Source organism: Streptomyces camelliae (assembly GCF_027625935.1).
GTDB classification, from domain to species: domain Bacteria; phylum Actinomycetota; class Actinomycetes; order Streptomycetales; family Streptomycetaceae; genus Streptomyces; species Streptomyces camelliae.
In genome coordinates this window covers 8,810,660-8,868,330 of the sequence record NZ_CP115300.1, presented here as the reverse complement: position 1 = coordinate 8,868,330, position 57,671 = coordinate 8,810,660, and the positions used below count along the sequence as shown (strand labels likewise).

Below are 57,671 nucleotides of genomic sequence, written 5' to 3'. Positions count from 1 at the left end.
TGTCGCAGAAGACGCACTTCAGGACGGCGTGCCGGTAGGCGTCGGCGTCCAGGTGGCGGGCGGCGTACGGGCCCAGGGCCGCCTCGACCAGGCTGGTGTCGTTGCCGCGCAGCGCCGCGCGCACCAGCGGCAGACCGAGGTCGGCGAAGGAGGCGTCGGCGTCCTCCAGCAAGGCCAACGAGCGCAGTACGGCGCGTTGTTCGGCGGTGTCTCCGTACCGGTGCAGCGCGGTGATCTCCTCGGCGAGGGCCGCCCCGCGCAGCGGCAGCGCGGTCAGCAGCCGGGCGCGGGCGGCGTCCGCCACGGTCCAGCCGGCGCCCAGCGGTCCGCGTCCGCAACGCCGGCCGACGGCCGGGAAGACGGCGCGTACGGCCGTCGGGTCCTGGCCGACCCGGGTGACGGCCTCGGCCAGCCAGTGCCGCGCGTCGGGGGCGAGATGCCGGTCGAGGTCGGTGGGGATGCGTGGGTCCACGGCCCATGCCTCCTTCTCGATGTGCGTACGGCACGAGGCCGTACCGTCGGTGGGGGGTGAAAGCGGTGACGTGCGGCCGTGGCGTCAGGCGCGCTCGGCGGCCTTGAGGAATTCCAGCGAACGCCGGGCCACGTCGGGGGCGTTCAGGGACCCACCCTGGATCTCCACCGATACCGGTCCCTGATAGCCGGTGGCCTTCAGGGCGGCCAGGACGGGCGGGAAGTCGATCTCCCCCGCACCGAGTTCGAGGTGCTCGTGCACACCGCGCCGCATGTCCTCGATCTGCACGTTGACCAGGTACGGAGCCGCCGTCTCGACACAGTCGAGCAGGGGCAGGTCCTCGACGCAGTGGGCGTGGCCGATGTCGAGCGTGACACCGAAGTGCTCGGGGTGGCCGAGCCGCCGCCGCAACTCCAGCACGCGTGCGACGGTGTCGACGAACATGTACGGCTCGGGTTCGAACCCCAGGGCCACACCGTGCTCGCGCGCGATGTCCAGGACCTCTTCGCAGCCCCCGGTCAGCCGTTTCCAGGCCTCGTCCTCGGACATGCCTTCCGGTGCCGGTCCGCTGCACAGATGGACGGCGGGGGCGCCCAGGCCGGCCGCGATGCGCACCGCGCGCGCCAGCAGGTCGACGCGCGAGTGCGAGCCCGTGGCGGACATGAGGGTGGGGACGTGCTTGTGCCAGGGGTCCAGCAGGTACGGCGCCCCGGTCTCCACCATGACTGCCAGCCCGAGGTGGTCCAGCCGCCGGGCGAGGCGGTCGACCTGCCGGGGCAGGTCGGGGGCGAACGGGTCGAGATGGCCGTGGTCGAGGGTGAGTCCGACCGAGTCGTAGCCGAGGTCGGCGAGCACGGTCAGGACGTCGTCGAGCCGGTGGCAGGTGAAGCCGTTGGTCCCGAAGCCGAACCGGAGCCGCCCCGCGGGCACGGGTGCCGGGGTCACGTGGGAGACACCTTCCGGGCGAGTCTGCGCGCCAGCGGGTGTGCCAGGGCCAGGACTCCGGCCGGGCCCACGGCTCCGCCGCCCGCGGTGAGCGCCGCCTGAAGGGGCATCAGCGACAGGATCCCGGTGCCGACGGCACCCCGGACGTTCGCCGCGGACGGGTCCCGTGTCGCGCGGGCCTGCGCCGTGCCGTACGAGGCGAGGTAGCCGAGCGCGCCGACGGCCGCGCCGGTCCGTGCGGTGCGGCTCCGCCGCCGTACCCAGGGAAGTGCCGCGGTGGCCAGGCCGGTCACGGTGCTGGAGGCCAGCGTGGCGGCGGGTACGGTGCGTGGCGCGCCGGACACCTCGTGGCGGCTCAGCACGGTGACGGTCCAGGTGTGCGCGCCGACCAGCAAGGCGGCCGGGAGGGCCGACGCCGTGCGGCCGGGCCTCGCTCCGGCCAGGACGTTCAGTGCCCGCGCGCCGGCCATGGCGGCGGGGCCGGCGGGAGTGGACTTCAGCCCGAGGTCGTACGCCCAGACCAGCCCGGCCAGCGGAACCGCCACGCCGAGCGCCCGCCGCCCGCCGGCCAGGGCCGCGAGGCCGAGGCCCGCCGCGGTGAGCCCGCAGGCGGCCGCCAGCGCGGTGCGCCGTGGCACCCGGCCGGAGGGTATGGGGCGTTCGGGGCGCTCGACCGCGTCGACGGCCGCGTCCGCGTAGTCGTTGAGCGCCATTCCCGCCCAGTACAGGGCGACCGACGACGCCATGGTGGCGACGGTACGCGGACGGGGGGTGCCGCCGCTCGCGACGGCGCCGGCGAGCACGTCACCGGGCACGCTGAGCGCTGCGGGCATACGGACAAGGTTCGCCAGGTCGGCGAGACGGGGGGCTTGAGGAGAGCCGTTCGGGCCGGACATGAACTGATCCTAGATTAAACATTTGATTCTTCACGCAACTCCCGGCCATCACCTCTGTGAAGAAAATGTGTGCACCGGTTCTCCGTCGCCCCCCTTACAACTGGGCCACGAACTCGCTGATATGCGCTGCCACTTGGCCGGGCACCTCCAAGGGCGAGAGGTGGCCGGTGCCCTCCAGGACGGTCAGCGAGGCGGTGGGAATCAAGGGGAGCAGGTGATCGGCGAGCACGGCCGGCGGGTCGACCTTGTCGTGGCTGCCCGCGAGCACCAGCACCGGCACCCCGATCGCCGCGACGCCGGCCGACACATCCTGGACCAGCCCCCCGAACGGCCATGCGAGACGCGCCTGTTCGCCACCGCGCAGGCTGTCCTCGACCACCTGCCGGCGCAGCTCGGGGGTCAGCCCGCCGTCGGTCAGCATCAGGTCGATGCTTCGCAGGACCGTCTCCTCGCTGTCGTAGGCGCGGGAAACCGTCTCCTGCAGTTCCTCGGTCACCCCGATCGGCGTGGGCGGCGCGGGCGCCACCAGGACGACCCCGGTCAGACCGGCGGGCCGGCGCGCGGCCAGCATCTGGGCCACCTTGCCGCCCATGGAGTGTCCGACGAGCACATACCCGGGGTGTCCGAGCGCGTCGATGACCCGCTGTGCGTCGTCCGCGAGCTGGTCCAGGCCGTAAGGGCCCGGCAGGCGCGTGGAGTCGCCCCATCCGCGCTGGTCGTAGGCCACGAATCCCTGTCCGGGGTCGAGACGCCGCAACACCGGGATCCAGGTGCGCCGTGAGCCTCCCCAGTAGTGCAGGAAGACCAGCGTAGGGCCGTCACCCTCACGGACATGTGCGTACACCTGGCCGCCCGCCACGTCGAAGTGACGGCCCACCACATTCTGCGAAGTCATCGTCGGACTCTCCTTCACAGCCGGGACCCACAGACCGCTCCACCGGTGTGGGGAGCCGGCCGCCCCGCGCTCGATGACGATCCTTCTCCCCCCGCCTCGCGCCCAGCCATGGGCTCATGTGCCACTGTCCGCAACTTTTGGGCCAGGCGCGCCGTACCATCGCAGCCATGAACACGCACCGGGTGGCGGTTCTGGCGGTGGACGGCGTGCTGCCCATGGATCTCGGCATCCCCACGCAGATCTTCAACGCCCGCCCGAACACGCCCTACGAACTCACCGTGTGCGGCGACACCCAGGAGACCGTGACCACCAGCTCGGGTTTCACCCTCGGACTGACCGCGGGGCTCGAAGCACTCGGCGAGGCGGACACGGTCATCGTCCCGGGCTTCGCGGACTACCGGCGCCCTCCCCACCCACGGGTGACGGCCGCCCTCGAACGCGCCGGGCGCGCCGGGACACGTACCGTCTCCATCTGCACCGGAGCCTTCGCTCTCGCCGCCGCCGGACTGCTCGACGACCGGACGGTCACCACCCATTGGGCCAGCGCCGACGAACTCGAAGCGCTCTACCCCCGGCTGCGCGTCGACCGCAACGTCCTCTACATCGACAACGGCACGATCCTGACCTCCGCGGGCGTCACGGCCGGCATCGACCTGTGCCTGTACCTGGTCCGCAAAGACCTCGGCGCGGCCGTCGCGAACGACATCGCCCGGGAACTCGTCGCCGCCCCGCACCGTGACGGCGGACAGGCCCAGTACATCACCAGGAGCCTCCCGACCCCCCAGGCCACCACGCTCGCCGCCACACGCACATGGGCCCTGCGGCGCCTGGACGAAGCGCTCACCATCCCCCGGCTCGCCACACACGCCGGTGTCTCCCCCCGCACACTCACCCGCCTGTGGCGCCAGGAGACCGGCGTCAGCCCCCACCAGTGGCTCATGACCGCCCGCGTCAACCGCGCGCGAGAACTCCTGGAGACCACCGATCTCCAGGTGGAACAGATCGCCGCCCGGTGCGGCCTCGGCAGCGGCACCAACCTGCGCGCCCGGTTCCGCGACGCCGTCGCAGTCACCCCCACGGCGTACCGCCGCGCCTTCCGGCACCGGGCTTCCTGACAGCCTGACGTCGGCCGTGGCCGGCGACGGGCGGGCAGCGGCGCGTCAGGGATTCGTGGTGTCCGGCTGGCGGGCCGCAGGCGCCCAGATGACGAACACGTCGATGGCGGCGAGGCCGACATGCTGCCGACCGCGCGGGCTCACCCGGCGCCGGACAGGATGCCCCAGCCGGCGAAGGTCGCGCCGCCGGCGGCCCACGGGCTGTTCCGGGTGGGGCCGGGCCGTAGCCTCCGGACGGCATTCCGGAGTGGGGCTGTGCGGTCATGGTGACCCTCCGTTCGGCGGGGGGACGCGGCCACCGCCGTGAGGCCGTTCGGGTGATGGATGACGGGGCCTGTCCAGGGTCGGCCCGCCCGGTTCTCGCCGGGTTTCCGGTGCGCTTTCCGGTGTGATGTCCGGTGGTTTCCGCGGCGCGCCCGCGAGCCTGGGCGTGCGGCTCCCGGGCAGCGGCACTTCACTCGGGAGGGATGACCGACCTTGAGTCAGCAGGGAGGCCGCGGCATGGCTGAACACGTGGGACGGCGGGCGACGGTCGCCGTACTGGCAGCGCTCCTCGCCGTGAGCGCGGGCGGATGCTCCGGCGGCGGTGGCAGCGCGTCGAACGCCGCGAGCAAGGCGGCCTCCGCGGCGGAGTCGGCCGGCTCGCGGGCGGCCGCCGCTCTGGCTTCGGCGACCGCCGAGGCCCGCCGCAGGCTCGACGCGGTCAAGGGCGGCGTCGACGCCAGGGGCGATGTGCGACTCGGCGCCACGGGGACGGACGGCAGCGGGCGCAGCACCGTCACGGTGACGGCGCACAACACCACGGCCGCCAAGAAGTCCTTCGCGGTGCAGGTCGACTTCCGGGACGCCGGGGGGAATCTGCTGGACGTGGTCGTGGTGACCGTCCCCGACGTCGCGGCCGGCACGTCCGGCACCGCCACGGCACGCAGCACGCACAAGCTCTCCGGGACGGCGAAGGCAGAGGCCGGCACGGCCGTACGGTACTGACGGCCCCGTCAGGCGGGCGCCCGGGCGGGGGGCGGCTCGCCGGCCGGCGCCGCGGCCAGGAACTCCACCACGGCCAGCACGAACAGCAGACACAGGGCGATGCCGACGACGACCCAGCCGGTGGGGTACGTCCACAGGAGGTAGACCACCAGCGACGCGACCACCAGCAGCCAGGTGATCCAGGTGCGGTAGCGGCGTACGAAGGGACCGACCGGGCCGGTGCGCAGACCGGCGTGGTCGGCGGTGGCGCGGGCCGCGCCGATGCCGGAGGTCCACAACCGCCGTACGAGTCCGGCGTACCGGCCCGGGCCGGTGAGCCAGGCGGCCAGGGCCACGACGACGGCGAGGGCCACGACCATGCGCACGGTGGTCTGGAGGAAGTGGGTCAGCGCGTCGTACACGGCACCGGCCGCCTTCGGGGAGACGTCGGCGGGCAGCCGGTCGAGATAGAGCACGCGGAACACGCGCAGTCCGATACCGAGGACGCCGGTGGCGACGGCGACACCGAGGCAGCCCGCGACCAGGGCCCGGCGCCGCCGGACCGAGAGCAGTACACCGGCGGCGACCAGCAGCACGGCCAGCACCGGAAGCCAGTTCCCGGCGAGTTGGAGCAGCCGTACATACGTCTTGACCTTGCCGACCTCGTCCGATCTGACGAGGGTGATGTCGGTGTGCACCGCGGGGATGTGCCCGGCGACGGTCATGCCGGCGTCGACGAGACGCTGCTTGACGCGGTCGATGACCGGGCCGAGGTCGAGGGTGACGGCGTTGTTCTTCAGCTGGATCGCGCCGCCGCCGCTGCCGGTGAGGGCTTTGTCGAGGGTGCTGTGGATCCGGCGGTTGCCCTCGGTCCACACGGTCTTGAAGGCGTCCGACGCGGCGACCTTCCGGGCCTGGTCGTGGACGAAGCTGCGTACGGCGCCTTCCAGGGCGTCGCCCAGCCTGCCGCCGAGCGCCCGCTTCAGGCGGGGCAGGTCCTGGGGTACCACGCCCGACAGCAGGGAGGGCAGGTCGAGGTGGGTCATGAGCACGTCGGTGGCCCGGTTGGCGATGGCGTTCTGCACGTCGGGGTTCGAGGCGAGCGGGGCGACCGTGGCGACGTAGCGGCTGGTGTCGTCCACCTCGTCGGCCGCCCACGCGGCGACGACGGAGAGCGGGGCGAGCACACAGCCGATGACGATGAGCACCGCGGCCACGAAGGATGAGACGCGGTGCCGGGGCGGCCGGGCCCGCGCGTGTTCGAGAGCTGCCACCCGTGCCCGCAGTGCGGCCATCTCCGACCGTTCCGGGCGTTCGTCCGCGTCTTCGCCGCTGCCTTCCGTCACCGTGCCTCCCGTTCGGTTCCGACCCTTCTGCCTGCCAGCCGACCCGCTTCGAGGCGGCGGCGCGAGCAGGAGTGAGCCGTCCGGGTCACCGCCGCGGACGACCGGACGGAAGCCGCCGGGCGCACGCCGTTCCGGCCCCGGAAGCAGGAGCCGGACCGGGCGCGGCGGGCCGGCCGGTGGTGTCCGGCTGCCTGGGCGCCGACGGCCGTCACCATGCCTCCGACTCCGCCGGAGACAAGGACGCGGGCTTCTCGGGGGCACGGCGGGCCCGGGCTCGCACCGCGAGCAGCGGCAGGACGAGCACGAAAGAGCATCGCGGCACCGACCAGCGCCGCGGCCTCGTCCGCGCGAGCACCTTCTGGGACACGCCGGTGATCGTGACGGCCACGACGAGGGGCAGACAGGTGGCGGCGAAGAGCGTGAGCGCCGTACGGTCGCCGCGGCGCATGCCGCGCGGAGCCAGGAGGTACCGGAACACCGATGTCGAGGTCGAAGACCTCCGCCAGGCCCAGCATCCCGGCCAGGAGCAGCATGACGAAGCGGACGGCGAACTGTCCGCTGCTGTGCAGGTCGGCCGATCGGCAGCGCCGTCGACTCGCCCGTTTGCGGCCGCGCAGCAGCAGCGCGATCGCGACGACCGGACCGAACTCGCCGACGGCACCGAGCGCAGGCCACACCAGGTGCCGACAGCGCGGGTTCGGCCTCGGTGTTCCAGGACATCGGGGTCTGTCTCGCCGGCGGCGGTCCGGGGACCGGCACCACGGCGGAAGCGGCCAATGCCATGCTCCGCCCGGGGCACTCATCCGCATGAGCGGGTCGACGCCGTACGGGTGACGCGGTCGTCATCCGAGCGGCCCAGGCAGGCTCGCCGGGCCGGCCGGTCAGGCCGAAGCGCCTGTGTCTCCTGCCCGTGTGCGGAGCGGTCACCTGCACGGTGACCGTCGGCGCCGTACTCGCGGAGGGGCCGCCGGTGCACCGGTACGTGCGGCGGTAGCGGACCGCACCGGCACCGATTCCTCCGCCGGCGCCCGGTCAGCCGCGAGGCGGTGCGGTGCTGTGCCTGATCACCAGGCGGACCGGGACGAGGTCGGTGCCGGGCCGGGATCCGTCACGGGTGCGGATCTGGCGCAGGGCTCCCTGGACGCAGCGGCGTCCCACCTCCGCGAAGTCCTGGTGGACCGTGGTGAGGGGCGGGATGAAGAAGGCGGCGTCGGGGGTGTCGTCGAAGCCGACGACGCTGATGTCGGAGGGGACGGACAGGCCGCGTTCGTGGAAGGCGCGCAGAAGCCCGAGGGCCATCTGGTCGTTGGAGGCGAACACGGCGGTGCAGCCGGGTTCCTGGGCGAGGGCGAGTCCTGCCGCGTGGCCGGACTCGGCCGACCAGTCGCCGTGCAGGGGCGCGGGGACCGGGCGTCCTGCCTCCTGAAGGACCGCGCGCCAGGCCTCGGTGCGGCGTTGCCCGGCGTAGGAGGTCTCGGGTCCGGACACATGCCATACGGTCCGGTGGCCCAGGTCGAGCAGGTGCCTGACGGCCTGGCGGGCGCCGTCGGCCTGGTCGGTGTCGACCACGCTGTAGCGGTCGCCGGCATCCGAGTCGACGACGACCACGTGGACGCCCGGGGGCAGTTGCACGGTGCCGGTGTCGAGCAGGTGGCTCTCCATGATGACGATCACGGCGTCGACGGCCAGCTCGCCCATGCGGGTGAAGGCGCCCAGCACGTTGTCCTGCGTGGGGATGTCGATGGGGATCAGCGTGATGGCGTATCCCTCGGCCGCGGCGTGGGTGGCGATCGCCTCGACGGTACGGCTGTTGCCCGTGGTGGACAGGTTGAAAAGGATCACGCCGATGGTGTTGAACTGGCCGTACCGCAGGGCGCGCGCGGCACTGTTGGGCCGGTAGCCCAGCTGTCGCATGGCGGCGAGCACCTGTTCGCGGGTGGAGTCGATCACCCCGGCGTGGCCGTTGGCGACCCGGGAGACCGTCTGCGACGAGACGCCCGCCAGCTTGGCCACGTCCGCCATGGAGACACGCTGTCTGCGGCGCCCGCCGGGCACACCGGAGCCGCCTCGCCACACACCGCCCGCCGGCGGCGGGACCCGCTGCTCCGCCTCTTTCGGGTTCATCGCGCCACCACTCCCACCTGATCCACGCACCCGGATGTTACGCGTGGGAAAACCTTGACGACCGCTGGAGCGGGTGCCACGATTCCGACGCCTTCGTGTTTACGTAAACATTCTCCTGCGACCGGTACGGACGGAGATCCCGTCCCGGTCCTGGCGCACCAGGATGTTTACGTAACCATCATGCCGTGCCGCGGCCGGCCCGAGGAGCCTCCGGGGAGTTCCCGGTGCGCCTGGCCGGCCTCCCTGCGACCTGTCCCGCGCGCCCGTCCCCGAGCCGCACTCTCCCGAAAGGGCACGTCCGATGCGCAAGTCCCCCGCCAGAGCCCGTTTCGCGCCCCGCCTGCGCGCCGCCTTCGTCGCGGTCGCGATCGCCGCGGTCAGCGGTACGACGCTCGCCGGCAGCCCCGCCTCCGCCGCCGTGCCGGGCACCGGAACGACCCAGTTCAAGGGCGTCAACTGGGCCGACCCCCGCGACAACTACGCCGACGACTATCTGCACCTGTCCGGTCTGTCGCTCTCCGACGACTACGCGCAGACCTACGCGAAGTCGAGCCGGATCATCGAGGCCTTCCGTGCGAACCTCGGCGCCAACACGGTGCGGCTGCCGGTCAACCCGTACACGGTCAACGGCGCCTACTGGAAGTCGTACCGAGCGGTCATCGACGCGGCGACGGCCCGCGGCTTCAAGGTGATCCTCTCCTACTGGGAGGGCACGGGCGCCCAGAAGGACGGGTTCATCGACGACCCCAGCACCTTCTGGCCCATGTGGGACACGGTGGTGAAGACCTACACGGGCAACCGGCTCGTCTACTTCGAGCCGATGAACGAGCCGCACGGATACACCGACAGCCAGTGGGCCGACATCGCCGCGAAGTGGCTGGCGACCTACCCCTCGGTCCCGCGCGACCGCGTCTTCGTCAGCGGCGCGGGCTACAACGACCACGTCACCTCGGTGTGCGCCGACCCGCGTCTGAAGGGCACCTACCTGTCACTGCACCACTACGGGTTCTGGAAGAGCTACGCGACCTACGACCAGTGGGTGGCCGACCTCAAGGAACGCCTCGGCGACTGCGCGAACCGGACGGTCGCCGACGAGTTCGGCGCCCCGATGACCACGGGCCTCGACTACGACAAGCCGGCTCCCGACAACAACTCGATCAACTTCATCCAGGCCGACACCGACACCTTCCGCAAACTCGGGATGGGGTCGGTCTACTGGCCCGGTCTGCGCACCGACGACACCTACTCGATCCAGACCCTGACCGGCACCACCGCCCGCCCCTGGCTCGCCACCACCAACCAGTCCGGTGCCGACCGGCTCGCCTGGGGCTGGGGCCGGGGCAGGCCCGTCGGCCACTGAACAAGCCTCGTACGCGAAGGACTTGGCGGAGCGTCTGATCGTCCGCAGCCGGTCCCTGGCTGCCCTCGCGGGCACCAGGGGCCGGCTTCCCGCCCGCGCCGGTCCTGACGCGGTCCGCTGTCCGGAGTACGGCGTCGGTGGCGATCAGGCGTGCACCGGCCGCCCTACGGCGTGGGGCCGAGGTCGCCTTCGAGGACGGTCTGGATGATCGGGGGACGGTTCCAGAGGGTGAGCAGTTCGTTGGCCATGTCCACGATCGCCTGGGGGTCCTGGTCGCCGTACACCCTGATGGCGGCGGCCGACAGGCTTCGCGGGACGGATCCCGCGTCCAGGAGGACACGCCATTCCTCCGGGCCGAGCTCCAGGAACTCCAGCCCGGTGAGCCGGTTGATCTCCAGCGGATCGGCGAGGGTGCCGGGGTAGGCGGCAAGGGTCCGCAGGCGGGGCAGGCCGGCGACCGGGGCGAGGCTGAGCGGCTCGGCCTCCCATACGCCGATGGACAGGACCTGCAGGCCGGGGTGCGCGGCGGCCTCGATGCTCGGCAGGCTCAGGATGTTGACGTGCGCCACCGCCGGCGGCCGGTCCGCGCCCGAACCGCCACCTCGCTCGCTGCTCCGGTTCAGCACCATGTCGGTCAGTGAGTCGGCGACCAGACACGCGCCGGTGCTCTCCTCGTGGCTGAGGATGATGATCTGCCCCGTGTGTCCGCGCGGGCCGGGCGTCAGATCGACCGCCAGCCGGTCGCCACCCCCGTTGTCACCGAAGGCGATCCAGCCCGGTGAGCCGACCAGGTCCTGCACCGCGGCGTCGGGCGCGGTGTCCACCGCTTCCTTCGCCGCGAACTGCCAAAGGCACTGCCGGGACGCCGCGTCGGCTATGTACAGGTCCTCCAAGGGGAAGAGCTCGCAGCCGACGGCCGTGCACGCGCGTACCACTGCCTCATAGTCGTCGCCCCAGTCCTCCCACCGAGCCCGTGTGACCCGGTAGAGCACCTTGAGCTCCTCGGGCAGGGTGACCCCGAGGCGGGATTCCGCGGCGGCGATGTCCGCCTCCGTCGCGCCGACGGCGTCGGGCAGCCGCTCGCGGAGCGTCCGTTCCAGCAGTTCCGGATCCGCCGACGGCGCCGGCACAGCCCCGGGCACCGGATCGGGCAGACAGCGCCAGGGCTGGGGAACGGCGCCCTCGACCAGGAGGAGTGCCCCCGGGTGCGCGGCACCGATGCCGGGCTCCACGGCGGGACTGGGCGCGAACAGGCGCAGCGCGGTCCTCCCGGTCGGCGAGATCTTCGCCGTGAACGAGATGTCGTCGACACCGGCGTCCACGAGTGCGGTCTGAACCCGCTGGACCGCCTCGTACTCGTCGCGCATGTCCTCGGACTGGGCGGCGCGACCCGGCTGCGGCAGCCGTCGCCGCAACGGCAGACTCCAACTCTGCCTGCCGATCCGACCCGCCAGGCGGGCAGGGGACGCGGGCTGCCGCTCGGCACCGCCGCCCCACAGCAGCCTCAGCACGGGCTCCCAGGTCGCGAAGTCGTGCGCCGCGGACAGAGAAAGTTGGCGATCAGTCATGCGCAGACCGTACGGGGGCCACTGACATCGAGGCCCACCGGGCCGCGCGACGCCGTAGCCGGAGCGGCGAAGTGAACCGGGTGGGATTCGGGGCGTCCGGCCGGAATTCCGTACCGCGGGCAGCGAGGTCCGTACCGGGCGGCCACATGCCGCCCGTCGCACGGCGCTCGTATCGTTCGGGCCATCACGCTCCGCGCCAATCACTGCACGATCCTGGTCGGTGACGACGGCGCCCGGGTCGCGGCACGCCATCTGCCGGCGGCCGCGGGCGTGGCGGACGCCGGAGGCTAACCGGATACGGCGAGGAGTCAGGCGTCCGACAACAGATGCAGGCGCAGGGCGAGTCGGAGTTCCAGGGCCTGCTCCGGGGTGTTCCAGTCCGGGCCGAGCAGGGCCTGGATGCGCTCCAGGCGCTGCGTGACGGTGTTCACGTGCACATGCAGTTCCTCTTTCGCAGGGCTCCGGCGTCGATACTGCCGGTGTGCAGGAACCGGTCGTCGGTGCGGCAGTCCGGGAAGGCGTGGGGGCGGGCGGTCTGCGCGACGAGACCGCCGAGGCCCTCCCCCAGCTGGAGGCGCAGGTTCTGGAACAGCTCCGACAGCGAGCCGTCGCTGACCCTCATACAGGTGCCCCCCGTCTCCTCGTCGGGCAGCGTGAGGTAGGCGGTGTCGGTGCCGAGGAGCATGCGGGCGCGGCGGACGATGGAGCGCAGTACGGCGTCGAGGTCGCGCAGCGCCGCGAGGTCTCCGGCAGTGTCGAAGAGGCCGGTCAGCTCCGCCTCGTGGCGCCGGTGCTGCCTGAGCGTGCTCTGTACCCGCAGCGCCGCTTCGGTGGCCTGCTCGACGACGGTGAGGTCCTGGGCCGTGGCGCCGCCGCGCCTCGACGGCCACGGCGCCCAGTTCCGCGGCGGGCGCGCCCGAGGGGAGGAGTTCGACCAGGCGACGCAGGTGAGGGGCGACGGACGGGGGTTTCTGGGACGTGGGCGGGCCATCGTCGGGAGTGGGCGAGGCGGCGGGACCGGGTCAGGGCGCGGGGCGGTGCCGGGTCTCCTGACGGAAGGAGACCCGGCACCGCCCGTCAGGAGACCGGGGCCTCGCGCGTCAGGCGGAGGGGGCCCGCTGCTGGTCCGTGGCGGGCCGTGGAGCGGTGCCGTCCGGCTCGATGGCCGCGAGGTCGCTGCCGCGGGTTTCCCGGGCGGCGAGGACGGCGATCACGGTGATCAGGGCAGCAAGGCCGACGTACACCGAGATCGGGGTGGCGGTGCCGTAGGAGCCGAGCAGGGCGGTGGCGATCAGCGGGGCCGGTGCACCGGCCGCCACCGAGGAGAGCTGGGCGCCGATGGAGGCGCCGGTGTACCGCATCCGGGTGGCGAACAGCTCGGAGAAGAACGCCGCCTGCGGGGCGTACATGGCGCTGTGGAAGACCAGGCCGACGGTGACGGCGAGTACGAGCGCCGGGAAGGAGCGGGTGTCGAGCAGGCCGAAGAAGGCCCAGGACCACAGGCCCACGCCGACGGCGCCCACCAGGTACACCGGCTTGCGGCCGACCCGGTCGGAGAGGGCGCCGAACAGCGGGATCAGGCAGAACTGCACGGCGGAGCCGATCAGTACGGCGTTCAGTGACGTCTGTTTGCCGAGCTTGAGGTGCTCCACGCAGTAGGTGAGGACGAAGGCGGTGATCACGTAGTAGGAGATGTTCTCGGCCATCCGGGCGCCCATCGCGACCAGGACGTCACGCCAGTGGCCTCGCAGCACCGCGACGAACGGCGGCTGCTCGGCCCGCTGTTCGGCCTTGCGCGGCTCGGCCTTGGCCAGTGCCTCCTTGAACAGCGGGGACTCGTCGACGGACAGCCGGATCCACAGGCCGATCATGACCAGTACGGCCGAGAGCAGGAACGGCACGCGCCAGCCCCAGGAGTTGAACGCGTCGTCGCTCAGCAGGCTGGTCATCAGGGAGAGGACGCCGACGGCGAGCAGGTTGCCGGCCGGTGCGCCGCCTTGCGGCCAGGAGGCCCAGAACCCGCGCCTTCGTGGATCGCCGTGTTCGGACACGAGCAGGACGGCGCCGCCCCACTCGCCGCCGAGGGCGAAGCCCTGGATCAGGCGGAGGGTGGTGAGCAGCAGCGGGGCGGCGGCGCCGATGGAGTCGTAGCCGGGGACGCAGCCGATCAGAGCGGTGGAGCCGCCCATCATCAGCAGGCTGATCACCAGCAGCTTCTTACGGCCGAGACGGTCGCCGAAGTGCCCGAAGACCACGGCGCCGATCGGGCGGGCCGCGAAGCCGATGGCGTAGGTGAGGAAGGAGAGCAGGGTGCCGGTCAGCGGGTCCGACTCGGGGAAGAACACCCGGCCGAAGACCAGGGCGGCCGCCGAGCCGTAGAGGAAGTAGTCGTACCACTCGATGGTGGTGCCGATGAGGCTGGCGGCGACGATGCGGTGGAGCTTGGACGGGGCTGGTGGAGCGCTTGCGGGCGACGACATCGGCACCACTTCCTGGCGTTCGGCGGGGACGTTTGCGTGTCGCCACACCGTAGGAACGCACAGGTCAGAGGCGTATGTGGTGGGACACCATAGTTCTGGGTGTCGGAGTGCGTGCGGCCACCATGGAGGCGCTGCCAGGTCCCTGGCGACGGCCGCAATGAGGCCACGAAGGGTGCTGTCGAGTTGCGTTGTTCGGGCATGATTTGGTGGCGCGCGTGCGGGTATTGCAGACGCGGCTGCCCTGCCGTGGCGAGTGTGGTGATGGGGGTCGGGTGGCCGTCGGTAGCCTGCCGTCATGAAGCCGAGTGGCTTCTTCACGAGGGAGCAGGACCGGCGTGGCCTGTGAACGGTGACCCGTGCTCCCCCTGGGTGGAACGCTTTGCTCTCGGACTGGTCAGAGGGCTTTGGGGACCGGTCACCCGCAAAAGTAACCGCCGTTGTAAGCTCCCGCCGCACCAGCGTGCCTTGGCAGGCCTGGTGTACCTGCGCCGGCAGGACACCGCCGTGCAGATCGCTGCAGGCTTCGGCATCGCCGTCGGCACCACCCCCGCCTACGTGACCGCGGTGGTCAACCTGCTCGCCGACCGCGCGCCCGGACTGCTGCGCGTCCTGTGCGAGGCCGACCCCGACCACGTTTTGCTCGACGGGGACTCTGGCCGAGTGCGACCGGGTTGGCGACAGTCGGGCCGACTACTCCCACCAACACCGCCAGCACGGCGTGAACGTACAGCTCGTGACCGATCCGCATGGCTGACCGCTCTGGATCTCACCCGCCCTGCCCGGCCGCGGGCACGACCAGACCGCAGTCGGCACCCACCGGATCATTCGGATCTGCGAGGCGGCAGGGCGTTCCGGTCCTCGCCGACCCGTGCCTACACGGGAGCCGACCCGTGGGTGACGACACCCCTCAGACGCCCACCAGGCCGTGGCCTCACGCCCACCCAACAAACCGTCAACCGCGCGCTGTCCGCCGCACGGGCTACCGGTCGAGCGCGGCGTCGCACGACTGAAGTCGTGGCGGATCTTCCGCAAATCCCGATGTCGTAGTCAGAATCGAATGTCGTCAATCTCCGCAGCGGTCCTCGCCTTGGAGCGACAACGCTGAAAGAGGTCGCTGACTCTGCGGTGTGCGGTCTGCGGTCTGCGGTCTGCGGTCTGCGGTCTGCGGTCTGCGGTGACGATGGCCCACGTGCGTCAAATATTGCGGTCCTTTGGCGGGCTTCTCGAACCAGCAGTGTGTAACGCAACTCCCGAGTCGTGGCCTCCCCGCGATCGAGGGGAACGGACCGGTCTGCGATCCTGTTGTCATGTCGATCATCGCGACCGTCGCAGTGCTGACCATAGCCGCCTTGCACGCCTACATCCTGGTTCTGGAGATGTTTCTGTGGACCACCCCGCGGGCTCGGGCCGCCTTCGGGACCAGTGCCGAGTTCGCCTCGCAGACGAAAGTGCTCGCGGCCAACCAGGGGCTGTACAACGGCTTCCTCTCCGCTGGTCTGGTGTGGGGCGCCGTGGCGTCCGACCCCGTGGGATTCCAGGCGAGGGTCTTCTTCCTTGTCTGTGTGGCCGTGGCGGGTGTGTACGGGGCCGTGACCTCCAGCCGGAAGATTCTCTTCGTGCAGACTGTCCCGGCGCTGGTCGGGCTCTTGCTGGTGCTGACGGCCCGCTGACCGGGATGGTGCAGAAACAGCCCACCCGGACCCACGGGTCCGACCTGCCGGCTGGTCCCGTCGTCGTACGACATCTCGAAGGCCGGCTCGCATAGTGCCCTCTTCACGCTCCTGGGCCGCGAGCCGATTCCAGTCGTGAGCCGCCACCGCGCGAAGAGGGCGCTGCTGGCACCGCTCGCAGACATGCCAGCATCGCGACAGCCGGTCGTACGAAGACGGTTGCGGGTCTCTCCTCACTGACCTTGCTGGTCACATCCCAGCCCCAGAAGTGCCTGGAGCCGAGCCGGGACCAGTCGAACGTGAGGGCGTTGTGGGCGCGGAAGAGGACGAGTACGCGAAGAGAGCGTAAATGGCCCCTCGGCGCCGGACATGACGGGCTGCGCGCGGACGGCGAATCGGGCGTCGCCGAACACCACGAACAGCATGGCCAGGAACCAGACCACGCCGACCACGGTCGACAGCGCGGCGTTGTTCACGAATCCCGCGCCGAAGGGGGCAAGGTTTCCTGCGCCCCATGACCGGCCCCGCATTGACCCCTTTTCCCAGGTCCGGGAAGTGTGCCCGATCGCCTCTCGCAAGCCCAAGGAGAAGTGTGCGGCGGCGCCCTCGGCGGACCGAACGCACCTGGTACTAGGGCGCGTACTGAGTCGTGATCAATGACTCGCTCTGGTGAGGTCTTTGATCCAGATCATCGAGGCGCGGAGGTGGAGGCCGGCGAGGTAGCTCTCCGGGGTCTTGTCGTACCGGGTTGCGATGCCTCGCCAGGCCTTGAGCTTGTTGATCAGCCGCTCGACGGTGTTCCGCTCCTTGTACAGCTCGGCGTCGTGGCTGACGGGCCGACCGCCGCTGGAGCCCTTCTTCTTCCGGTTCGCGGCCTGGTCGACTTTCTCGGGGATGACGGCCTTGATGTTGCGTCTGCGCAGGTGAACGCGGTTGCCGCGTGACGAGTAGGCCTTGTCCCCGGCGACAGCGTCGGGCCGGGTGCGGGGTCGGCCGACGGGTCCGCGGACCCGGATCCTCCCCAGCACCGAGATGAACTGCGGGCTGTCGGCCGCCTGTCCGGCGGTCAGGATGAACGCCAGGGGGCGGCACCTGCGGTCGGCCGCGAGGTGGACCTTGCTCGTCCGCCCGCCCCGTGAGCGTCCCAGGAGGGCGGCCTTCAGCCGGAGTTTCCGTCGGCGTCGGATGCGTCGTCGCTCATCCCGGTCGGGATCCGCTTCGGGGTCTCGTCCGCTTTGTTCTTCGGGGTCGCCCCCTTTGACCTGGCCTTCTCCTGCTCGGCGGCGGCCTTCTCCAGCACGGTGATGACTTCCTCATCAAGGTCCATCCCGGCCGCGTCGTGGTGGGCACGTGCGGTAGTGGAGTCGATGCTGACCAGGGACAGGTCCACCTCGCCCCGCTTCGCGGCCTCCGCGATCAGGCCCTCCAGCAGGGCCTCGAACCCGCCGGCGTCACGCCACTGGCGGAAGCGATTGGAGATGGTCGACCAGGCGCCGAACTCCTGCGGCATCTCCCGCCACTGCCCGCCGGTCTTGAACCGCCAGATCACACCCTCGAACTGCCGCCGCAGCTGCTCGGGGTAGGGCCCGTACTCGCCGATCGGCAGGTACCGCTCGATGAACTCCCACTCTTCGTCAGTCAGTTGCGAACGAGTCACGCAAGACGATCTATCGGACCTCGGCCCGCCACGAGGGCGAATCCCGCGAATTGATTACGACCCGGTACGGGCCCCGAGCGCCGCCTCGGCGGCCAGGGCCCGGGCTGCGGTCGCGGCGCCGAGACGGCTGAGGGCCAGTTGCAGGGCCAGTGTCCCGATGACCGCGATCGTGAAGGCGGGAACGGCACCGAGCGGTTCGACGAGGACGGAGACGAGGAAGCAGAAGGCGGCGAAGCCCCACAGACCGCGCAGCACACCGCGCAGTGTCGCCCCGGCGAGCGGCGCGCCGCCCTGGGCGAGGGTGAAGCCGGCAACGACGCTGGTGCCGATGGGGAAGGGTGCGAGCACGCCCGTGAGGTCCGGGCCGAGGTGTGCGGCGGCCGTGGTGAGCGCGGTGACCAGCAGCGCCGTCGCCGCGGCCCGCGCAGGCAGGTCCCACCACGGCGGCGGCGTGACGGCCCGGCTCGGGCCGACTTCCGTCCCCGTCCGTCCCAGCACCCGCGCTCCGCTCGCGGTCGCGGCGAAGGAGACGCCGAGCGCCAGAACGGCCGGCACCACGAGTCGCGCCAGCGCGAGATCCGCGAGCAGGCACAGGAGCCACGACAGCAGTAGCGTGACGGCCCATTGGCCGGTCCCCGGCCTCCGCGACAGTTGCGCGAAGACGACCGCGAACAGAGCGAGCGAGACGAGCCCGAGGAGGGAGGCGGACGCCGCCCGCGCGGCGAACACCTCACCGTGCTCCAGGGTGGTGATGAACAGGATCGGCCCGGCCACGATCGGCAGCGCAACGAGCGTCCCGGCGAGGGTCGGCCCCCAGCGTCTGCCGGCCAAGGACGAGGCGACTACGAGCGCGGGTGCGAGGAACAGCTTCAATACCAACATCGACACTGAAGCGATCCTGGCACAATCACGGTGACCTGCCCAGATGCATCGATCTCGGAACCGGCACGGACAGCTACCTCGCCGACCTCTGCCTTCTGCCTGCACGCGTCGATCTGGATCAAATGCCCCACCCGAGGCACCCAATGATCATGACTCCATACGCGCCCTAGGAGCCCACCTTGATCACTCCGCCGCCGTGGGCCTGAACCACGGCGGCGGAGTGTCGGTGAACTGAGTGGCGTTGGTGATGGTGACCTGGGCGGCCTTGGCCGCCTGGGCGGGAGACCCGGCGGCCAGTAGGGCGAGCACACCCATGGAGGCGGCCGGCACATACGTCAGGGCACGTCTGAGCATCAGAGGTCCTTCGAATCCACTCCCACCTTCAACAAGGGTTGGGATTTGGGGGATTGTGTGCGACTCCGTTGAGGACCGTAGATGCCAAGCATGCCGTCGTCAAGGCTCGGAAGACGATGACATCCAATGTTTCTTGAAGATGCACGCTCCACCGATGCAACAGCCTGGGTATTTCAGCCGATTGTGTCCGTCCACTAGACGTGGCACGGGTTGGTGCCCATTAATACATCCGATGTCATCCCGGCGAGACATGCGCCTCCGTACGGCTCCCCGTATCTCGCCGATGGCGGATGACTCATCCCATCCATTCGGTCCGGATGCTCAGCCGCATGACCGCCCGGGCTCTCCTGTGGACAGTCAGGAGTCTCGTCTTGTCGTTTTCCATCAACCGCCGAAGAATGCTCACCGGCGTGGCCGCCCTGACGGTCGCCGCCGCTGTCGGGCCCGCCCTGGCAGCTCCCGCCCACGCCGCCGCCTCCACCGGGCCCCAGCCGTTGCCGCTGCCTCCGCTGCGCATCCCGCAGACGGACATGGGTGTGGAGCAGCAGCCGGACGCCAAGGTCCAGTGGATGCGGGACGCCAAGCTGGGCATGTTCATCCACTGGGGCGTCTACTCCGGCCCGGCCAAGGGCGAGTGGTACATGCACAACGCCCCCGTCACGCCGGAGAACTACAAGAAGTACGTCACCGAAGCCACCAGCGAGCAGTTCACCGCCGACGCCTACAAGCCGGCCGACTGGGCCCAGTTGGCCAAGGACTTCGGCGCCAAGTACGTGACCCTCACCACCCGTCACCACGACGGCTTCGCCCTGTGGCCGCTGAAACACCCCAACAGCTGGAACTCCGGCCAGGCCCCGCTCAGCCGTGACTTCGTCAAGGACTACGTCGCGGCCGTGCGGGCGGCCGGGCTGAAGGTCGGGCTCTACTACTCGCCGATCGACTGGCGCTACCCCGGCTATTACGACGTCCACGGCACCAACTGCGCGGCCAATCCCTGGGGTTACACCACCGACCCCTCCCACAAGGAGAACGCGCGGATCATGAAGACCGAGGTGTACGAGTCCGTCAAGGAACTCGTCACCCAGTACGGCGTCATCGACGACCTGTGGTGGGACGGCGGCTGGCTGGCGGAACAGGGCACCGACGCCGACGCCGCGTTCTTCTGGGAACCCGGCCGGTACCGTGACACCTCCAATGCCTGGCCCGTGGACGCCGCCTACGGCGAAACCGACTCCGACGGCAAGCCGCTGGGCCTGATGGGCATGGTCCGCAAGCACCAGCCCGACATCGTCGCCACCTCGCGCTCCGGCTGGATCGGCGACTACGCCAGCGAAGAGGGCGGATCCGTGCCCACCGGCACCATCCGCACCGGCAAGCTCGCCGAGAAGGTCTTCACCGTCGGCAGCACCTGGGGCTACAACTCCGACGGCAAGGTCATGAGTTACGGCACCGCCATGGACATCCTGGTCAACTCATGGGTGCGCGACATCACCGTCATGGTCAACGTCGGCCCCGACCGGCACGGCACCGTCTCTGACGCACAGGCGAGTCTGCTGCGCCGGATCGGCACCTTCATGACCACCTACGGCGAGTCCGTGTACAAGACGCGCGGCGGTCCCTGGCAGCCTGTGGACGGCCAGTACGGCTTCACCTACCGGGACCGCACCGTCTACGTCCACCTGCTGCCCGGCTACAACGGAACCGGCTTCACCACACCGTCGATCGGCGACGCCCAGGTCGAGCGGGTCTTCGACGTGGCGACAGGCCAGTCGCTGCCGTACGCGTCCGACACGGACGGCACCGTGACCGTCGAGGGCATCAACCGCACCCGTCACCCTGAGGACAGCGTGATCGGCATCAGGCTGGACCGGGACGTGTGCCAGCCGGACATCGCCCTGCGCAGGAGGGCCACGGCGTCCAGCGCCGCCAAGTGCCACCCGGCGGCGAAGGCCGTGGACGGCTCCACCGCCACCTACTGGATCGCCGGCGAGAGCGGTGCGGGGCAGTGGCTGAAGGTGGACCTGGGCTCGGCGAGGTCGCTCACCGGGGCCCGTATCGCCTGGGCGAAGGGCGACACCAACTACCAGTACAGGATCGAGGGTTCCACCGACAACAGGACCTGGTCCACCCTGGCCGACCTCACCACGACCGCCGCCACCGGCCAGGTCCAGGTCTCCGCTTTCAGCTCCACGGCCCGGTACGTGCGGGTGACGGTGACCGGGGTGCCGGAGGGCATCACGGCGGGCATCCGCAGCCTGGAGGTGTACGACCGGCCCTTCGCCACGGATCTCGGTGTCTTCAAGCTGCTCAACCGCAACAGTGGCAAGGTCCTCGACGTCAGCGGCGCCTCCACCGCCGACGGCGGTGCCGTCATCCAGTGGCCCTGGACGGGCGGCACCAACCAGCAGTGGAAGCTGGCGTCGAACGCCGACGGGTCCTACCGGCTGGTCAACGTCCGCAGTGGCAAGGTCCTCGACAGCCCCGGCAACTCCGCCAAGGGCGCCGCCCTCGACCAGTGGACCGACAACGGCGGCGACAACCAGTGGTGGAAGCTGGTCCCCTCCTCGACCAGCGGCTACTACCAGCTCGTCAACGTCCGCACCGGCTGGTACGTCGACGTCAAGGACGCCTCCACCGCGGACGGCTCCCCTGTCGTCCAGTGGACCGCCACCGGCGGAGCCAGCCAGGACTGGCAGCTCGTCTCCCTGTAGCGGCGACTTGGCGACGCGGGCGTGGCAGGCACGCCATGCCCGCGTGCGCCCCTGTCCGGCTGCCAGTTCCGGTCGGCCGGCCCTCGTCCCGCCGTCGATCACAAGGAAGTGGTAGCACATGGCCGTACTCCGAAGAAGCGCGGCGAGCAGCCTCGCCTGCGCCTTCGCGCTGGCTGCGGCTCTCACCGTCGCACCTGCGTGGCAGACCGCCCACGCGGCCACCGCCACGACCGCGTGGGAGTCAGGCAGGTTCACCGTCGACACACCGAACCTGGTGCGTCGCTCCGACGTGGTGCTGCGCCGGCCGAACGCCGCGCAGTCACAGTTCATGCCGCTCGGCAACGGCAGGCTCGGTGCCGCCGTCCGGGCCGCCGGCGGTTTCACCGCCCAGCTCAACCGCTCGGACACATATCCGGACCGCAAGTCGCCGGGATGGGTGACCGTCCCGGGACTCGCCAAGCTCACCGGCGCCTCCGACTACCAGGCCCACCTGGACCTGTACAACGGGACGTTCACCGAATCCGGCGGCGGCATGACCGCCACCGTCTACGTCCGCGCGGACAAGGACGAACTGGTCGTCGACGTCACCGGGGCCGATCCCACCATCCCGCAGACGGCCCGGCTCGCCCTGTGGTCCGGGCGATCACCGCAGGCGGATGCCGACGGCGCGATCGGCACGCTCGCCGAGACCTGGAAGGACACCGGCCGGCCCGGATCGGGCGGTGGCACGTTCGGCTCGCTGGGCGCGATCACCGCAGGCGGACAGGATGTCACCGCGAGCGTCGTGGACTCCCGCACGGTGCAGGTCTCCTTCACCCCGCACGCCGACGGCAGCTTCCGCATCGTGACCGCCGCACCGCACTGGACCGGCGGGGACGCCCGGAGCACCGCCGCAAGCCTGCTGGCGAAGGACACGACCAAGACGTCGTCCGGCCTCTTCGCGGCGCACCTGTCGTGGTGGCACTCCTTCTGGAACAGGGTCGGGCTGATCAAGTACTCCTCCGCCGACGGCACCGCCGACTACCTGGAGAGCCTGCGCACACTCGACCTGTACGACGCGGCGGCGCAGAGCCGCGGCCTCTACCCCGGTTCCCAGGCGGGCGTCGCGGACCTGTTCTCGGCGTACAAGGACTTCCACCGGTGGGATCCGGGCGCGTACTGGCACTGGAACCTGCGCATGCAGGTCCAGGCGAACCTGTCCGCCGGCGCCTTCGGCCTGAATGCACCCTACTTCCGCCTCTACCGGCGCAACCTGGCGAACATCCAGGCGTGGACCAAGGCTCACCTGGGCGACCGCACGGGCATCTGCGTCCCCGAGACCATGCGCTTCAACGGACAGGGCTTCGAGTACGAGACGTGGCTGTCCTCGCCGGGCCTGAACTGCGACTCGGCTTCCAGCCCGTACTACAACGCGCGCACCATGTCCACCGGGGCCGAGGTCGGGCTGTGGGTCTGGCAGCAGTACCTCATGACCGGCGACCGGTCCTTCCTGCGCGGCAACTACCCCCTCATGGCCGAGGCGAGCCGGTTCCTGCTCGCGTACTCGACCACGGGCGCGGACGGCTATCTGCACACCGCCCCGTCAAACGCGCATGAGACCCAGTGGGACGTCAAGGACCCCACCACAGACATCTCTGCCATGCGGGCCCTGTTCCCGGCGACCGCCAAGGCCGCCCGGGTGCTCGGCAAGGACGCCGGTCTCGTCGGACAGCTGAACACGGCCCTGGCGAAGATCCTCCCACTTCCCCGCACCGACGCGGCGACACAGTCCAAGCTGCTCACCGAGGCCGACGACGCCGACGGCACGGATGTCATCGCGCCCTCCTACGAGCCGTCGGCCGCCAAGCACAACACCGAGAACATCGGGCTGGAACCGGTGTGGCCCTACAACCTGATCGGCGACTCGGGAGACTCGTCCGACCTGGCCAGGCGGACGTACACGAGCCGCCCGAACAAGCAGGTCAACGACTGGAGCAACGACCCGATCCAGGCCGCCCGCCTAGGTCTCGGCGACGAGGTCGCCGCCACCTTGACCAGGCTGACCAAGAAGTACCAGACGCTGCCCTCGGGCCTGGCGACCTTCGTCGGCAACGAGCCCTACTTCGAGCAGCAGGGTGTGGCGGCCGCCGCACTCGGCGAGGCGCTGGTGCAGGACTACGACGGGCTGCTGCGCATCGCGCCCGCGCTGCCCTCCGGTTGGAACGCTGACGGCACGGTGTTCGTCCAGGGCGGCAGCAAGGTCTCGGTCCAGGTCCATGACGGGACGATCGGCACCGTAGGCGTCAACGCCGGGTCCACCGGGACCATCAGGGTCCGCAACCCCTGGCCGGGCAGGCAGGTCGAGGTCGTCGACGGCAAGGACGGGCACACCGTAGTGGTCCGTGCGACCAACGCCGCGCAGATCTCCGTCCCGGCCGTCAAGGGCAGGTCCTACCTCATCCAGCAGCCCTCCGACCCGGTCGGCGCCCGGCCGTTCGCCGCGGTGACCGCGACCCCGGCGGCCGACGTGCGCAGGCTCGGATCCGCGTCGATCGGCCTGGCAGCCATCAAGGTGCCCGCCGGCAGCCCCCTCGTCGGTGGAGCCTCCGGACGCTGCCTCGACGATCCGGGCGCCAGTACGGCCCCGGGCACCCGGGTCGACATCTGGGACTGCGACGTCTCGGCGAACCAGAAGTGGAAGTACACCTCCACGGGCGCCCTCACCACCAAGGGCCTGTGCCTGGACGCGAAGGACGGTTCGACCACCCCCGGTGCCCCGGTGATCCTGGGGACCTGCACCGGCAGCGACAACCAGCAGTGGACCTTCAGCTGACGGTGAAGACGTACAGACGCACCCTGGTCAGGGTGCGGGTCTCGAAGAAGTCACACGCGAGCAGTGCGTCTGCCTGATTGCGCAGTTGCTCATCGTCAGCAGGCGCAGGAGCGTGAAGGCGTTGGTCGCCGCGAGGTAGGCCAGACGCAGCACCACAACCGATCATGGTGCAGTCCGTCCTTGCCCAGGTGAAGACAGCGTGCGGCCGACAGCCCGCATTCCCACAACAGTGACGCTCTCCTCGCCGAAGCGCACCAGGAACCGGCGCTTGAGCACGGGCTGCAGCAGGTTGGGACAAGTACCGGAGAGCCGAAGACCCCCCAGGACCGGCCCCACGGGAACCACTCGCCAGGCAGACAGGCCACTTCCCACTTCCCGCCACCGCCCGTTCATCGCGCATCCCGCACACAACACTCGCGCTCACCTCACATCACTCGACGCGAAGCAAACTGATGTGAATGCTTCAGATTGCATATAAGCTCAGGTGAACCAGATGCTCCCGACTCCCGATCAGCGCGAGCGAGCCGGATGGGACGGAATGGAGAACAGTGAGATACGCAGGGGGAAGACGGCAGGGCGGGCGCACGGGCGCCGCACTGGCCGTCTGCGGGGTGTTGCTCGCGGGATGCTCCGGCGGCCACGGATCCGGCCCGAAGGGCGCGAAGCCCACGACGGGCCCGACCGCGTCAAGTACGGCGTCCGTGCAGGCCGGTGCCGGCGGCGGCACCAGTGGGACGCCCTTCCGGACCGACCCCGCACGGATGCCGAAAACACGGTCGGCCGCCCTGGAGTTGCTGAGGGCCGTCACCGCCGGACCGGAGAGCTTCGGCCCCGGCTTTGGGCGGCGCACCCCGTACGAGAGCGACCCGGCCGACTGGCCGGTGCTCGGCACCGACTGCGTATGGCAGCAGCAGGCGCTGCCCGGTGACGTGCTGGGCAGTCTCAGCCGGTACGGCAGACTTCCGGCGACCGGCGGCAAGGGCGAGGTCCACACCGCGGCGACCGTCACCCTGCACCGCACCGCGCAGCAGGCCGGCTGGGAGATCGCCGAGACGCTGGAGGAGGCGCTGCGCTGCCCCGACCAGCAGCTGCGGGACACGGAGCGGATCACCCAGCTGGACTCGGCCGGCTCCGGATACGACACCAACGACAACCTGTCCGCCGACGACGTCGTGATGGAGCTGGGCAACTACTTCAATCCCGCCTTGGCCGGGGGCGCGTTGTACTACGCGTGGTACCAGGCGCGGCTCGGGCCCGTCACCATCGCCGTCGCGGTCGAGGGCGGCAAAGGATACACCCGGAACGACCTGATGACCGTGGCGGCGCAGGCGGTCGCGGACATGGAGACGAAGGTGCGCAACGCACTGGGGGTGCAGAAGTGACCGACCGTTCGCTGCGGCCGTCCGACCCGTCCTTCGTCGGCGGTCACCGGCTGCTTGCCCGGCTCGGCGAGGGCGGCATGGGCGTCGTCTATCTGGGCCGTGCGGAGTCCGGGGCCCTTGCCGCCGTCAAGGTGATCCAGGCCGGTCACGGGGACGACGAGGAGTTCCGCGCCCGGTTCCGCCGTGAGGTGCGGGCCGCGCAGGGGGTGGACAGCCCGTGGGTGGTGAAGGTGACCGGAGCCGACCCGGAGGCCGGACAGCCGTGGCTGGCCACCGCGTTCGAGCCGGGCCCCTCCCTCGCCGAAGCGGTCGGCCGGCTCGGTCCGCTGCCGCCGCGGGCGGTACGGGTCCTGGGCAAGCTGCTGGCGCGGGCGCTGACGGCCGTGCACGAGACCGGTCTGGTGCACCGGGACGTCAAGCCCGGGAACATCCTGCTGGGCGCCGACGGGCCGCGGCTGATCGACTTCGGTATCGCGCGCTCCCCCCACGACACGGCCCTCACCTCCACCGACCTCGTGATCGGCACGCCCGGCTTTCTCTCACCCGAGCAGGCGGCCGGCGGCGAGTCGCTCTCGCCGGCGAGCGATGTGTTCTCACTGGGTTGTGTGCTGGCGTACGCGGCGACGGGACGCCTGCCGTTCGGCAGCGGGGCGGCCGACGCGCTGCTCTACCGGACCGTGCACGACGAGCCCGACCTGGACGGGGTGGAGCCGGAACTGGCGGCGGTCCTGCTGGGCTGCCTCGCCAAGGACCCGGACGATCGCCCCACGCCCGCCGAGCTGGACACGGCACTGGTCGAGGACGTGCCGTCCGGCACCGCGAACTGGCTGCCGCCGGAGGTGGTCCGGATGGTCGCCGAGCGGTCGGCGCAGATGCTCGCCCTGCCCGAGATCGAGGCCACCCTCGCCGAGCCGGCGACGGCCACCGGCCGGTCCCGCCGGGGCTTTCTGACGGCCGCGTCCACCGGGGCTGCCGTCCTGGCCGTCGGCGGCGGCGCGGCGGCGTGGGCCGCGCTGCGTGGGACCCACGGCGGCGGCTCGGGCAGACCGGCCGCGCCCGGCTGGGCGATCGGTGTACAGGCCGACCTCAGCGGCCCCGGAAAGGAGGTGGGCCAGGCACAGCTCCAGGGTGCGCAGCTCGCCGTCGAACAGTTCAACGCGCGCCGTGACAAGCCGTTCACGCTACAGTTGCGCACCGCCGACGACGGCGGCAGCACCGGCCACGCGGCCACAGCAGCACGCCGGCTCGCCGGCGACGACAGCGTGCTGGCGGTGCTCGGGTCCAGCACGGACCTGACGACCAAGGCCGCACTCCCGGTGTACGACGCGGCGTTGCTGCCGGTGCTCACCATGTCCGCCGGGCAGAACCTGTACCAGAACATCCGATCCTTCGTGCGCGGCCGGCCGCTGCACAACACGGTCGCGATGAAGCTGGTGTTCCTGTGGGCGGCGACGAGCGCGGCCTCACCCGTCGGCCTCCTGATGGACCGCAGCGGCGGTGACCTCTCCTGGATGACCATCCAGATGGCCAACCTCGTCGTCCGACAGTACGGACGCGCCACCCACCCCCGGGTCGTGCCGCCCGGGACGACCGATCTGCGGCCCGTCCTTGACGAGATGCGCTCGGCAGGCATCCAGGCCTTCGTCTACGCGGGCCCGCTCGACGGCGCGATCCGCGCGGCCCGCGGCCTGGCCGGCTTCACCGGGCCCAAGTACGCGATGGAACCCGCCCTCGACGCCCGTTTCGCCGCCGAGCCGACCGCTGACGGCTGGACGGTGCTGGCCAGCGCCATCGGCCCCGGAGCGGCCTCCGTCCGCGACTTCGCGCAGGCGTTCCGCACCCGCAGCGGCCACGCGCCCGGCTTCTGGGCGGCCGAGGGCTACGACGCGGCGAACCTGCTGATCGGCCGGCTCACGGCGACCGGAGGCAGACGGCCGGCCCGCAGGGATCTCATCGCCCCGCTCCAAGCAGCCAAGTACCACGGCATCACCCGGACCTTCGCCTTCGACTCCAAGACCGTAGGTACGCCCATGCTTGCCACGCCGGCCAGCTTCGTCCACCAGGTGCGTGACGGTGCCTTCGACTATCTGGGCCCAGCCCCGGACATCGCCCTCCCGCTGAGGGGCAAGTGACGGTGCGTCCGCTTCTCGCCGCCGACCCCGAGACCATCGGCCCGTATCGCCTGCTCGCCCGGATCGGAGCCGGCGGCATGGGCGTGGTCTACCTCGCCCGTTCCGAGGGCGGTGCCCTGGCCGCTGTCAAGGTGATCCGGGCGGAACATGCCGCCGATCCCTCCTTCCGGGCCCGGTTCCGTCGCGAGGCGCAGGCGGCGGCGCGGGTCGACGCCCGCTGGACCACTCCGGTGCTGGCCGCCGACCCGGAGGCCCCCGAACCGTGGCTCGCCACGGCGTTCGTGCCCGGCCCCTCGCTCGCCGAGACCGTCGCCGGGCACGGCCCGCTGCCCCCGGACACCGTACGAGCACTGGGGGCGCGGCTCGTCGAGGCACTCACCGCGGTGCACGCGGCCGGACTCGTGCACCGCGACATCAAACCCGGCAACGTCCTGCTCGCGCTCGACGGCCCACGCCTGATCGACTTCGGCATCGCCCGCGCGGGCGGCGCGACCGCGCTGACCGCAACCGACCTTGTGATCGGCACCCCCGGCTATCTGTCCCCCGAGCAGGCGCGGGCCCGGGGCGGCGAGCCGGGTCCACCGAGCGATGTGTTCTCGCTGGGCTGTCTGCTCGCCTACGCCGCGGCGGGCCGCCCGCCGTTCGGCACGGGCACGGCGGCGGCGGTGATCTTCCGCACCATCCACGAAGCCCCCGACCTCACCGGCGTCCCGGACGACCCGCTGCGCACGCTCATCGCCCGCTGCCTGAAGAAGTCCCCGGCCGCCCGCCCCACGCTCCCCGAACTCCGCACCGCACTGGGCCACTTCGGCACCGACGACTGGCTGCCGCCCGGCCTGCCCGCGCTCATCGCCGAACGCTCCGCCCAAGTCCTGGAACTACCCGAGCCGCAGCGCGCCGAGCCGCCGACGCTCGCGGCCGGGCCGCCCGCGCCGACCAGACGCCGCTTCCTGCTGCTGGGCACCTCGGCGGGGGTCCTGGCGGCGGGCGGCGCCACCGCGGCCTGGTACACCACCACCCGCTCCAGCGCGCGCACCCCTGCCGTCCCCACCCGTACGCTCGCCGTCCACGCCGACCTGACCGGCCCCGGCAAGGCACTGGGCTCGGCGATCGAGCAGGCCGTCCGGCTCGCCGTGTCCGACCACAACGCGCGCGTGGACCGCAGCTTCGACCTCGCGCTCCAGGTGCACGACGACCACGGGGAGGCCGCCCGGTCGCAAGCGGTGGCACGGCAGCTCACCGCCGACGGCCGGGTGTGCGCGGTCATCGGCCCCTCCTCGGACACCACCGCGCTCGCCACCCGGGACATCTACACCAAGGCGTCGCTGCCGACGGTGACCGCCTGGGCCGGCTCCGACGACCTGTACGCCACCGCGTCGTCCACACACCTGGCCGTGTTCCAGATCCGGCCGGCCGACTACGCGATGCCCACACCCCTGTTCCGCTACCTGACCGAGATCCACCCGGCCAGCCGCTGGGCCCTGATCGAGGACGACGCGGCCCGCGACTTCAGCTGGCTGATCGCCAGACTCCTGACGGAGAACGCCCCGACCCACGGCACGGTCACCACACACACCGTCCCCGCCGACAGCGACGACTTCGCCCCGGCCGCTGCCGCCGCCATCGCCGCCCGCGCCCAGGCCGTCGTCTACTGCGGCAACTCGCCTCAGCGGGCCGCAGCCTGCGCCCGGGCGCTGCGGACGGCCGGGTTCACGGGTACGGCCGCGGCGGCCCAGCCGGTGCTCGACCCAGCCTTCCTCGCCGCCGCAGGAGCGGCGGCCGAGGGCTGGGTGTTCTCGTCCACCTGGGTGGATCCGGTGCGCCTGGCGCCGGCCGCAACGTTCGTACGGGCCTTCACCCGGCGGTACGGAGTGCCGAGCGTCCCGGCCGGCGCGGCCGAGGCCTACGACGCCCTCGGCATGGTCGCCCACGTGCTCACCCAGTCCGGGACAGGCCCGGTGGACCCGGGCTCCCTGATCCTCCCGCTGCGGTCCCTGTCGTACCAGGGCATCACCCGCACCTTCGCCTTCGACGCCTCGACCGGCGCGGTGCAGTTGAACCCGGGCCTGTTCCTGTGGCGCATACGGCGGGGAAGGCCGGACTTCCTCGGGCAATACCAGCAGGTCAAAGCAGCGTGATGGGCCGGTCTCGGTACTTCCGCGACCAGGCAGGCGGGCCCGGGGCAGGTCCCGTAGGCACTGCGGGGGATGCCGCCGTCAGGTGGCATCTGCCGCGTCCTCCGGGGCCTCGGCCTCATCTTCTGGGTGGAGTGGCGGGTGAGGGTGCCAGGACGTCCGGCCTGGTGCGGAGGAACGCTCGGGCGACCTGGGTCAGCCACGCGGCCTCCGCCTCCACCGTGCCCGGTACCGGGCTGAGGCCGGGGACGGCCTCAGCGTCCGCGGTGCGCCGGCGACCGTGCCGGTGGTTGTCCAGGGCCGTGGCCAGAACCTCGGCCTCGCGTTGCGCATCGGTGGGCGCCCAGGTGCCGGCAGCAGGGTCGGCGTAGGGGCGTAGTGCGAGCTGGCCGTCCCTGATCTCGATGATGCGGCGGTAGAGGGCGAACTCGGCCTGCCACAGCGGGAGTCTGCCGCCTGGCTCGGCCAGCGGCAGGGCGATCTCCGGGAACTGCGCGTGCAGGGCCGCCCACAGTGGCTCCAGGTCGCGGTAGCTGCGGTACGCGCGCAGCCAGCGCAGCGGTGCGGCCAGCCGGGTGCTCCACAGCGTCACGGTCGCCGCGGCGACGGCCAGGGCCACGCAGATCATGCCGAGGACGTTGGAGAGCGTGTCCTCGCCTCCGTCCTGAGTGCCCCGTGTCAGGACGGCGACGATGTCGTCGAGGGACCAGAGTGTCCACAGGGTGCCGGCCGCGACCGCGGCGAGCGCCAGGCGAAGTCCGATCCGCGGCAGACCTCGCCCCGCCGAACGCAGGTGGCGGACGAGGACTCGGCCGAGCACGGCCAGGCACCAGAGGGCATAGCCGGTGAACAGCGCGTCGTAGCCCGCCATCAGCAGCCGCCCGGCGGTGTCGTGCAGCACTGCCGCGCCGCCGCTCCAGCCGGGACGGGCCGCCAGCAGGAGGGCGGCCGAGGTGAGTTGGACGGCCCATGCGGTGACCAGGTGGCGCCGCACTCGGTTCCGGCCCGGGTTCTCGGGTTCCGAGGACAGGGAGAGGGCGAACAGCATCAGAAAGCTCAGCGACGCCGTCTTCAGTGCGTCGCCGGCCAGGACGGCCGCCGTCTGCGGTACCAGGTGGGCGAGTCGGGTCAGGTTCGCCGGGGCGAGGACGACCAGCGAGGCCCCCATGCAGAACGCGAACCCGCACAGGTACCCGTGCACCGGGTCGGCTCCGGCGTACAGGGCCGTCATGATGCGGCGTGCACCGAAGCCGAGGAGGAGTGCGGCGGCGAGGAGAGCGGTCGCCTCAACCACTGGCCGCCCGCCCGTGCGGTGCGGTGAGCAGGGTGGCCAGCCGGGATCCGTCGGGCACCTCTGAGGCCGCCGTGAGACTGTCCTCCCGGGCGGCCCGGCAGCGGATGAGGGAGGCGACCAGTTCCGCCTCGCGCTCCTGGGGCTCGGTGTACACCGTTCTTCCCAGGACCCGTTCGACCAGCGAGGGCGGGAGGTTGGGCAGCAGGACGCGAGCGGCAGGGGAGAGCGAGGGCGGCGCCTCGTGGTGGCCGCAGATGAGGTGGGCCGCTTCGTGCAGCAGGATGTGCTGCTGGTGCAGTGCGGTGGTGTCGGCGGCGTAGACGATGCAGTCGGCGCGGTCGGTGGTCACCAGCAGGCCGCACGGTGTGTCGGTCCGCCCGGCCACGGGCACCAGGTCGATGGGCCTGCCCCGTTCGGCGGCGAGCGCGGCGATGAAGACGGCCGCGTCGAAGGGCCGCGGCAGCGACAGGGCCTGGACCCTGCGCCGGTGCCGCTTCGTCAGCGCTCCGCGGCGCCGATCGGTCCACACCTGCGATACCTCTTCCGCTTCCCCTGCGCGCGTGGTGGGTCGGTGCGCGTCAACTCTGCTTGCCGTGCCCGGCGGTCCCCTGCTCCCTGCGTGCGAGGACGTCGATGATGTCGCTGATGGTGCTCACACCCTCCGGGGAGAGGTTCACCGCGCGCAGGGCGACACTGCGCACCCCGGCGTCACGCAGCGCCCCGAGCAGTTCCAGTTCCCTGGCGATGGCCGCGCCCTGGTCGTCGTCGAAGAAGTATGCGACGGGTACCTGGAAGAAGCCCGCGAGCGCTTCCAGATGACGCTTGGTCGGATTGTCCCGTCGGCCGGTGCGCAGTTGCCACAGATAGGTCGCGGAGAAGGACTCACCGCTGGCCTCGCGGCAGGCCCGCGCGACCTCCTCGTGGCTGTACGGCTCATGGTCGGGCCGACGTACGACCCGGAAGAGCGCGTCGATCTTCTCGGCCAGCGTCGATCCCCGCTGGTCCTGTTCCGCCGCGGACTCACGCTGACTGGCCATCCGACGTGTCCCCCTTCCTCTCCTCGCTCATTCATCCTAGCTGAGGCATTCATCCTGGCTGAGACAGAAGATGCGCCTCAGACCCTGTACTCGTGACCGGCGCGGTCTCCGCAGGCCGGGGTCAGCCGAACAGCACCAGATACGTGATCTCGCAGGCGGTCAGATAGAGCGCCACTCCGATGAGCAGCAGGTACCACGGCGACAGCCGCTGACGCACGGCCCAGATGCCGCCCAGCAGTGCGACGAGCGCCGCCGCCACAAGCCCGAGCCATGGCACCGCCAAGAGGATCAACCACACCCCTGCATCGCAGACCGGCGCGGAGCCGCCGGGGCCGCTGGTGCCGCAGCTGTCCCCCGCGAAGAGCATCCCGAACGAGAAGAGCAGGTCGGCGAGGACACCGACCGCCGCGAACACCGCCAGGACCACGATGAACCCGACGGGCAGCCGGGGCGGCCGCCCGGGGCCGTATCCCGGCGACCACCTCTGCCCGTATGAATGGAATGAGTTCATACATTCATGCTAGCTTACGCGCGTCGACCGTCGAGGAGGCATGACCATGGGGGACACAAACGCACAGGTCGTCCTGCGCCCGAGCACGGGCAACCGCAGAACGGTGATCGCACTCATGGTGGCGGGAGACCTGGCCTTCATGGCGCTCCCGATCGTCGTGGCCTCGACGCAGAGCCCCACGACGGTCGCCGTACTGGCCGTGTTCTGCGCCTTGTCCATGGCCGTGATGACCTTCCTCCTGCTCCGACTGGCCAACAGCCGGGTCGAGATCGGGCCGGACAGAGTCCTCGTCCACGCCTTCCTTCCTCTCAAGCCCTTCGACATGGCCCGCGCCGACATCGTCGCGGTCCAGCGGGCTTCGGGCGTCCGCACCGGCGACTTCGGCATCCCCTACTCCAGGTACTACCTGCCCCGCCTCCAGCTGAAGGGCGGCAGGAGCATCCCGGTCCACGCGCTGACCTCGGGCACGGAGACACAGCTCGAAGAGCAGGCCGACCGGCTGGAGAAGGCACTGGAGCTGTGCAACAGCTGAGATGAATGACAAGAGAGACATGACCGAGCAGAACGATGTCCCCGCCCCTCCGTCCGGACCGCACCGCGGCCCCCTGCTCCCACTGCGCCACCCCGCTGTCACCGGCGCCCTCGGCCTCCTCTTGGGACTGGCCGCGGTCGGCATACCCGTTCTGGTCGGCGGCAACGGTGACTCCGCCTTCGGCACGACCAGCAGCGGCCCCCTCCGCGCGCCCGCCGACCTGAACGGGTTCACCTCCTTCCCCGACATGGAGCGCGCCCAGGCCACCAACGCGTACCAACGCGCATCGGCGAAGCGGCATGCCATCGAGGACGTCCGCAGCGGGCAGCGGTTGTCCGACGACTACGGCGGCGCGGTCGCGATGGTGCGCTCCTATGCCGACAGGCCGCAAGAGAACTTCCTCGATCTGCGGGCGGTCCGCAGCGACTCGCCCAAGCCCTACGTCCCCTACGAGGACCCGGTCGACACCGGCGCCGCCGTACCGTACGACCAGTTGCTGACCTACGGGAACGTCTCCTGCGTCGTGATCAACACATTCACGGCCGCCGGAAGGAAACCCGCGCCGGACAGCGTGAACACGTCCTACTGCCAGCGCAGCGGAGGCGGCCTGACCGTACAGATCCGCATCCACGGCGGGCCCCTGATCCACCACCCGGACCAGGTCGCAGCACTGGTCGACAAGGCCTGGAGCGACCTGTCCTGACCGGAACCACGCCCTGGCAGCATCCACAAGGGGAGGGAACGGCATGGCGAAGAAGAAGGTCGAGTACGCCGCCGGCAAGGGGGTGTTCCTCACGTTGAACGAGATCGTGGCCTGGGCCCAGGACGCGATGCGCTCGGGCGCGTCGGGTGATGAGGTCGTCGAGGCACGGGCGTCGTTCAGCGGACGGCTGCAGAGGATCGCCGTAGCGGTGGAGGACGCGACGCTCAGGAAGGGCGAGGACGCCGGGCCGTGAGACTGCGAAAACTGCCGAGGTCCAGCGCCGACGGACGATCAGGAGGGTCCGCCGAATTCCGACCCCCCGGACCACTGGACCCGCCAGGCTCTCCGACCATCCCCGTTCGGCCGGTCGTGCAACCCTCTCGGTCGAGCGCTGTTCGCGACCGTGGCCGGACAGAACACCTCAGGAGGGGCACAGGATGACCACAGTACGGTTGGCCTTCATGCGGCCGACGTGGGAGATGGTCTTGTACGGCTGCCTGCCGGCCCTCCTGACGGTGATCGTGCTCAGTGAGACCGGCACCGCAGGTCCCCGCACAGCCATGCTGATCGCGGCCGGGATCGTCGTCATCGCCGGGGCGACGCCTCACACCTACTGGCTCCGGGCAGACGCGAACGGCCTCACCATGACGCGGCTGCTCGTCCGGCGCACCTACCCGTGGCCGGCCGTCCATGGACTCAGAATGCGGTTCCGAGAGGACGGGGAAGTCGGCGGTCGCTATGTCACCCTCCAGCTACGCCTCACCGATCCCCCCGGACTGCACTGGGGCCCGTTCCTCGGCAAGCTCACGGTCAGTGATGGCGACCTCCCGCGCGGCACCGAACCCCGCGCCCTCGCCGATCTCTTCGCCCTGTTCGGCACGTACGGCCTGCACGTCGACCACCCCGAGTTCGCCAACGCCGTCCTCGCCGCACACCGCCTCCCCCCTCTCCCGCCCCAGCCCGTCAGACGCGTGCCGACCGGCCCGGTCCCCACGCCGCAACAGGCCTACGCCGACGCCCCGAGTATCGAGGATGAGCGTCGCCACCTCCGCCACAGGCCGTCGTTCCCCCGCAAGCTTCGCGAGTACCTGCTGCGCTGCGCCGCGATGTCCGACCGGGTGGCGCTCCAGACCGACGACACCGTCTCCGCGGACGTCGTCCGCGCACTACGGGAGGCCGACCAACTGGCCGAGCACGACCAGGTCGTGGCCGACGACGACCGCCGTGGGTATGTGCGTCAGCAGTACCTGATCTGGCGCAACAGCAGGCCGTAGACGTACACGAGCCCATGGGCGCGGCGAAGGCTTTCCGAGCCGCCGGGTGGTCTCCGTTGTTGGTCAGGCAGACAGGCCGGTCGCACGGCCGGAAAGTCAGAGTCGGACATGACTGTCCGGCGGTTGCGCCCAGCCGGTCGGCCGACGACGGAAAGGGAGAGAACAGTGGGCGATGAGCGTGTCGGGCAGCTGCGCTTCGAGGCGCCGTATCGGTACCGACGGTCGGGCCGGAGAATCCTGATCGTCAGCTCGGCCGCTCTGGTCGGTGTCATCGCCTTCATCGACGCCACAGCGACCGACGGGCGCGATCCGGCGTGGATCGTGATCAGCGCGATCGGCGTGATCGGTGCCTGCTTCTACTTCGCCGCCTTCGTGGGTCCGTTGTGCGGCAGCACCACGGTGGACGCCAAAGGTCTCACCACGCGCACCCTGCTGAGGACGCGTGTGGTCACCTGGCAGGAAGTCCAGTCCTTCAGGTTCTCCCGCAGCAACCGCCTCCACCTCGTTCGGGCGCAGCTGTACAAGGGGCGGCCGCTCACCCTGCCCGGTCTGGTCGCCGAGAATGCCGGCGACCCGGAACTGAGCTCACGCCTCGACGAGTTGGCCGCATGGATCACAGCCCTGGCCGATGCGGCGACCGAGCAGTCCGGTTGAACACCGGCCCGCGCCGCCGAGGGCAGTTCCGCTTTGCGACGGACGACAAAGACCTGCTCCAGCCGGCCTCGTTGTCCCGGACCAGCATCCTGGGCACGGCACCCCAGGCCGTCGACAGGGAGCGGGACAGGGAACGGATCGGACCTGTCAGCGGGCGGTCCAGCCGCCATCCAGGGGGATCGAGCTGCCCGTGACGGAGCCGCTGTGCTCGGTGCAGAGCCACAGGGCCGCCGCGGCGACCTCCGCCGGTTCGATCAGGCGCTTGATCGCGGTGCGGTCGAGGAACACCTGGTCCATCACGTCCGCCTCCGGTATGCCGTGGGCGAGCGCCTGCTGGGCGATCTGTTCCTCGACCAGGGGCGTGCGGACGTAGCCGGGGTTGACGCAGTTGCTGGTCACGCCGTGTGCGGCACCCTCCAGGGCGACCACCTTGCTCAGCCCCTCCAGGGCATGCTTGGCGGCGACGTACGCCGATTTGTAGGCGCTGGCCCGCAGACCGTGCACCGAGGAGATGTTGACCACCCGGCCCCACCCCCGCGCGTACATGGCGGGCAGGGTGCGGCGCAGGATGCGGAACGGGGCCTCCACCATCACCCGCTGGATCAGCGCGAAGCGCTCCGGCGGGAACTCGTGGACGGGTGCCACGTGTTGCAGCCCCGCGTTGTTGACCACGATGTCGGAGTCGTCCGGCAGCGTGTCCACGGCCTCGGGTTCGGAGAGGTCGGCCACGACGGCGATGCCGCCGATTCGCTCCGCCACCTCCTTCGCGGCCTCCGCGGCCCGGTCCACCACGTAGACCTCGGCCCCGGCCGCGGCGAAGCCCTCGGCACAGGCGCGGCCGATGCCACTGGCCGCGCCGGTGACCAGGGCCTTGCGGCCCGCGAGGAAACTCTCAGCGGAGTTCTTGGTGCTGTCCATGGCGGAACACGGTAGGGAGGAAGCCCTCCGCAAGACACATGGGTCGGTCACATATTTCCGAACCATGAGGTGGGGGCCGACACCATGTGTGCCCCGGCTACATCGGCTGCCGCCTTCCTGGGCGCCCTTCACATATCGCGGTCCGGTCACCGGTCGTACGGTCCGCATCCAGCAAGCCCGTACGCCCCTCTCCCCCACTCATCGGAGCCGCCCCATGCATGCCTCCACCGTGCGCAGACTCTTCAGGCGCACCGCTGCGACCACCGCGCTCGGTGCCTTCGCCGCGGGCCTGAGCCTGGTCACCCCTCTCGCACCCGCCACCCCGGCCGCCGCGGCCTCCGGCACCTTCCAGCAGGTCACGAGCTTCGGCTCCAACCCCGGCAATCTGGCGATGTACGAGTACGCGCCGGCGAACCTCCCGGCGGACGCCCCGCTGGTCGTCGCCCTGCACGGCTGCACCCAGTCGGCGAGCGACTACCACACGCACTCCGGCTGGCAGAAGTTCGCCGACGAGTGGGGTTTCGCCGTGGTCTACCCGCAGACCAGCACGGCCAACAACAGCCTGTCCTGCTTCAGCTGGTTCGACTCCACCAAGGACACCCGGGACGAGGGCGAGGCGGCCTCGGTCAAGCAGATGGTCGACACCGCCGTGGCGCAGTACGGCTCGGACCGCGGGCGGGTCTTCGTCACCGGCCTGTCCGCCGGTGGCGGCATGACGGCCGACCTGCTGGCCGACTACCCGGACGTGTTCGCCGCCGGCGCCGTCGACTCCGGGCTTCCCGCCCAGTGCGCCACCACGCAGAGCGCGGCCTCCGGATGCCAGTACAGCAGCCAGAACCTCACGCCTCAGCAGTGGGGCGACAAGGTCCGCAATGCGTACCCCGGATACACCGGGCCATGGCCGCGGGTGGCGATCTGGCAGGGCACGTCCGACACCACCGTCACCCCGGTCAACGGCACCGAGCTGCGCGATCAGTGGACCGACGTGTGGGGCGTCGGACAGACGGCCTCCAGCACCCAGACCCTGACGGGCGGCACCACCGAGAGCATCTACGACGACTCCTCCGGCAAGCCCGCTGTCGCCCTCTTCTCGGTCTCCGGCATGACCCACGGCCTCGCCGTGAACCCCGGTTCGGGTGCCGACCAGTGCGGCAGCACGGGGACCTACTACCTCACCTCCATCTGCTCCAGCTACTACACCGCGAAGTTCTGGGGCCTGGACGGCTCCGGCGGCGGCTCCGGCAGCAGCGGCCTGCCGGCGCCCTCCGGGGTGACGGTCACCGGCACCACCGACACCGGCGTCTCGCTGTCCTGGACCTCCGTCGGCGGCGCCACCTCGTACGACGTCTACCGCGACGGCACCAAGGTCGGCTCCGCGACGAGCACTTCGTACACCGACACCGGACTGCCCCCCGGCACCTCCTACCGGTACAGCGTCGCCGCGGTCGGCTCCACCGGCGCCGCCGGCACCCCTTCGACGCCGGTCACGGCGACCACGACCGGCGCCGCACCCCAGTGCTACACCGACAACAACTACAACCAGGTGGCGGCCGGCCGCGCCCACCAGAGCGGCGGCTACACCTACGCCAACGGCTCCGACCAGAGCATGGGCCTGTACAACGTCGCCGTCACTCACACCCTGAAGGAGACGTCCCCGGGCTACTTCGTCCTCGCCGACAGCGGCTGCTGAGCAGACGCCCCGGGGTGAGTCCTGGTCAACGCCCGGTACGGTGCGCTCGGCGAGCCTCCGCGGCCCAGCAGCGGCCGTACAGCCACACGTACGGGGTCCAGCCGTGGATTCACATGGTCGTGGGGCCGGGCGAGACCCAGGCGGATCCGGGATTGCGGGATGTCCGACGCCGCTCGGGGCCCGCTGTCGTGCCGCTCCGATAGCATGATCGACCCCACGACGAGCGTCCTCACCGCTCGTCCTTCACACATCGGCTAGAGAATTGACATCCATAACATCGCGGTTGTTTTCGCGAATAAACAGCAGAATCAAGCCCGCCGGGTGGCGTCAGCCACGAACGCTGCTGTGGGCCACGGCGGGTGCGACGGCCGTCGGATTCCTCATCACGCTGGAAATCGCCGCGCGTCACTACGGGTTGCCCGGGCCGATCACCAATCAGGCGAAAGAGGTGATATTCCCGCCGAAATCGGGTTTCCTCTTGTACGCCAGCATGGCGTTGACGATGGTGGTGCTCACCTGGCGGGAGCGGTTCATCGCGGCGGGTGCCGCGATCGGCATCGACCTCGTTGTCTTCCTGGTGCGGTGGGCGCTGGGCATCAGAGTCACCGACGGCCACCCCTTCGGCAACGGCGCGCTGTGGGTGATCCTGGGCTGCGCTGTCATCGCGGTCACGCGCCGCGCGGGGCGGGAACGGGTCCTGCTGTTGAAGGGTGTCGGGCTCGGCCTGCTGCTGGTGGCCGGCCGCAAGGCCGGCGACATCTGGCTGCTGATCACGTCGAGGACCCGCCCTACGGTGCTCGACCAGTACGCGGCGACCGCCGATCACGCGCTGGGCAACCCGTCATGGCTGGCCGGCCGGATCGTCAGGGCCAGCGGTCCGATCGGCTCCCACGTGCTCGACTACGTCTACATCCAGCTCGCGGTGGCCGCGGTCGTCGTCGCGATGTACCAGCTGCGCCACGTGGCGGTCGAGCGCCGATTCCCGCGCCACCATCTGGTGCGCACCTTTCTGGTCATCGGCCTTCTCGGTCCGGCCGTCTACATGATCTTCCCGGTGGTCGGTCCTGTCTTCGCGTACGGCACGGGAGGCGGGCACTGGGCGGTGGCCGACGTCTGGCCCCACACGCCGCCGCCGGTGCATGCTCCGCACCCCATACCGTTCGACGAGATCACCCCGCGCAACTGCATGCCCAGTCTGCACACGGCATGGGCCACCACCATTTTCATTCATTCCCGCAAGGGTCCGCGCATTCTGCGGTTCGCGGGCACGTTCTGGCTGATCGCCACGCTCGGCGCGACGCTGGGATTCGGTTACCACTACGGCGTGGACCTCGTCGCCGGCGCCGTCTTCGCGCTCACCGTCGAGGCGGCTCTGCGCGCGCTCGAACGTGGCTGGGACCGGTCGGGAACACAGCTGGTCGCGCATGGCGCGACGGTCTTCGCCGCGCTCCTGGCGTCCTATCGCTTTCTGCCGTTGGAGATGGCCCACCATCCGTGGGTGTCCGGACCACTCGTCGTTCTGGCGATGGCCTCGGTGGTTCACGGCTACGTACGGACCACCACCCTGTGGGAAGCCACGGCACGCGTCACCGGCCCCCGGGGTGCGGTCCCCGTCACCCCGGAGGCGGTGTCCCCGTGACGTCACCGAGGGAGAGGTGACCGGCCGTGGGCGTCAGCTCTTGCCGGACAGCCGCCAGATCTGGTTCTTCTTGGTGCTCAGGGCACTGGCCGGGTCGCAGGTCCACTGGTGGACCAGGGCGCCGGCCGTGGTCGAGACGCCGCTGACGTCGACGCACTTGCCGCTGTGCACGGCGACCAGCTGGTAGTCCTTGCTGTTGCCGAGCGCGGTCACCGGGTTCAGAGTGAACATCTGGTTCGTGGCGCCGTTGCAGGTCCACTGAATGACGGGTGCGCCGTCGGCCGTGGAGGCGCCCGAGACGTCCAGGCACTTACCACTGTGCTCATTCACGACGGTATAGGTGTTCGCCCGGCCGGCCACCGGCTTGAAATCGAGCATCTGCTGGTAGCCGCCCTCGCAGTAGTACTGCTGGTACTGCGTGCCGTCGGCGGTGCTGAGGTTGGTGTCGTCCAGGCACTGACCACTGTGCTCGGCCACCGCGACGGTGGAGACGGTGGTGTTCGACGGCGGCAGCAGCGTGACCGTGTAGCCGTCCGCGGAGTCCGTCCACGGCACGCTCACCGAAGCCGAGTTCCCGCTCACCGTCAGGGTCTGGTCGGAGACCGTCACCGGACCCGTCACCGCGCCGCCGCCGTTGTTCGGTATGCGCTGGACTATTGCGCGGACCTGGCCGTTCTCCACGACCGAGGTGGTGTCGAGACGGTTGAGGCTGACGGTGACGTTGCCCGTGTTGCCGTTGCTCCCGAGCAGGATCTTCGCGTTCCGCGCGGAGTTGTCCTTCGTCGCCAGCCCGTCGGTGTTCGTACCGGGCGTGAGGTTCACGATGTTTCCGGTCTGGGAGCCGTAGTACCGGTACAGGAACCACTCGCCCAGCGGCAGGTACTGGCCGGCACTGTTCTTGGTGAGCAGGTTCGCCTCGAAGTCGTGCAGGTTGGCACCCCACGCCCAGTTGGCGCGCAGTCCGTCCGCTCCGGCGCGCTCCAGACGGGAGATGTACCAGCCGCCGCGGCCGGGGTTCTGCTCGTTACTGGCGCCGTACTCGTTGATCTGGAAGGGGCGGCTCGTCGTCATCGACCGCGCCGACAGCAGGGACTTGAGGGAGTTGCTGTGGGCGACCGGATCGCCGGGGAGGTCGTGCCAGCTGTAGATGTCCGGCGCTACGTTGTTCGCCTTCACGTAGTCGAGGTACGTGGTCCACCAGCCGTTGTCCACCGTGGGGTGGCCGCAGGTGCTGGCGCCGACGACGACGGCGCCGGGGATGGCGGCCCGAATCTTCTGGTAGGCGCGCTTCCACATCTCCAGGTACTGGGGCATGCCGGAATTCCAGAACCCGGGGCAGTCGGGCTCGTTCCAGATGTCCCACTCGATGTCGGTCATGCCGGCCGCTTTCACGTCGGAGAGCAGGCGGTTGTAGAAGGCGTCGAAGCTGGACCAGTCGCCGTTGTCACCGGGGAAGGTGGGGCTGGTGGTGCCGTCGGCGCCCCACAGGTCGTGCGGCAGGATGACGAAGGTTCCGCCCAGCGCCTTGGTGCGCTTGTACTGGGCCAGGGTGGAGTTCCACCGGCGGTCGTACTTGCCGGCGACCCAGCCTCCCGGGCTGTCCAGCTGGGCGCCGCCGGCTCGCTCCAACTTCCACTTGATGTCCTTGTAGAAGTGGTCCTGGGGCAGCGAACCGTCCTCGGTCATCCCGTAGAGGGTGCCCGAGGCATGGTACGTAGGGGCGCCCCCGGCGACGGAGAAGTCGACGGCGACGGTGGTGTCGGCGGCCTGCGACGGGCCGGCGGGTACCAGGGTGGTGGCCAGGGTGGCCAGGAGGACGGCCGCGGACGAGATGGCTCGGCGTCTGGCGCGTGATGCGCGTCGGGACGGTGCGGAGAGCGACTTCATTGTGCGACTCCTAACAGGGTGGGGGGAAGGACCGGGGACTGAACGGCCCCCGGAGCTCGCGGAAGGCGGCCGGTCAGCGGCTGCCCCGGTGTGCGTGTGCTTCGGCCAGCAGGAGGTAGCTGCTGGCGGTCCAGGTGTAGGCGCGGTCGCGCAGGCCCGTTCCGGTGAGGGCGTCGAAGTTCTCGGCGAACCCGTGGGTCTCGCACAGGGCGCGGAAGCGGGCGCTGACGTCGTCGGCCAGCCGGTGGTGGCCGGCGCGCCGCAGGCCGTCCTCGACCAGGACCGTGGCGGGGGCCCAGATGGGGCCGCGCCAGTAGCCGTCGGCGAGGTAGTGCGGGGAGGTGGTCAGTTCCGTGGCGAGGCCGTACGGGGTGAGGTGGGCCTTGATGTGGTCGGCCAGCGCGCTGCTGATCTCACCGGGCAGGTGCTCGCCCAGCACGATGGGCATCAGGTCGAGGAGACTTGCGCTGCTCCAGGTGTCCCCGCCGGCGGCTCCCCGGGCGACGAACCGTTCGCCGGTCCACAGCTGGTCGAGCAGCGCCGTCTGTGTCTCCTCGGCCGCGGCCGCCCATCGGAGCGCCGCGTCCGCCTCACCCAACTCCTCGGCCAGGTCGGCGAGTTCGCGCAGCTGGAGGACGAGGAAGGCGGCCAGGTCAGCGGTGACGACCACCCGCTCCGGGTCGAAGGTGGTGGCGTTGTCCCAGCCGCTGTCGTTGCCGTGCTGGTAATAGGCCAGTTCGGCGCCGGGGGCTCGTCGCGCACTGAGCCAGAAGTTCGTCCAACGCTCCAACCGGGCGTACACCTGGGCGAGTTCAGCCTGGCCGGGAGGCGTCGGCAGACGGCGGCGCAGGTGGCCGAAGGCCCAGCCGTGAATGGGGGGCTTGACGAAGTTGTACAGGACCTCGGAGTGGGTGACCGAGTCGGGCAGGGCGCCGCTGTCGTCCTGGTGGTCGAAGGGAAGATGGAATTGATCCAGCGCCAGCTCCGGCGAACCCGGCGCCAGAGCAAGGGCGTTGAAGCAGTGATCCCAGCTCCACACCTTGTCCATCCAGTGCTTGGACATCAGCACGGCGGGCCGGGTGACCAGACCCGTGGGCCGTACGGTCGCCGACCAGACCACGTAGGCCGCGAGTTCGGCGGCCGGTGTGGCGGACGAACGCCAGGGGGCCACCGCGTCGACGAAGTCCACGAACGCGCGCTGTGCGCTCTCCACGATCTCGTCGAAGGTCGCCGAGGACGTGTACGGCGGGCGGGCGGTGTCGAATTCCTCGACAGCGATCTCCCAACTACCGCCCGCGTCCTCGGTGATGGCCAGACCGCGGTCGGCGCTGCCCAGGGCCTGGGCTCCGGCCGCCTCCGCGAGGGTGCCGGACAGCACGGTCACGCGATAGCGGCGCCCGGTCTCGTACGACGTGAACACGTGCGCGCCCGCCGCCGGATCATGGAAGAAGTACGTCCCGCTGAACGGGGTCAGTGCCTGCGCGGCGGCGTAGACGCCTATGCCCAGGCCGCTCCCCCGCAGCCGTACGGTGTCCGGCGACTCGTAGGCGAGGTCGACACGCCCGCTCTCGCCGATCCAGCTGAGCAGGCCCGGCGTCGCCTCGACGCGGGTCTCGGCGCGGTCGCCGATCGCAGGGTTCATGGGGACGAGGCGCAGGACACCGTGCATGCCGTTCTGGTGCGAGACGAGGTGGAGATCCTCGGCGTAGGTCTTCTCCGCGATGACGGGCGAGATGTCGAACCAGGATCCGTAGGTACTGAACGGAATGTCATGGACGGAGAAGGCCGGGCCGGACGGTGCGGCGGTCATGTGGCGTGACTCGTTTCTGGGACAGAGGGCGACAACAGGGGGCTCTATGCAGGTCGGGGTGAGGACACCGCCCTGAAGGGGCGCGGGGCTGTGTCTGATGTGCGGCTACCGCCGCGTGGGCGCGACCAGCCACAACGCACCCGCAGACAACAGACGGCAGCTCAGTCCTTCACCGCACCGGCGGTGACGCCGGCCGCAACGTACCGCTGAGTAAGAACAAGAATCACCGCGGCCGGCAGCGAGGCCACGACGGCGGTGGCCATGATGGCATTCCACTGCTGGTTGTTGTTGCCGATGTAGTGGTAGATGCCGAGGGTGATCGGTTCATGGGCGCCGCCGTTGACCAGCGTGCTGGCGAAGACGAAGTCGGACCAGGACCACAGGAACGCGAACAGGGACACCGTGACGACGGCGTTGCGGCTCATCGGCAGCACCACGGACCAGAAGGTGCGCAGGGCCCTTGCCCCGTCCACCTGCGCGGCCTGGAGCAGTTCGCTGGGGATGCCGGACATGAACGCCGTGAAGATCAGCACCGCGAACGGGACGGCCAGGGTGGAGTCGGCGACGATCAGGCCGGGAACGGACTGCAGCAGCCCGAGTTGCAGGTAGATGGCGTAGAAGCCCATCGCCATGATGATGCCGGGAATCATCTGCGCGGCCAGCAGCACGAAGCTGAGGATGCCGCCGCCGCGCGGGCGCAGTTTGGCCAGCGCGTAGCCGGCGGGGGCGGACAGCAGCACGGTCAGCAGGACGGTGCCCAGACCGATGACGAGGCTGGTGCCGAGGTAGGGCAACTGCTCGTCGAGGACGGTGCGGTAACCGGCCAGGGTGCCGTGCAGCGGCAGCAGGTCCGGTGGGCTCTTGCGCATGTCCTGGTCGCGGGTGAGGGACACGTTGAGCATCCAGTAGACCGGGAAGAGCATGATCGCGGTCAGTACGACGCCGATCGTGGTCTTCACCCACGTACGCCTGCGTATGCGGCTCATGACAGGGCCTGCTTTCGCTGCACCCGGACGTAGACCAGGCCGAAGACGAGCGCGGCGACCACGAGCAGGTTGCCGACGGCCGCTCCCGGACCGAAGGCCGGCAGGAGGTTGCCGAAGCCGAGTTGGTAGGACCAGGTGGCGAAGGTGGTGGAGGAGTCGGCCGGGCCGCCCTTGGTCATGATCCAGATGATGTCGAAGACCTTGAGCGTGTAGACCAGCCCCAGCAGCAGGGTGATCGCGGACACCGGGCGCAGCAGTGGGAAGGTGATGTTCCAGAACCGCCGCCAGGCACCCGCCCCGTCCAGCGCTGCGGCCTCGTACAGGCCGGCCGGGATGGACTGCAGACCGCTGTAGAGCACGACCAGGTTGAACGGGACGCCGATCCAGATGTTCGCGATGATCACCGAGGTCAGTGACCAGGACGGCGAGGTCAGCCAGTTGACCGGCCCGATGCCGACGGCGTGCAGGGCGGCGTTGACGATGCCGGATTCGCTGTTGAGCATCCACGACCAGGTGGAGGCCGAGACGATCAGCGGCAGCAGCCAGGGCACCAGGAACAGGGCGCGCAGGGTGGCCGACAGCCGGAAGTGCTGGTTGAAGAAGACGGCGAGGGCGAGCCCGATGGCGTACTGGAAGGCGAGGCACACGGCGGTGAACACCGTGGTGTGAAGCAGGGCCGGGGCGAACGTCGGGTCGTCGAGGACGGTGCGGTAGTTCTTCAGGCCCGTGAAGGGCGCGTCGCCCTGGACGAAGGACCGGACGGTGTAGTTCCGCAGGCTCAGGTCGATGTTGCGATACAGCGGATAGGCGTAGAAGAGCGCGAGGTAGAGGGTCACCGGGGTGAGGAATCCCCAGGCGGCCCACTGTGTGGAGGCGGGCCGGCGGCGCTGTTCGCCGCGGGCTGGGGGCGGGGCGGCGGCCGCCCCGTTCCGGGCGGGCGCGGAACGGTGATCCGGCGGATGTGTCGTCTGTTTCATCGGGCCCACGTCACTTGACCGCGGCCTGCGCCGAAGTGAGCGCATCCTTGGGCGACTTGGATCCGCTGAGTGCGGACTGAACGGCCTTCCACAGCTGCTCGGAGATCGTGGGGTACTTGGTGCCCAGGTCGTCACTGGTGCGGCCCTTGGCCGTCCTGACCGCGGCCACCCACGGCTTCAGCCCGGAGTCCGCGGCCACCTGCCGGTCCTGGACCTCGCTGGTGGGGGCCACGTAGGACAGGGTGGTGTCCGTGGTGTAGAGGTTGTCGGTGCTGGTCAGACAGGTCACGAGCTTCTGGGAGGTGGTGTAGCGCCCGGTGTCCTTCTGGACCGGGACGGTGACGAACTCGCCGCCGGTCGGGGCCGCCGCGGTGCCGCCGTCGGTGCCGGGGATGGGCAGCACCCCGTAGTCGAGGCCGGCCTTCTTGGCGCCCGCGAGCTGCCAGGTGCCGTTCTCGCTGAACGCGTAGTCGCCACTGGCGAACTCCTGCCAGCTGGTGGTCTGGGTGTTGTTGAGCACCGAGTTGGGGGCGTAGCCGTTCTTCAACCAGCCCTGCCAGAGGGAGAGGGCGGACACGGCCTGGGGGGAGTCGAGTTCGGTCAGCTTGGCTCCCGAACCCCAGAACCAGGGCAGGAACTGGAAGCTGCCCTCCTCGGTGCCGATCGCCGAGAACGTGATGCCCTTCTTGCCCGCCTTCTTGACCTTCTCCAGCGCCGCTGTCAGCGACGTCCAGTCCTTGACCGTGGCGATGTCCACCCCGGCCTCCTTCAGCACCTTCTTGTTGTAGTAGAGAGCGAGGGTGTTGGCGCCGATGGGCGTGCCGTAGGTCTTGCCGCCCGACTGGCCGGCCGCGAGCAGGTTGGGGTCGGTCTTCGAGGTGTCCAGCTTGTTGTCCTCGGTGGTGGTGAGCACGCCCGCCTCGGCGAGGGTCGACACCACCGGGTTGTCGACGATGAGGACGTCCGGGGCGTTGCCCTGCTGCGCCGCCAGCAGCGTCTTGTTGCCCAGGTCGCTGGTGTCGAAGGCGGTCCGCTTGATCGTGACTCCCGCCTTGGTGCCGCACTGGTCCAGCAGCTTGGCCCACGCCGAGCCCTTGTCGAACTGCGGGTACGGGTCCCAGACGGTGTACGTACCGCTGCCGGCGCCCGCGGTGCCGCTGCTGCCCGAGCCGGAGGAGCAGGCGGTGGCGCCGACGGCCACGGCCAGGGCGGTCAGGGCCGCCGCGGTCAGACGGAGGTGTCTGGAGGAGCTGTTCATCGCGGGTTCCTTTGTTTTTGGCATGCGGGTGCCGAGGACACGGGGTGGTGGGGCGGAAAGGGCACGCCGAACAGCGCCGGTGAGCGAACGGGGTGATCGGCGGGTGACGTAGGTGTGAGGCAGGTTGCTCGTGCGGTGCGGTCAGGACGCCGTAGCGGGCCCGGTGCTGGCCCGCAGGGAGATGGGGGGTGCCAGGAGGTGGTGCCGGGGCGGGGCGTCGGGATGGTCGAGCCGCTCCACGAGGAGTTCGACGGCGCGCCGGCCCATCTCCGCCGCCGGTACGTCCGCCGCCGTGAGCTGGGGGGTCACCGTCTCCGCCCAGCGGCCGGCCACGACCCCGGTGACGGAGAAGTCGCGCGGCACATGGCGGCCCGCCTGGGCGAGCCCTCGGTAGAGTCCGCCCAGCGCGGCCTCGTTCAGCGTGACCAGGGCCGTGGTGGCCGGGTCGTCGTGCAGGATCTGCTCCAGGCAGGCCTCGCCGGACGCGGCATCGTCCCCGCAGCAGTACGTCCGCACCGTCAGCCCGCGCTCGGCCGCGGCCTTCGTGAAGCCGTCCAGGCCCCGGTGCGCGGACTCGTACCCCGCCCGCAGCAGCTGTTCGGGACGGTTGACGAAGGCGACCCGGCGGTGGCCGAGATCCGCCAGGTGATGGACGCACGCCGCCGCCAGCGCGGTGTGGTCCAGGCCCACCCACCAGCCGTTCTCCGGACGGGCGGTACGGCCGATGGCGACGGCGGGGAAGTCCAGCGCGGCCAGGTGATCGACCCGGTCGTCGGCCAGCCTGATCTCCATCAGGATGGCACCGTCGACCCGCCGCTCCCCCAGCAGCCGCTGGAACGAGCGGTCGCTGTCCACGCCGCTCGGGGACAGCAGCACGTCGTAGTCGTAGGCCGCGGCGGCCTCCACCACGCTGCCGATGAAGTCGAGCTGCATCCCGGTGTAGTGATTGCCGGCGGGCGGGAACACCAGGCCGATCGTGCTGGTCCGGCCGTTGGCCAGGGCGCGTGCGCTGGCGTTGGGGCGGTAGCCCAGCTCGTCGATGACCTGCTGGATCTTCCGGCGGGTGTCGTCCGAGACCGGGCGCTTGCCGCTCAGCGCGTAGGACACGGTGCTGCGCGAGACACCGGCCCGCCGGGCGATCTCACCGATGTTCACGGTGACTCCTTGCTCGAACCGGTTCGACACTTCGGAAGGGGTGGCCGCCGGTCGTGTGGGTGTGGGAGGGGATGAGAAGCGAAGGTAGGAACTGCCCGGGCGCCTGTCAACACCCGCTGGTAGAAGACTTTTTGCCCGGAGGGGAGATCGCGAGAACCTCGCGCCGAAGGGATTGCTCGTCGGAGTGCCCGGTGCTAGTTTCGCGAACCGGTTCGATGCAGTGATCCTTCGACGCCCGTGTTCCTCCCCCATCCCGGCCACGCCTTCCGTACTCAAGGAGCGAGGACCCCATCCATGGCATCCGCTGACAGATCCGCCCGGCGCCGGGCCCCGGCCGCAGTGGCGCTGGCTCTCGGTGCGGGCCTGCTGGCCGCACCGGCCGCCCCCGCGCAGGCGGCCGAGATGCCCCGACCCGCCGCCCACTACACCTTCGACCAGGACGACCTGACCTCCGGCACCATCAGCGACAGTTCCGGCAACGGCCTGACGGCGACACTGGTGAACGGCTCCACCGCCCGGTCCGTCGAGGGCGCGGACGGCGGCAGGGCGCTCGCCCTGCCCGGCGGGGCGTCCGCCTCGGACGGCGCATACGTCCGGCTGCCCCGCGAAGTGCTGGGCGACGCAAGCGACTTGACGGTCTCGGCCCGCGTGAAGTGGAGCGGTGACACATCACCCTGGCAGCGGATCTTCGATCTGGGCACCGACACCACCAAGTACCTCTTCACCACCCCGTCCAACGGAGACGGGGTGCTGCGCACCGCCGTGACCACCGGCGGAGGGGGCGCGGAGGCTCAGGTCTCCGGGTACGCGCCGCTCCCCGCCGACGCCTGGCGGACCGTCACCATCACCCTCGACACGGCCGCCCGCCGGGTCACCACGTATCTCGACGGCGTGGCGGTCTCCTCCGCCGAGACGTCCGTCAGGGCCAAGGACCTGCTGGACGACGCGGCCACGGCCGGCGGCTACATCGGCAGGTCCTTCTACCAGGACCCGCTGCTCAAGGGCGCGATCGACGACTTCACGGTGTGGCACGCGGCGCTCAGCCCCGAGCAGGTGGCCGGTACGGTCGGCGCCGTGCCCACGCTGCGGCAGCTCTCGCAGACGTCGTTCGAGGCCCGTACGACGACGGGGACCGCCCCGTCCCTCCCGGCGGCCGTCCGCTCCTCCTTCTCCGACGGCTACGACCGTGACACGCCGATCGCCTGGGACGCCGTACCCCCCGAGAAGTACGCCCGGCCGGGAACCTTCACCGTGGCCGGAACCGCGGCCGGGCGCGCGGTGCAGGCGACCGTCACCGTGGTCCGCGAGGGCGAACTGACCGTCGACCTCGGCTCGGACACCGGCGCGTTCCACGGCGGCGCCTCCGGCACCCTGTACGGGGTGTACGGACCGGGCGTCCCCACCAACAACCTCATCGAGGGCATGGGCCTGCGCACGGTCTCCACCAAGGCCCAGGACGGCCCGCAGCACCCCGGTGCCGACGCGCTGGAGGTGGTGAAGCCGCTGGCCGACTCCACCGACGGCGACGTGTACATCTACATGACCGACATCCACCGGGGCTTCCCGTACGAGTGGCCGGGCGGCACGCCGCAGGAGAAGCTCAGGCTCTACGAGGAGAAGGTCGCCAAGCAGGTCGACCAGGTACTCCAACTACCCGCGCGATACCGGAAAAACATCATCTTCGTGCCGTTCAACGAGCCCGAGGGCAACATGTTCGGCACCGGCGAGTGGAGCTACGACAAGGTCAGCTGGCTCACCGACCCCCACGACTACTTCGCGGCCTGGGACGAGGTCTACAAGCTCATCAAGGGTAGGATGCCCGGCGCCCGCATCGCCGGGCCCAACACCAGTGTCCTGTACGACCAGGTGAAGGGCTTCCTCTCCCACACCCTGACCGCCGGCACCCTCCCGGACGTCATCACCTGGCACGAACTGAGCCACCCGGAGGCGGTGCGCCAGAGCGTCGCCAAGTACCGGGCATGGGAGAAGGAGTTGTTCAAGGGCACCGACAAGGAGGGCACCCAACTCCCCGTCAACATCAACGAGTACGCCTTCAACTACCACACCTCCGTCCCCGGCCAGATGATCCAGTGGGTGTCCGCGATCGAGGAGTCCAAGGTGGACGCCGACATCGCGTACTGGAACATCGACGGCAACCTCTCCGACTCCGCGGTGCAGTCGAACCGCGGCAACGGCCAGTGGTGGCTGCTGCATTCGTACGCCTCGATGAGCGGCCACACCGTGAAGGTGAACCCGCCGTTCCCCGGCGAGAACTACACCATGCAGGGCGTCGCCAGCCTGGACGAGGACAAGCGGCAGGCCCGGCTGCTCTTCGGCGGCTCCACCGGCCGAGGCCACATCACCTTCGCGGGCGTTCCCAGGAAGCTCTTCGGCGACCGTGTGCACGCCTGGGTGAAGGAGATCGAGTGGACCGGTCAGATCGGCGACAGCTCGGGCCCGAAGCTGCTCACGGAGACGAACCTGAAGGTCGGCGAGGACGGCACGGTGAGCGTCGACTTCGGCGACGGCGCGCTGCCGAAGCTGAAGGAGTCCTCGGCGTACGAGATCGTCCTCAGCCCGGCCGGACAGGCCAAGGGCACACAGGCCCCGCCGGTGCGCTGGCAGGCGTCGTACGAGGCGGAGGACGCCGCCCACACCGGGTCCGGCTACTCGAAGAACGGCCCGGAGGGCTCGACGCGCGACGTGTCGAAGTTCTACACCTCCGGCGGTTACGACGTGGGCGGCCTGCGCACCGGCTCGGACGTCACCCTCGACTTCACCGTGGACGTGCCCGAGGACGGCACCTACGACCTGAGCGTCTTCGCCAACTCCCTCAACACCTACGACAAGGTCAAGGAGCAGGGCCCCACCAACGTCTTCCTGAGGGTGGACGGCAGGACGGACAGCGAGCAGGAGCTGTATCTGCCGCTCGGCTACAAGTGGGTGGTCTGGGACCACACCGACACCGAGGTCCGCCTCACCAAGGGCACACACACCCTCACGCTGGCCGCCAAGAGCCTCGACGGCAAGCGTGCCACCCAGGGCGACGCCATCGTCGACCGCCTCACCCTGTCCTTGCCGGACGCGTCGGCGGCCACCCAGGTCTACGAGGGCGAACTGGCCTGGCTGGGCGGCGGGGCACGACCCGTCTACGACCTGCCGAAACACATCGGAACCCCCGCGACCGGCTCGGGCGCGGCAAGGCTCCCGAAGAGGGGGACCGCCACGTTCTGGGTCTACTCCCCCGCCGACCGCGAGGCCACCCTCAGGGTCGACACCCTGGGCACCGCGGACGCCCGGCTCTCCGTCAACGGACACGACGTACTGCACGTCACTCACGGCCGGCACGCGGTGGCGGTCTCGCTCTCCGGCGGCATCAACAAGGTGACCTTGACCGGCGGTTCGTCCACCACCCTCGTCGACCGTCTCACGGTCACACCCACCGAGGGCACGCTCACCACGCGGACGTACGAGGCGCAGGACGCCGAACTCACGGGCTCGGCCACCCTCACCCCGCTGTCCCTGGCCACCGACGGCACGGCGATCACCGGCATCGGCGGCAACCCCGGCAACGACAACACCGCGACCTTCACCGTCGCCGCGGACCGCACCGGCCTGTACGCGCTGCGCATCCGCTACTCCAACCCCGAGCAGTCCCAGGCCACCCACTACAACCCCGACCCGCTCGCCCGGCACGCCGACATCAGCGTCAACGGCGGCGAGACGCAGCGCGTCAGCTTCCCGCACACCTTCCACCAGAACGACTTCTGGGAACTGACCGTCCCGGTCCAGCTGAAGAAGGGCCAGAACACGATCGCCTTCCGCTCCGAGGAACTGCCGAACTTCGACGGCACCACGTACGCCTCGGACACCTTCCCCGGGATACTTCTCCGCTCCCGCTACGCTCCGCTGATCGACCGGATCACCGTGGCGCCGTATGCGCGGGAGGTGGGATGAGGTGAGGCCGGCGCGGCTCCCTTTCCACGAGAGCAGGGAAGGTCCGCGCCGGCCGCCCCTTGAGCCGTCGGACGGTGCCGGTCACGCGGTCCCGGCGTCGGCAACGGCACGGCCGGCACCCACCGCAGAGGCGCGTGCCCGTCCTGCTCGCGCCGCGCGAGCCGGGTCTCGTCGGCGCCGCCCTCCGCTAGGGTCGGTTCGTATGCGCTACTACGACCTCGGCAGCCACGGCCGGCGCGTGACGACGTCGTCCGCCGAGGCACAGACATGGTTCGACCGCGGGCTGAACTGGACGTACGCCTTCAACCACGAAGAAGCCGTCCGCTGTTTCGAGGCCGCCGTCGCGGCGGATCCCGGCTGCGCCATGGCCGAGTGGGGCCTGGCCCACGCGCTCGGTCCCAACTACAACAAGCCCTGGGAGTTCTTCGACGAGCAGGACCTGGGGCGGACGGTGGAGCGTGCGCACGCCGCCGTGCAGCGGGCCCAGGCGAAGGCCGCCGGCGCCACCCCGGTCGAACAGGCCCTCATCGGCGCGTTGCGGGCCCGCTACCCCCGGGCCCAGGCACCGGGCGCCGAGGACTGTTCCGTGTGGAACGTCGCCTACGCCGACAGCATGCGGGCCGTGCATCGCACGGCCCCCGACGACCTCGACGTGGCGAGCCTGTACGCCGACGCCCTGATGAACCTCACGCCCTGGCGGCTGTGGGACATCCGCACGGGCGGGCCGGCCGCGGGCTCGCGCACCGCCGAGGCCAAGGCGGTCCTTGAGCGGGCCATCGCCACGGAGGCGGGCACCCGGCACCCGGGCCTGCTCCACATGTACATCCACCTGATGGAGATGTCCCCGACGCCCGAGGCGGCCCTGCCGGCGGGCGACCGGCTGCGCGGGCTGGTGCCGGACGCCGGCCATCTCCAGCACATGCCGTCACACCTGGAGGTGCTGTGCGGCGACTACCGCCGTGTCGTCTCCGACAACACCGAGGCGATCGCGGCCGACGAGAAGTTCCGCACCAGGGCCGGGGCGATGAACTTCTACACGCTGTACCGGTGTCACAACTACCACTTCAAGATCTACGGCGCGATGTTCCTCGGCCGCTTCCAGGACGCGATCGACACGGCGGACCGGCTCGAAGCGGCCGTACCCGAGGAACTGCTGCGTGTGGACAGCCCGCCCATGGCGGACTGGCTGGAGGGCTTCCTCGCGATGCGGGTGCACGTGCTCATCCGCTTCGGCCGCTGGGACGACATCCTGAGGCTCGCGATGCCGGCCGACGCGCGGCTGTACTGCGTGACCACGGCGATGCTGCGGTACGCGCGCGGGGTCGCTCTGTCGGCCCTGGGCCGGATCGAGGAGGCCGTCACCGAACGTGCGCTCTTCCGCGAAGCGGTCGCCCGAGTCCCCGAATCCCGGACGTTGTTCAACAACACCTGTGCGGACATCCTCGCGATCGCCTCGCACATGCTGGACGGCGAGCTGGAGTACCGGAAGGGGCAACACGAAACGGCGTTCGCGGCACTGCGCCGGTCGATCGAGCTGGACGACAGCCTTCCGTACGACGAGCCGTGGGGGTGGATGCAGCCCACCCGGCACGCATACGGCGCACTGCTCCTCGAACAGGGGCTGGTCGCGGAGGCCGAGGCCGTCTACCGCGCCGACCTCGGGCTCGACGACACCCTGCCCCGCCCGCTGCAGCATCCGGGCAACGTCTGGGCCCTGCACGGCCTCCACGAGTGCCTCGTGCGGCTCGGCAAGGAGGGAGAGGCACAGATCGTGGCCCAGCAGCTGAAGATCGCTTCAGCGATGGCGGACGTACCGATCGAGGCGTCCTGCTTCTGCCGTCTGGACACCGATGCGGGTGCCCCGGCCCGGCACGGGTGTTGTGCCGGAGAGCAATAGCCTTCGAGGCCGGTCTCATGGGAGAAGGCCGCGCAGGGCCGTGCCGATGGTGGCGATGCCTTCGTCGATCTCGTGGACAGGGCCTGCCGCGTAGCCGAGGACCAGGCCTGGCGGCCCGGGGTTGATCCGGTGCCAGGACAGTGGGTGCGCCTTGACGCCCCGGGCGAGCGCGGCCGCGGCCAGGTCGGTGTCGCGGAAGCCGCCGCCGCGGGCACCTCCCCGCGCCTCGCCGAAGGTGACCATCAGGTGCAGGCCGGCGGCGGCCCCGTGGACGCGGGCGCCGGGCAGGTGCTTCTCGACCGCTCGCAGCATCGCGTCCCGGCGTCTGCGGTGGCGCAGCCGGACATGGCGCAGGTGCCGTTCCAGCTCACCCGAGTCCATCAGGCGAGCGAGGACGAGCTGGGTGAGGATGCCGTTGCCGAGGTCGGCGTAGCGTTTGGCCGTCACGAGGGCGTCCAGCCGGTCCGCCGGTACCAGGAGCCAGCCCACCCGGAGCGCGGGCGCGAGCAGTTTGGAGACGCTGCCGGCGTAGCAGACACCGTCGGGCAGCAGCGAGCGCAGCGCCGGCACCGGCGGGCGGTCGTAGCGGTGCTCGGCGTCGTAGTCGTCCTCGATCACGACCCCGCCGTCGGCCGCCCAGCTCAGCAGTTCGCGGCGGCGTTCCCCGTCGAGGACGACCCCGGTGGGGAACTGGTGTGCCGGGGTCAGCACCACCGCCCGGGCGCCTCCGGCACGCAGCGCCGCGACGTCCAGGCCGCCCGCGTCCACGGGGACGGGCACGATCTCGTGGCCGCTGTACTCCAGTTGCTGGCGCGCCCCGAGCGAGCCGGGGTCCTCGACGGCGATGCGCCGGATCCCGTCCGCCCGCAGGAGCTGCCCGAGCAGGCCCAGGGCCTGGGCCACACCCGCGACCACCACCACCTCGTCCGGGTCGGCGCGGATGCCGCGGTTGCGGGCCAGCCAGCCGACCACGGCCCGGCGGAGGGCGGGGGCACCCCGGGGGTCCCCGTAGCCGAAGTCGGCAGGGGTGACGGCCCCGAGGACGGCGCGTTCGGCGCGCAGCCATTCGGCGCGGGGGAACGCGGCGAGGTCGGGGACGCCCGGGGAGAGATCGATGCGGCAGGGCAGGGCGCGCAGCGCGTCGACGACACCCTCGCGGTCGACGTTGCCGAAGAATGCGGGGCCGGCCCCGGCCTCCTTGGGCGCAGAGCCGGCTGCGGGCCCGGGTTCCGCCGCGTCGCGGGCGCGTTCGCGGGGCGCGGCGGGGGCCGCCACGACCACCGTGCCGAGCCGGCCGCGACCAGCGATCTGACCGGACTCGGCGAGCCGCCGGTAGGCCTCGGTGACCACGCCCCGGGTGACGCGCAGTTCCTCGGCGAGCACGCGGCTGGCGGGCAGCCGCGCTCCGACCGGCAGCCGGCCGTCGGCGATGGCCGACCGCAGCCTGTCGGCGAGCCAGGCGGTGCGCCCGCCGGGCGGCGCCTGACCGATGTCCAGCTGGAGGAAGTCCGAACCGACGGCCGCTCCTGAGGCCCGCGTGCGGTCCGCCGAGCTGTCCGCCGCCGTCGCCGGGCGTCGTTTTTTGGACCCCTGGGCCGAGGGCATGGTGGACCTGTCCATGGCGTCCATTGTGACGGCAGCGTAGGCGGTATGGACACACCTTCCGCATCGTTCGCCCGGCTCGTGCCGGGCATGGCCGGGATGACGCTGGTCGGCAGCAGCGTCACCGTCTCGCGCACGCTCGTCGACGCCCCGCTGTTCACCGGTCAGGCGATCCGGTACGCGGCCGCGACCGCGATCCTGCTGGTCATGGCCCGGCTCACCGGTGCCCGCCTGATGTGGCCACGCGGCCTGGAGTGGCTGTGGCTGGCCGGGATCGCGGTCACCGGTCTGGTGCTGTTCAACGTGGCCGTGGTCCGCGGTGTCGCGCACGCGGAGCCCGCGGTGGTCGCCGTCGCGGTGGCATGCGTACCGGTGGTGCTCGGGGTGGTGGGGCCGGTGCTGGAGCGGCGCAGGCCGGGCAGGCAGGTCCTGCTGGCCGCACCTGTCGTCATGGCCGGCGCGGTACTGGTGGAGGGCACGGGCCGCACCGATGCCGTCGGGGTGGCCTGGGCGGTGCTGGCCCTGGGCTGCGAGGCCGGGTTCACCCTGCTCGCGGTGCCGGTGCTGCGCCGGCATGCGCCGTGGGGCGTGTCCGTGCACGCGACGTGGCTGGCCGCCGTGCTGCTGGCCGTTCTCGGCGTGACGTCGGACGGGCCCTCGGCCGCACGCGAGTTGACCGGTGCTCAATGGGCGGCCCTCGGTTACCTGGCGTTGATGGTGACGGCGGTCGCCTTCGTCCTGTGGTACTCGACGGTCCGCGCCGTCGGGGCCGGGCGAGCCGGGCTGCTCACCGGCATCGCACCGCTCGCCGCGGCGGTCGTCGGCGCCGTCTCGGGCAGCGGCGCGCCCAGGCCGTCGGTGTGGCTGGGCATCGCCGTCCTGGTCCTCGGCCTGGTCGTCGGCCTGCGCCGGCGCCCTCTTCCCGCGAAGGAGGCCCCGGCCATGGACCGCCCGGCCACAGCCACGACTGCTCCCCCACCCCTGTAGCGACTCCGGGACCAGCCCTTCGAACGCCGGCCGGTGCCCCGGCCGAACGGGCCCTGAGCCTGCCAGACGTCCTGCCACAGCATGTGGTACGGCAGCCGGTCGGGATGCAGGTCCATGTGCGACAGCCCTGCGCGCCGTCGCGTCGGCCTCTTGGTCCGGTGGCGGAGACCTACCCGGTGATGGTTCCGTAGCCGCCGTTGTCCAGCCCGGTCTGGCTCTGCGACGACCACAGCCGTCCGCTGGTGCCGAGCGAGGTGACGTCGGCGATCACCAGGGAGTCGACGTCGTCCCGGGGCAGATCGCCTGCCTGGGCGATGTCGTACGCGTAGGCGTGCTGCGCAGTGCCCGCGGCGGCCACGAGGGGTGCGGTGGCGGACGACCAGGGGGACATGAGGGGCGTGGCGCCCGCGCCGACGCCGAGTGCCGTGCCGCCGAGCTTGCCGTCGGCGTCGCCGTCCAGGACGTTGCCGCTGTTCCAGACCTGCTGATGGGCCATCTGGTAGTAGGCGTTGGACGCCGTGCCGGTGACGGGTCCCGCGATGAAGGCGTTGTCGGCCACGTCGTGCCGGAAGGTCCCGCCGGAGTTCCCGGCCGTGTAGCCGCCCTGGTAGTCGTAGACGACGTTGCCGATGAACTGGGTGTCGGCCTTGGCCAGCGGGTTGCGGTTGTGCGCGTTGGCGAAGACGTCGTGGTACCAGGTGAACGGTCCGCCCTCGGTGTGCGCGGCGAACCGCTGCCCGATCGGGTCGGCGATGATCGAGTTCTGCACGGTGATGTTCTTCGCGCCCACGGCGTCGATGTCGTCCCACTTGGCGAACTCCACCGACACATGGTCGAAGATCATCTCGCTGGCGTCGGCGAGCGCGACGCTCGCCTTGCCGTTCGCCGGGTCGAGTGTGCCCTCCCGGAATCTGACGTACCGCACGATGTCGTTCGAGGAGTTGGAGAACGACACCTCCCTGCCGCGCAGGCCGATGCCCTGGCCGGGCGCGGTGTCGCCC

Annotated in this window: 43 protein-coding genes and 4 pseudogenes (2 of these 47 running past the window's edge); 20 read left to right on the top strand and 27 right to left on the bottom strand. The window is 70.7% G+C overall.

Features of this window, described 5'->3' with window-relative positions; all coding sequences use genetic code 11:
* From O1G22_RS40795 to O1G22_RS40780, 4 genes are all read right to left on the bottom strand, one after another.
* Window positions 1-472, bottom strand: partial view of an EboA domain-containing protein gene (locus O1G22_RS40795; protein ID WP_270085926.1) — the 5' portion only. It extends 260 nt beyond the left edge of the window; the window shows 472 of its 732 coding nt (coding positions 1-472); the start codon lies at window positions 470-472; its stop codon lies beyond the left edge, outside the window.
* Window positions 473-556: 84 nt separating this feature from the next.
* Entirely contained in the window at window positions 557-1,417 is an 861-nt protein-coding gene (locus O1G22_RS40790; RefSeq protein WP_270085925.1) for a sugar phosphate isomerase/epimerase family protein, read from the bottom strand.
* The gene (locus tag O1G22_RS40785) at window positions 1,414-2,250 is read right to left on the bottom strand and encodes an SCO3242 family prenyltransferase (RefSeq protein ID WP_270085924.1); all 837 of its coding nucleotides are present in this window, start codon (window positions 2,248-2,250) and stop codon (window positions 1,414-1,416) included. The genes O1G22_RS40790 and O1G22_RS40785 overlap by 4 nt, the downstream gene beginning before the upstream one ends.
* 157 nt (window positions 2,251-2,407) lie before the next feature.
* Entirely contained in the window at window positions 2,408-3,208 is an 801-nt protein-coding gene (locus O1G22_RS40780; RefSeq protein WP_270085923.1) for an alpha/beta fold hydrolase, read from the bottom strand.
* A gap of 167 nt (window positions 3,209-3,375) precedes the next feature.
* Between O1G22_RS40780 and O1G22_RS40775 the strand changes: the two genes are divergently transcribed.
* Window positions 3,376-4,323 carry a GlxA family transcriptional regulator gene (locus tag O1G22_RS40775; RefSeq protein WP_270085922.1) on the top strand — a complete coding sequence of 316 codons (948 nt, stop codon included), beginning with the start codon at window positions 3,376-3,378 and terminating at the stop codon, window positions 4,321-4,323.
* 501 nt (window positions 4,324-4,824) lie between these two features.
* Window positions 4,825-5,310, top strand: a complete 486-nt coding sequence (locus O1G22_RS40770) for an FxLYD domain-containing protein (protein WP_270085921.1) — start codon at window positions 4,825-4,827, stop codon at window positions 5,308-5,310.
* A gap of 8 nt (window positions 5,311-5,318) precedes the next feature.
* On the opposite strand, the gene O1G22_RS40765 is transcribed toward O1G22_RS40770, so the two are convergent.
* The 3 genes and pseudogenes from O1G22_RS40765 to O1G22_RS40755 form a co-directional block, all read right to left on the bottom strand.
* Window positions 5,319-6,584 carry a hypothetical protein gene (locus O1G22_RS40765; protein ID WP_270086671.1) on the bottom strand — a complete coding sequence of 422 codons (1,266 nt, stop codon included), beginning with the start codon at window positions 6,582-6,584 and terminating at the stop codon, window positions 5,319-5,321.
* Window positions 6,585-6,843: 259 nt separating this feature from the next.
* A pseudogene (locus tag O1G22_RS45035) lies at window positions 6,844-7,303 on the bottom strand (hypothetical protein); the annotation flags it as partial.
* 364 nt (window positions 7,304-7,667) lie between these two features.
* On the bottom strand, window positions 7,668-8,759 hold the full coding sequence (locus O1G22_RS40755) for a LacI family DNA-binding transcriptional regulator (protein WP_428986456.1): 1,092 nt from the start codon (window positions 8,757-8,759) through the stop codon (window positions 7,668-7,670).
* 301 nt (window positions 8,760-9,060) lie between these two features.
* Here O1G22_RS40755 and O1G22_RS40750 point away from each other — a divergent pair, with 301 nt between their 5' ends.
* Window positions 9,061-10,119, top strand: coding sequence for a glycoside hydrolase family 5 protein (locus O1G22_RS40750; protein ID WP_270085919.1), 1,059 nt, complete (start codon window positions 9,061-9,063; stop codon window positions 10,117-10,119).
* Window positions 10,120-10,283: 164 nt separating this feature from the next.
* On the opposite strand, the gene O1G22_RS40745 is transcribed toward O1G22_RS40750, so the two are convergent.
* The 4 genes and pseudogenes from O1G22_RS40745 to O1G22_RS40730 form a co-directional block, all read right to left on the bottom strand.
* Complete coding sequence (locus tag O1G22_RS40745; protein WP_270085918.1) at window positions 10,284-11,687, bottom strand: SMI1/KNR4 family protein; 1,404 nt, start codon at window positions 11,685-11,687, stop codon at window positions 10,284-10,286.
* A 308-nt stretch (window positions 11,688-11,995) separates the two neighbouring features.
* Window positions 11,996-12,118, bottom strand: coding sequence for a helix-turn-helix domain-containing protein (locus O1G22_RS40740; protein ID WP_270085917.1), 123 nt, complete (start codon window positions 12,116-12,118; stop codon window positions 11,996-11,998).
* A gap of 23 nt (window positions 12,119-12,141) precedes the next feature.
* Window positions 12,142-12,634: pseudogene (locus O1G22_RS40735) on the bottom strand (GAF domain-containing protein); the annotation flags it as partial.
* A 153-nt stretch (window positions 12,635-12,787) separates the two neighbouring features.
* The gene (locus tag O1G22_RS40730) at window positions 12,788-14,167 is read right to left on the bottom strand and encodes an MFS transporter (RefSeq protein ID WP_270085916.1); all 1,380 of its coding nucleotides are present in this window, start codon (window positions 14,165-14,167) and stop codon (window positions 12,788-12,790) included.
* A gap of 369 nt (window positions 14,168-14,536) precedes the next feature.
* On the opposite strand from O1G22_RS40730, the pseudogene O1G22_RS40725 reads away from it, so the two are divergent.
* Both O1G22_RS40725 and O1G22_RS40720 read left to right on the top strand, forming a co-directional pair.
* Window positions 14,537-15,272: pseudogene (locus O1G22_RS40725) on the top strand (transposase).
* Window positions 15,273-15,474: 202 nt separating this feature from the next.
* Window positions 15,475-15,837 carry a DUF1304 domain-containing protein gene (locus O1G22_RS40720; protein WP_270085915.1) on the top strand — a complete coding sequence of 121 codons (363 nt, stop codon included), beginning with the start codon at window positions 15,475-15,477 and terminating at the stop codon, window positions 15,835-15,837.
* Between the two features lie 653 nt (window positions 15,838-16,490).
* Here O1G22_RS40720 and O1G22_RS40710 read toward each other — a convergent pair.
* The 3 genes and pseudogenes from O1G22_RS40710 to O1G22_RS40700 form a co-directional block, all read right to left on the bottom strand.
* Window positions 16,491-17,494, bottom strand: a pseudogene (locus tag O1G22_RS40710) (IS5 family transposase).
* A 54-nt stretch (window positions 17,495-17,548) separates the two neighbouring features.
* Window positions 17,549-18,382 carry a hypothetical protein gene (locus O1G22_RS40705; RefSeq protein WP_270085914.1) on the bottom strand — a complete coding sequence of 278 codons (834 nt, stop codon included), beginning with the start codon at window positions 18,380-18,382 and terminating at the stop codon, window positions 17,549-17,551.
* 177 nt (window positions 18,383-18,559) lie between these two features.
* Window positions 18,560-18,730: a hypothetical protein gene (locus tag O1G22_RS40700; RefSeq protein WP_270085913.1), complete on the bottom strand. Its 171-nt coding sequence runs from the start codon at window positions 18,728-18,730 to the stop codon at window positions 18,560-18,562.
* 371 nt (window positions 18,731-19,101) lie between these two features.
* On the opposite strand from O1G22_RS40700, the gene O1G22_RS40695 reads away from it, so the two are divergent.
* The 5 genes from O1G22_RS40695 (at window position 19,102) to O1G22_RS40675 (ending at window position 29,905) form a co-directional block, all read left to right on the top strand.
* Window positions 19,102-21,441, top strand: a complete 2,340-nt coding sequence (locus O1G22_RS40695) for an alpha-L-fucosidase (protein WP_270085912.1) — start codon at window positions 19,102-19,104, stop codon at window positions 21,439-21,441.
* Window positions 21,442-21,559: 118 nt separating this feature from the next.
* Window positions 21,560-24,253 carry an RICIN domain-containing protein gene (locus tag O1G22_RS40690; RefSeq protein ID WP_270085911.1) on the top strand — a complete coding sequence of 898 codons (2,694 nt, stop codon included), beginning with the start codon at window positions 21,560-21,562 and terminating at the stop codon, window positions 24,251-24,253.
* Window positions 24,254-25,014: 761 nt separating this feature from the next.
* Entirely contained in the window at window positions 25,015-25,635 is a 621-nt protein-coding gene (locus O1G22_RS40685; protein ID WP_270085910.1) for a hypothetical protein, read from the top strand.
* A complete protein-coding gene (locus O1G22_RS40680) occupies window positions 25,632-27,767 on the top strand; it encodes a bifunctional serine/threonine-protein kinase/ABC transporter substrate-binding protein (protein ID WP_270085909.1) in 2,136 nt (711 codons plus the stop codon). Before O1G22_RS40685 ends, O1G22_RS40680 begins: the two co-directional genes overlap by 4 nt.
* A 2-nt stretch (window positions 27,768-27,769) precedes the next feature.
* Complete coding sequence (locus O1G22_RS40675) at window positions 27,770-29,905, top strand: bifunctional serine/threonine-protein kinase/ABC transporter substrate-binding protein (protein ID WP_270085908.1); 2,136 nt, start codon at window positions 27,770-27,772, stop codon at window positions 29,903-29,905.
* A 115-nt stretch (window positions 29,906-30,020) separates the two neighbouring features.
* On the opposite strand, the gene O1G22_RS40670 is transcribed toward O1G22_RS40675, so the two are convergent.
* The 4 genes from O1G22_RS40670 to O1G22_RS40655 form a co-directional block, all read right to left on the bottom strand.
* On the bottom strand, window positions 30,021-31,196 hold the full coding sequence (locus tag O1G22_RS40670; protein WP_270085907.1) for an MAB_1171c family putative transporter: 1,176 nt from the start codon (window positions 31,194-31,196) through the stop codon (window positions 30,021-30,023).
* On the bottom strand, window positions 31,189-31,725 hold the full coding sequence (locus O1G22_RS40665; protein WP_270085906.1) for a ParH-like protein: 537 nt from the start codon (window positions 31,723-31,725) through the stop codon (window positions 31,189-31,191). Before O1G22_RS40665 ends, O1G22_RS40670 begins: the two co-directional genes overlap by 8 nt.
* Window positions 31,726-31,774: 49 nt before the next feature.
* On the bottom strand, window positions 31,775-32,233 hold the full coding sequence (locus tag O1G22_RS40660; protein ID WP_270085905.1) for an XRE family transcriptional regulator: 459 nt from the start codon (window positions 32,231-32,233) through the stop codon (window positions 31,775-31,777).
* A gap of 121 nt (window positions 32,234-32,354) precedes the next feature.
* Window positions 32,355-32,744, bottom strand: coding sequence for a hypothetical protein (locus O1G22_RS40655; protein WP_270085904.1), 390 nt, complete (start codon window positions 32,742-32,744; stop codon window positions 32,355-32,357).
* A 46-nt stretch (window positions 32,745-32,790) separates the two neighbouring features.
* Between O1G22_RS40655 and O1G22_RS40650 the strand changes: the two genes are divergently transcribed.
* From O1G22_RS40650 to O1G22_RS40630, 5 genes are all read left to right on the top strand, one after another.
* Window positions 32,791-33,276 carry a hypothetical protein gene (locus O1G22_RS40650; RefSeq protein ID WP_270085903.1) on the top strand — a complete coding sequence of 162 codons (486 nt, stop codon included), beginning with the start codon at window positions 32,791-32,793 and terminating at the stop codon, window positions 33,274-33,276.
* 19 nt (window positions 33,277-33,295) lie between these two features.
* A complete protein-coding gene (locus O1G22_RS40645) occupies window positions 33,296-33,979 on the top strand; it encodes a hypothetical protein (protein WP_270085902.1) in 684 nt (227 codons plus the stop codon).
* A 43-nt stretch (window positions 33,980-34,022) separates the two neighbouring features.
* Window positions 34,023-34,232: a hypothetical protein gene (locus tag O1G22_RS40640; protein ID WP_270085901.1), complete on the top strand. Its 210-nt coding sequence runs from the start codon at window positions 34,023-34,025 to the stop codon at window positions 34,230-34,232.
* A 184-nt stretch (window positions 34,233-34,416) separates the two neighbouring features.
* Window positions 34,417-35,253, top strand: coding sequence for a PH domain-containing protein (locus O1G22_RS40635; protein WP_270085900.1), 837 nt, complete (start codon window positions 34,417-34,419; stop codon window positions 35,251-35,253).
* Between the two features lie 165 nt (window positions 35,254-35,418).
* Window positions 35,419-35,907, top strand: a complete 489-nt coding sequence (locus O1G22_RS40630) for a PH domain-containing protein (RefSeq protein WP_270085899.1) — start codon at window positions 35,419-35,421, stop codon at window positions 35,905-35,907.
* Window positions 35,908-36,054: 147 nt separating this feature from the next.
* Here O1G22_RS40630 and O1G22_RS40625 read toward each other — a convergent pair whose 3' ends face one another.
* Window positions 36,055-36,825 (bottom strand): 3-hydroxybutyrate dehydrogenase, encoded by a 771-nt coding sequence (locus O1G22_RS40625; protein WP_270085898.1) that lies wholly within the window; start codon window positions 36,823-36,825, stop codon window positions 36,055-36,057.
* Between the two features lie 214 nt (window positions 36,826-37,039).
* Between O1G22_RS40625 and O1G22_RS40620 the strand changes: the two genes are divergently transcribed.
* Window positions 37,040-38,515, top strand: coding sequence for an extracellular catalytic domain type 1 short-chain-length polyhydroxyalkanoate depolymerase (locus tag O1G22_RS40620; protein WP_270085897.1), 1,476 nt, complete (start codon window positions 37,040-37,042; stop codon window positions 38,513-38,515).
* Between the two features lie 283 nt (window positions 38,516-38,798).
* On the top strand, window positions 38,799-40,154 hold the full coding sequence (locus O1G22_RS40615) for a phosphatase PAP2 family protein (protein ID WP_428986455.1): 1,356 nt from the start codon (window positions 38,799-38,801) through the stop codon (window positions 40,152-40,154).
* Between the two features lie 33 nt (window positions 40,155-40,187).
* Here the strand turns inward: O1G22_RS40615 and O1G22_RS40610 are convergent, their stop codons facing one another.
* From O1G22_RS40610 to O1G22_RS40585, 6 genes are all read right to left on the bottom strand, one after another.
* Window positions 40,188-42,041: an RICIN domain-containing protein gene (locus tag O1G22_RS40610; protein ID WP_270085896.1), complete on the bottom strand. Its 1,854-nt coding sequence runs from the start codon at window positions 42,039-42,041 to the stop codon at window positions 40,188-40,190.
* Between the two features lie 73 nt (window positions 42,042-42,114).
* A complete protein-coding gene (locus tag O1G22_RS40605) occupies window positions 42,115-43,851 on the bottom strand; it encodes an amylo-alpha-1,6-glucosidase (protein ID WP_270085895.1) in 1,737 nt (578 codons plus the stop codon).
* 161 nt (window positions 43,852-44,012) lie between these two features.
* The gene (locus O1G22_RS40600; RefSeq protein ID WP_270085894.1) at window positions 44,013-44,837 is read right to left on the bottom strand and encodes a carbohydrate ABC transporter permease; all 825 of its coding nucleotides are present in this window, start codon (window positions 44,835-44,837) and stop codon (window positions 44,013-44,015) included.
* A complete protein-coding gene (locus tag O1G22_RS40595) occupies window positions 44,834-45,814 on the bottom strand; it encodes a carbohydrate ABC transporter permease (protein WP_270085893.1) in 981 nt (326 codons plus the stop codon). Before O1G22_RS40595 ends, O1G22_RS40600 begins: the two co-directional genes overlap by 4 nt.
* Before the next feature lie 10 nt (window positions 45,815-45,824).
* Complete coding sequence (locus O1G22_RS40590; RefSeq protein WP_270085892.1) at window positions 45,825-47,072, bottom strand: sugar ABC transporter substrate-binding protein; 1,248 nt, start codon at window positions 47,070-47,072, stop codon at window positions 45,825-45,827.
* Between the two features lie 141 nt (window positions 47,073-47,213).
* A complete protein-coding gene (locus O1G22_RS40585) occupies window positions 47,214-48,227 on the bottom strand; it encodes a LacI family DNA-binding transcriptional regulator (RefSeq protein ID WP_270085891.1) in 1,014 nt (337 codons plus the stop codon).
* Window positions 48,228-48,521: 294 nt separating this feature from the next.
* On the opposite strand from O1G22_RS40585, the gene O1G22_RS40580 reads away from it, so the two are divergent.
* Entirely contained in the window at window positions 48,522-52,184 is a 3,663-nt protein-coding gene (locus O1G22_RS40580) for a LamG-like jellyroll fold domain-containing protein (protein ID WP_270085890.1), read from the top strand.
* Window positions 52,185-52,386: 202 nt separating this feature from the next.
* Window positions 52,387-54,081 carry a tetratricopeptide repeat protein gene (locus tag O1G22_RS40575; RefSeq protein WP_270085889.1) on the top strand — a complete coding sequence of 565 codons (1,695 nt, stop codon included), beginning with the start codon at window positions 52,387-52,389 and terminating at the stop codon, window positions 54,079-54,081.
* A gap of 15 nt (window positions 54,082-54,096) precedes the next feature.
* Here O1G22_RS40575 and pdxR read toward each other — a convergent pair whose 3' ends face one another.
* Window positions 54,097-55,710: a MocR-like pyridoxine biosynthesis transcription factor PdxR gene (gene pdxR, locus O1G22_RS40570; protein ID WP_270085888.1), complete on the bottom strand. Its 1,614-nt coding sequence runs from the start codon at window positions 55,708-55,710 to the stop codon at window positions 54,097-54,099.
* A gap of 21 nt (window positions 55,711-55,731) precedes the next feature.
* Between pdxR and O1G22_RS40565 the strand changes: the two genes are divergently transcribed.
* Window positions 55,732-56,670, top strand: a complete 939-nt coding sequence (locus O1G22_RS40565) for a DMT family transporter (RefSeq protein WP_270085887.1) — start codon at window positions 55,732-55,734, stop codon at window positions 56,668-56,670.
* A 169-nt stretch (window positions 56,671-56,839) separates the two neighbouring features.
* Here the strand turns inward: O1G22_RS40565 and O1G22_RS40560 are convergent, their stop codons facing one another.
* Window positions 56,840-57,671, bottom strand: partial view of a hypothetical protein gene (locus O1G22_RS40560; RefSeq protein WP_270085886.1) — the 3' portion only. The gene runs 344 nt beyond the window's last position; only the last 832 of its 1,176 coding nucleotides appear in the window; its start codon lies beyond the right edge, outside the window — the gene reads right to left on this strand; it ends in the stop codon at window positions 56,840-56,842.

Coding starts and splice junctions, on each gene's coding strand:
- O1G22_RS40565 (WP_270085887.1), top strand. CDS start 55,732: ATGGACACACCTTCCGCATCGTTCGCCCGGCTCGTGCCGGGCATGGCC.
- O1G22_RS40745 (WP_270085918.1), bottom strand. CDS start 11,687: ATGACTGATCGCCAACTTTCTCTGTCCGCGGCGCACGACTTCGCGACC.
- O1G22_RS40655 (WP_270085904.1), bottom strand. CDS start 32,744: ATGAACTCATTCCATTCATACGGGCAGAGGTGGTCGCCGGGATACGGC.
- O1G22_RS40750 (WP_270085919.1), top strand. CDS start 9,061: ATGCGCAAGTCCCCCGCCAGAGCCCGTTTCGCGCCCCGCCTGCGCGCC.
- O1G22_RS40700 (WP_270085913.1), bottom strand. CDS start 18,730: ATGCTCAGACGTGCCCTGACGTATGTGCCGGCCGCCTCCATGGGTGTG.
- O1G22_RS40645 (WP_270085902.1), top strand. CDS start 33,296: ATGACCGAGCAGAACGATGTCCCCGCCCCTCCGTCCGGACCGCACCGC.
- O1G22_RS40755 (WP_428986456.1), bottom strand. CDS start 8,759: ATGAACCCGAAAGAGGCGGAGCAGCGGGTCCCGCCGCCGGCGGGCGGT.
- O1G22_RS40625 (WP_270085898.1), bottom strand. CDS start 36,825: ATGGACAGCACCAAGAACTCCGCTGAGAGTTTCCTCGCGGGCCGCAAG.
- pdxR (WP_270085888.1), bottom strand. CDS start 55,710: ATGGACGCCATGGACAGGTCCACCATGCCCTCGGCCCAGGGGTCCAAA.
- O1G22_RS40660 (WP_270085905.1), bottom strand. CDS start 32,233: ATGGCCAGTCAGCGTGAGTCCGCGGCGGAACAGGACCAGCGGGGATCG.
- O1G22_RS40635 (WP_270085900.1), top strand. CDS start 34,417: ATGACCACAGTACGGTTGGCCTTCATGCGGCCGACGTGGGAGATGGTC.
- O1G22_RS40600 (WP_270085894.1), bottom strand. CDS start 44,837: ATGAGCCGCATACGCAGGCGTACGTGGGTGAAGACCACGATCGGCGTC.
- O1G22_RS40685 (WP_270085910.1), top strand. CDS start 25,015: ATGCCGAAAACACGGTCGGCCGCCCTGGAGTTGCTGAGGGCCGTCACC.
- O1G22_RS40720 (WP_270085915.1), top strand. CDS start 15,475: ATGTCGATCATCGCGACCGTCGCAGTGCTGACCATAGCCGCCTTGCAC.
- O1G22_RS40620 (WP_270085897.1), top strand. CDS start 37,040: ATGCATGCCTCCACCGTGCGCAGACTCTTCAGGCGCACCGCTGCGACC.
- O1G22_RS40775 (WP_270085922.1), top strand. CDS start 3,376: ATGAACACGCACCGGGTGGCGGTTCTGGCGGTGGACGGCGTGCTGCCC.
- O1G22_RS40575 (WP_270085889.1), top strand. CDS start 52,387: ATGCGCTACTACGACCTCGGCAGCCACGGCCGGCGCGTGACGACGTCG.
- O1G22_RS40770 (WP_270085921.1), top strand. CDS start 4,825: ATGGCTGAACACGTGGGACGGCGGGCGACGGTCGCCGTACTGGCAGCG.
- O1G22_RS40580 (WP_270085890.1), top strand. CDS start 48,522: ATGGCATCCGCTGACAGATCCGCCCGGCGCCGGGCCCCGGCCGCAGTG.
- O1G22_RS40640 (WP_270085901.1), top strand. CDS start 34,023: ATGGCGAAGAAGAAGGTCGAGTACGCCGCCGGCAAGGGGGTGTTCCTC.
- O1G22_RS40650 (WP_270085903.1), top strand. CDS start 32,791: ATGGGGGACACAAACGCACAGGTCGTCCTGCGCCCGAGCACGGGCAAC.
- O1G22_RS40785 (WP_270085924.1), bottom strand. CDS start 2,250: ATGCCCGCAGCGCTCAGCGTGCCCGGTGACGTGCTCGCCGGCGCCGTC.
- O1G22_RS40610 (WP_270085896.1), bottom strand. CDS start 42,041: ATGAAGTCGCTCTCCGCACCGTCCCGACGCGCATCACGCGCCAGACGC.
- O1G22_RS40595 (WP_270085893.1), bottom strand. CDS start 45,814: ATGAAACAGACGACACATCCGCCGGATCACCGTTCCGCGCCCGCCCGG.
- O1G22_RS40605 (WP_270085895.1), bottom strand. CDS start 43,851: ATGACCGCCGCACCGTCCGGCCCGGCCTTCTCCGTCCATGACATTCCG.
- O1G22_RS40690 (WP_270085911.1), top strand. CDS start 21,560: ATGGCCGTACTCCGAAGAAGCGCGGCGAGCAGCCTCGCCTGCGCCTTC.
- O1G22_RS40730 (WP_270085916.1), bottom strand. CDS start 14,167: ATGTCGTCGCCCGCAAGCGCTCCACCAGCCCCGTCCAAGCTCCACCGC.
- O1G22_RS40590 (WP_270085892.1), bottom strand. CDS start 47,072: ATGAACAGCTCCTCCAGACACCTCCGTCTGACCGCGGCGGCCCTGACC.
- O1G22_RS40780 (WP_270085923.1), bottom strand. CDS start 3,208: ATGACTTCGCAGAATGTGGTGGGCCGTCACTTCGACGTGGCGGGCGGC.
- O1G22_RS40765 (WP_270086671.1), bottom strand. CDS start 6,584: ATGGCCGCACTGCGGGCACGGGTGGCAGCTCTCGAACACGCGCGGGCC.